The sequence below is a fragment of the Polyangium jinanense genome, from assembly GCF_028435365.1.
The window spans coordinates 1-47,293 of record NZ_JAGTJJ010000076.1 but is presented as its reverse complement, the minus strand read 5'-3'; the positions used below and the strand labels follow the sequence as shown (position 1 = coordinate 47,293).

General features: G+C 68.9%; 41 protein-coding genes. 22 read left to right on the top strand and 19 right to left on the bottom strand.

Features of this window, described 5'->3' with window-relative positions:
• Window positions 1–71: 71 nt before the first annotated feature.
• The gene (locus tag KEG57_RS49390; protein ID WP_272425280.1) at window positions 72–2,750 is read right to left on the bottom strand and encodes a hypothetical protein; all 2,679 of its coding nucleotides are present in this window, start codon (window positions 2,748–2,750) and stop codon (window positions 72–74) included.
• Window positions 2,751–3,705: 955 nt separating this feature from the next.
• On the opposite strand from KEG57_RS49390, the gene KEG57_RS49385 reads away from it, so the two are divergent.
• From KEG57_RS49385 to KEG57_RS49360, 6 genes are all read left to right on the top strand, one after another.
• Complete coding sequence (locus KEG57_RS49385; RefSeq protein ID WP_272427863.1) at window positions 3,706–4,035, top strand: four helix bundle protein; 330 nt, start codon at window positions 3,706–3,708, stop codon at window positions 4,033–4,035.
• Between the two features lie 316 nt (window positions 4,036–4,351).
• The gene (locus KEG57_RS49380; protein WP_272427862.1) at window positions 4,352–4,585 is read left to right on the top strand and encodes a hypothetical protein; all 234 of its coding nucleotides are present in this window, start codon (window positions 4,352–4,354) and stop codon (window positions 4,583–4,585) included.
• A 12-nt stretch (window positions 4,586–4,597) separates the two neighbouring features.
• A complete protein-coding gene (locus tag KEG57_RS49375; protein WP_272427861.1) occupies window positions 4,598–4,765 on the top strand; it encodes a hypothetical protein in 168 nt (55 codons plus the stop codon).
• Between the two features lie 181 nt (window positions 4,766–4,946).
• Window positions 4,947–6,632, top strand: coding sequence for a WD40 repeat domain-containing protein (locus KEG57_RS49370; RefSeq protein ID WP_272427860.1), 1,686 nt, complete (start codon window positions 4,947–4,949; stop codon window positions 6,630–6,632).
• A gap of 210 nt (window positions 6,633–6,842) precedes the next feature.
• Window positions 6,843–8,216 carry an MEDS domain-containing protein gene (locus tag KEG57_RS49365; protein WP_272427859.1) on the top strand — a complete coding sequence of 458 codons (1,374 nt, stop codon included), beginning with the start codon at window positions 6,843–6,845 and terminating at the stop codon, window positions 8,214–8,216.
• Window positions 8,217–8,249: 33 nt separating this feature from the next.
• Window positions 8,250–8,585, top strand: a complete 336-nt coding sequence (locus KEG57_RS49360; RefSeq protein ID WP_272427858.1) for a response regulator — start codon at window positions 8,250–8,252, stop codon at window positions 8,583–8,585.
• Here the strand turns inward: KEG57_RS49360 and KEG57_RS49355 are convergent.
• From KEG57_RS49355 to KEG57_RS49340, 4 genes are all read right to left on the bottom strand, one after another.
• On the bottom strand, window positions 8,582–9,349 hold the full coding sequence (locus tag KEG57_RS49355; protein WP_272427857.1) for an AAA family ATPase: 768 nt from the start codon (window positions 9,347–9,349) through the stop codon (window positions 8,582–8,584). The genes KEG57_RS49360 and KEG57_RS49355 overlap by 4 nt on opposite strands.
• A gap of 31 nt (window positions 9,350–9,380) precedes the next feature.
• The gene (locus KEG57_RS49350) at window positions 9,381–10,190 is read right to left on the bottom strand and encodes a tetratricopeptide repeat protein (protein WP_272427866.1); all 810 of its coding nucleotides are present in this window, start codon (window positions 10,188–10,190) and stop codon (window positions 9,381–9,383) included.
• 20 nt (window positions 10,191–10,210) lie between these two features.
• Window positions 10,211–10,900, bottom strand: coding sequence for a hypothetical protein (locus KEG57_RS49345; RefSeq protein ID WP_272427856.1), 690 nt, complete (start codon window positions 10,898–10,900; stop codon window positions 10,211–10,213).
• A 271-nt stretch (window positions 10,901–11,171) separates the two neighbouring features.
• Entirely contained in the window at window positions 11,172–12,011 is an 840-nt protein-coding gene (locus KEG57_RS49340) for an oxidoreductase (RefSeq protein WP_272427855.1), read from the bottom strand.
• Between the two features lie 105 nt (window positions 12,012–12,116).
• On the opposite strand from KEG57_RS49340, the gene KEG57_RS49335 reads away from it, so the two are divergent.
• The gene (locus KEG57_RS49335) at window positions 12,117–12,995 is read left to right on the top strand and encodes a LysR family transcriptional regulator (protein WP_272427854.1); all 879 of its coding nucleotides are present in this window, start codon (window positions 12,117–12,119) and stop codon (window positions 12,993–12,995) included.
• Window positions 12,996–13,039: 44 nt separating this feature from the next.
• Here the strand turns inward: KEG57_RS49335 and KEG57_RS49330 are convergent, their stop codons facing one another.
• The 3 genes from KEG57_RS49330 to KEG57_RS49320 all read right to left on the bottom strand — a co-directional run bounded on the left by KEG57_RS49330 (window position 13,040) and on the right by KEG57_RS49320 (window position 16,346).
• On the bottom strand, window positions 13,040–13,450 hold the full coding sequence (locus KEG57_RS49330; protein ID WP_272427853.1) for a hypothetical protein: 411 nt from the start codon (window positions 13,448–13,450) through the stop codon (window positions 13,040–13,042).
• 342 nt (window positions 13,451–13,792) lie between these two features.
• Window positions 13,793–15,076, bottom strand: coding sequence for a zinc metalloprotease (locus tag KEG57_RS55355; RefSeq protein WP_276605289.1), 1,284 nt, complete (start codon window positions 15,074–15,076; stop codon window positions 13,793–13,795).
• Between the two features lie 169 nt (window positions 15,077–15,245).
• Window positions 15,246–16,346, bottom strand: coding sequence for a hypothetical protein (locus KEG57_RS49320; RefSeq protein ID WP_272427852.1), 1,101 nt, complete (start codon window positions 16,344–16,346; stop codon window positions 15,246–15,248).
• 63 nt (window positions 16,347–16,409) lie between these two features.
• Between KEG57_RS49320 and KEG57_RS49315 the strand changes: the two genes are divergently transcribed.
• The 9 genes from KEG57_RS49315 (at window position 16,410) to KEG57_RS49275 (ending at window position 26,209) form a co-directional block, all read left to right on the top strand.
• Complete coding sequence (locus KEG57_RS49315) at window positions 16,410–17,192, top strand: OB-fold protein (protein ID WP_272427851.1); 783 nt, start codon at window positions 16,410–16,412, stop codon at window positions 17,190–17,192.
• Between the two features lie 97 nt (window positions 17,193–17,289).
• The gene (gene gatC / locus KEG57_RS49310; protein ID WP_272427849.1) at window positions 17,290–17,607 is read left to right on the top strand and encodes an Asp-tRNA(Asn)/Glu-tRNA(Gln) amidotransferase subunit GatC; all 318 of its coding nucleotides are present in this window, start codon (window positions 17,290–17,292) and stop codon (window positions 17,605–17,607) included.
• A gap of 2 nt (window positions 17,608–17,609) precedes the next feature.
• Window positions 17,610–19,142 carry an Asp-tRNA(Asn)/Glu-tRNA(Gln) amidotransferase subunit GatA gene (gene gatA, locus KEG57_RS49305; protein WP_272427848.1) on the top strand — a complete coding sequence of 511 codons (1,533 nt, stop codon included), beginning with the start codon at window positions 17,610–17,612 and terminating at the stop codon, window positions 19,140–19,142.
• Window positions 19,139–19,750 carry a GNAT family N-acetyltransferase gene (locus KEG57_RS49300; RefSeq protein ID WP_272427847.1) on the top strand — a complete coding sequence of 204 codons (612 nt, stop codon included), beginning with the start codon at window positions 19,139–19,141 and terminating at the stop codon, window positions 19,748–19,750. Before gatA ends, KEG57_RS49300 begins: the two co-directional genes overlap by 4 nt.
• 71 nt (window positions 19,751–19,821) lie before the next feature.
• Window positions 19,822–21,063, top strand: a complete 1,242-nt coding sequence (locus KEG57_RS49295) for a hypothetical protein (protein ID WP_272427846.1) — start codon at window positions 19,822–19,824, stop codon at window positions 21,061–21,063.
• 83 nt (window positions 21,064–21,146) lie between these two features.
• A complete protein-coding gene (locus tag KEG57_RS49290) occupies window positions 21,147–22,214 on the top strand; it encodes an NAD-dependent epimerase/dehydratase family protein (protein ID WP_272427845.1) in 1,068 nt (355 codons plus the stop codon).
• 14 nt (window positions 22,215–22,228) lie between these two features.
• Window positions 22,229–23,746 (top strand): lysophospholipid acyltransferase family protein, encoded by a 1,518-nt coding sequence (locus KEG57_RS49285; protein WP_272427844.1) that lies wholly within the window; start codon window positions 22,229–22,231, stop codon window positions 23,744–23,746.
• Window position 23,747: 1 nt separating this feature from the next.
• A complete protein-coding gene (gene truB / locus KEG57_RS49280; RefSeq protein ID WP_272459836.1) occupies window positions 23,748–24,833 on the top strand; it encodes a tRNA pseudouridine(55) synthase TruB in 1,086 nt (361 codons plus the stop codon).
• Between the two features lie 173 nt (window positions 24,834–25,006).
• The gene (locus KEG57_RS49275; protein WP_372518243.1) at window positions 25,007–26,209 is read left to right on the top strand and encodes a hemolysin family protein; all 1,203 of its coding nucleotides are present in this window, start codon (window positions 25,007–25,009) and stop codon (window positions 26,207–26,209) included.
• An 89-nt stretch (window positions 26,210–26,298) separates the two neighbouring features.
• Here the strand turns inward: KEG57_RS49275 and KEG57_RS49270 are convergent, their stop codons facing one another.
• The gene (locus tag KEG57_RS49270) at window positions 26,299–27,450 is read right to left on the bottom strand and encodes a formin (RefSeq protein ID WP_272427840.1); all 1,152 of its coding nucleotides are present in this window, start codon (window positions 27,448–27,450) and stop codon (window positions 26,299–26,301) included.
• A gap of 159 nt (window positions 27,451–27,609) precedes the next feature.
• Between KEG57_RS49270 and KEG57_RS49265 the strand changes: the two genes are divergently transcribed.
• From KEG57_RS49265 to KEG57_RS49250, 4 genes are all read left to right on the top strand, one after another.
• Entirely contained in the window at window positions 27,610–28,536 is a 927-nt protein-coding gene (locus KEG57_RS49265) for an alpha/beta fold hydrolase (RefSeq protein ID WP_272427839.1), read from the top strand.
• 153 nt (window positions 28,537–28,689) lie between these two features.
• The gene (locus KEG57_RS49260) at window positions 28,690–29,310 is read left to right on the top strand and encodes an anthranilate synthase component II (RefSeq protein ID WP_272427838.1); all 621 of its coding nucleotides are present in this window, start codon (window positions 28,690–28,692) and stop codon (window positions 29,308–29,310) included.
• Window positions 29,307–30,368 carry an anthranilate phosphoribosyltransferase gene (trpD, locus tag KEG57_RS49255; RefSeq protein ID WP_272427837.1) on the top strand — a complete coding sequence of 354 codons (1,062 nt, stop codon included), beginning with the start codon at window positions 29,307–29,309 and terminating at the stop codon, window positions 30,366–30,368. Before KEG57_RS49260 ends, trpD begins: the two co-directional genes overlap by 4 nt.
• Window positions 30,368–31,186, top strand: coding sequence for an indole-3-glycerol phosphate synthase TrpC (locus tag KEG57_RS49250; protein ID WP_272427865.1), 819 nt, complete (start codon window positions 30,368–30,370; stop codon window positions 31,184–31,186). The genes trpD and KEG57_RS49250 overlap by 1 nt, the downstream gene beginning before the upstream one ends.
• Window positions 31,187–31,189: 3 nt before the next feature.
• Here the strand turns inward: KEG57_RS49250 and KEG57_RS49245 are convergent, their stop codons facing one another.
• The 10 genes from KEG57_RS49245 to KEG57_RS49200 all read right to left on the bottom strand — a co-directional run bounded on the left by KEG57_RS49245 (window position 31,190) and on the right by KEG57_RS49200 (window position 44,204).
• Window positions 31,190–31,552 carry a hypothetical protein gene (locus tag KEG57_RS49245; RefSeq protein WP_272427836.1) on the bottom strand — a complete coding sequence of 121 codons (363 nt, stop codon included), beginning with the start codon at window positions 31,550–31,552 and terminating at the stop codon, window positions 31,190–31,192.
• A gap of 42 nt (window positions 31,553–31,594) precedes the next feature.
• Window positions 31,595–32,764, bottom strand: coding sequence for a hypothetical protein (locus tag KEG57_RS49240; RefSeq protein ID WP_272427835.1), 1,170 nt, complete (start codon window positions 32,762–32,764; stop codon window positions 31,595–31,597).
• A gap of 26 nt (window positions 32,765–32,790) precedes the next feature.
• The gene (locus tag KEG57_RS49235) at window positions 32,791–33,390 is read right to left on the bottom strand and encodes a Uma2 family endonuclease (RefSeq protein WP_272427834.1); all 600 of its coding nucleotides are present in this window, start codon (window positions 33,388–33,390) and stop codon (window positions 32,791–32,793) included.
• A gap of 45 nt (window positions 33,391–33,435) precedes the next feature.
• Entirely contained in the window at window positions 33,436–35,799 is a 2,364-nt protein-coding gene (locus KEG57_RS49230) for a Tex family protein (protein WP_272427833.1), read from the bottom strand.
• Window positions 35,800–36,133: 334 nt separating this feature from the next.
• Window positions 36,134–37,084, bottom strand: coding sequence for an ion channel (locus tag KEG57_RS49225; protein WP_272427832.1), 951 nt, complete (start codon window positions 37,082–37,084; stop codon window positions 36,134–36,136).
• Window positions 37,085–37,132: 48 nt separating this feature from the next.
• Window positions 37,133–38,530: a hypothetical protein gene (locus KEG57_RS49220; RefSeq protein WP_272427831.1), complete on the bottom strand. Its 1,398-nt coding sequence runs from the start codon at window positions 38,528–38,530 to the stop codon at window positions 37,133–37,135.
• A 66-nt stretch (window positions 38,531–38,596) separates the two neighbouring features.
• A complete protein-coding gene (locus KEG57_RS49215) occupies window positions 38,597–39,694 on the bottom strand; it encodes a tyrosine/phenylalanine carboxypeptidase domain-containing protein (protein ID WP_272427830.1) in 1,098 nt (365 codons plus the stop codon).
• 5 nt (window positions 39,695–39,699) lie between these two features.
• Entirely contained in the window at window positions 39,700–41,028 is a 1,329-nt protein-coding gene (locus KEG57_RS49210; RefSeq protein WP_272427829.1) for a PhoH family protein, read from the bottom strand.
• 126 nt (window positions 41,029–41,154) lie between these two features.
• Complete coding sequence (locus tag KEG57_RS49205; RefSeq protein ID WP_272427864.1) at window positions 41,155–42,702, bottom strand: aminopeptidase; 1,548 nt, start codon at window positions 42,700–42,702, stop codon at window positions 41,155–41,157.
• A gap of 140 nt (window positions 42,703–42,842) precedes the next feature.
• The gene (locus tag KEG57_RS49200; protein ID WP_272427828.1) at window positions 42,843–44,204 is read right to left on the bottom strand and encodes a sigma-54-dependent transcriptional regulator; all 1,362 of its coding nucleotides are present in this window, start codon (window positions 44,202–44,204) and stop codon (window positions 42,843–42,845) included.
• Window positions 44,205–44,335: 131 nt separating this feature from the next.
• Here KEG57_RS49200 and KEG57_RS49195 point away from each other — a divergent pair, with 131 nt between their 5' ends.
• Both KEG57_RS49195 and KEG57_RS49190 read left to right on the top strand, forming a co-directional pair.
• Complete coding sequence (locus KEG57_RS49195; RefSeq protein ID WP_272459835.1) at window positions 44,336–46,009, top strand: aminotransferase class I/II-fold pyridoxal phosphate-dependent enzyme; 1,674 nt, start codon at window positions 44,336–44,338, stop codon at window positions 46,007–46,009.
• 230 nt (window positions 46,010–46,239) lie between these two features.
• Window positions 46,240–47,070: a hypothetical protein gene (locus KEG57_RS49190; RefSeq protein WP_272459834.1), complete on the top strand. Its 831-nt coding sequence runs from the start codon at window positions 46,240–46,242 to the stop codon at window positions 47,068–47,070.
• Window positions 47,071–47,293 lie beyond the last annotated feature (223 nt).

The following is a 47,293-nucleotide window of genomic DNA, read 5'->3' as shown; positions in this document are numbered from 1 at the left end:
AAGCCCGGACGATTCACCCCCTAGAGGGAAGCTCGCGAAGCGAGCTTCCACGCACCGAACGGTGCGATCCGTCAGTTCGACGCCCCCTCAGCGGGGTCCTTCTGGGGCTTCTTGAAGTAGCGGATCCGCTTCTGTTGCAGCGGATACCACTTGTCGAAAGGCACGATGGGCGTGTCCTCCAGGAAGCGGCGGCCGCCGGGGGCCTCGGCGCGGGCGAGGCGCACGGCCGTCGGGCCCTGGGGCGGATGCACGGCCGCGCCGGCGAGATCCGTGTCGCCGCCGAGCGCCACCGCGAGCGGCTTCGCAAGAAGCAGCCGCGTGCTGCATCCCGCGTTCTTCAAGAGCGCGTCGAGCGCCTTTGCGTCGGCCGCGGAAGCATCCGCAGGCGTCAAGAGCTCGACGTAGAGGAGCATGCCGTCCTTGTCGTTCACGCCGACGGCGGCCGCGGCGACCGCGGCGTTCGGCGAGCCCGTTGCGAGGCGAACCGCGCCTTCGACGGGCGACTCCGCGCCGATCGCGAACGCGCCGGCCGAAGCCCAGAGCGACGCCGATCCCGCACCTGCATCGGCCGGGCCCGCATCGAGCACCGCCACGGTCTTGCCCGCGCTTTGCGCCGAGGCCTTCGCGGCCGCCACCGTGCGTGGATCGATCTTCACCACGCGCGCCTTGCGATCGGGCCGCGCCGCGTCGATGCGCAGCTCCGTCGAGGCGAGCGCATACGGAAAACCATGCTGCGGCAAGCCCTTCACGCGCCACTGTCCTTCGCCGTCGACGGGCGGTTGCGCGACGGGCGTGATCCCCGGGCCCGGCAGCACGTGGCGCAGCGTCATGTAGAAGTAGTCGCGTGCCTCGCGCTTGATGTAGCGCGGGAAGTTCATGAGGCCCATGCCGCGGATGAAGCGCCTGCCGCGGAACTTCCATCCGTCGATGCCGGAGACCGTGCCTTCCGACTCCCAGTCGTATTGCAAGGGCCTGCCGAGCGGATCCATCTCGCCTTCTTGCGCGACCTTGTAGAACTCGAGCCCGCTGTGACCCGCGTTCATGTCGAGCGCGATGCCGTACGAGCAGCGCGTCTGGATCATTGCCTGCGCGAGCCCTTCGGGGCCGAGATCCGCGCCGTAGAAGTACGCGACGAACTTCTCCTTCGTCAGGCAAATACCCGTGCGCACGGTGTGCGTCTTGTCCGCCCAACCCGGCGGCGTGCCGCCCCACCACGAGCGGTTGTACGGGTTGAACTTCTCGTCGAGCACCATGACCGTCATGTTCTGTCGGTACGACATCACGTTCGGCGGGATGCTCTGATCCTCGGGCCAGCTCCCGAACGCCGTGGAGCCATCACGCAGCACGGCGACGGTCGCGCCGTACGGCTTCGGCGGCAAGTAGACGACGCCGTCGGCCATCATGCCGAACTCGCCGTGCAGCGCTTGAAAGCCTGCGTTCGACGCAGCGACGACACGCTCGAGCACCGCGGGATCACGCGGGATGAGGCCCGGCCCAGCTTCACCCGTCGCGCCCTTCGGCTCGACCGTGCCGGCCATCATGTGGAGCTCCACCTGACGCGGATCCCATACGACGATGAACACGCGCGTCGTCTTGCGTGAGCGATCAGGGCGGATGTACGTCGTGACGAACGCGGGCGGCAGGCCCTCGATCCTTCGAATGAAGGGATCCTTGTCCTGCGGGTTCCACTGTCCCTCGCCGGGGAGCGCGGGCGTGATCCACGGATCGAGCGGCGCCGGTGGCCAGCCGATCTCGGGGTCCGTGGGCATCGTACGCGTGGGCGCTTCGAGCGTGGTTTGTCCGAGGTCCTCCGCGATCGCCTCGGCCGCGGCCTGCTCGCCGCCCATGCTCTCCTTCTGCCGCATGACGACCTCGAGGCCCGCGAACGCGACGGCCTTGATCGTCTGCATCGCCTCGTCGCCGATGACGTCACGCACGCGATCGACCGACCACGTGACGACGTTGCCCGGCCGCGCAATCTCCCCACTCTCGTGCGAGAGCCAAGCAGGGAGCGTCGCAGGGCCATCGAGCGGCACGCGTGCCTCGCGGGTTCCATCACGCACGACGAGCGTGGCTTCTTCGAGCGCGCATCGCACGTCACGCGCGGGCGCCTCGCCTTCCTTTGGTTCGGCCTCTTGCGCCGCGGCTTCGCCTTCGCCCTCGCCGAGCGTGAACGTGCGCTTGCCGATGCCGCGGAGTTGTCCCGTCTCCTGCGCGTTCGTGAGCGCGTTCTGCAATCGCTCGACGCGGGTCCAGCCCTCGGTCGCGAGTGCTTGTCCCGAGAGATCGAAGACGTGCACGGTGGGATGGCTGCCGGCGATGAGCGGGCTCGAGACGTAGGCCAGTCGTTCGCCACGGACGACGGGGCGCGACTCATCGGCGCCGCTCGTCTCGGTGAGATTGTAGGCCCCGCCGACATCGAGGAGGACGCCTTCGGGCGAGAGCTCGGCGTGCACGAGGTAGAGGTCGTTCGGCTCGCCTTGCGCAGGCGCGGCGCGGACGACGGCGCGGCTCTTCGCACCAAGCGCGCCCCAGACGCCACGCGGCGGATCGATCCAGGCCACGTCGTCGGCAGTGAGAACGAGGCCCTGCGACGCGAGCGCCGAGGCAAGCGCCGTGGACCTGTCCTTCGCGCCCAGGTTCGGGATGCCGCGGGGCAAGAACGTCGCAAGGGCGGCAGCGCCGAGCACGGTGAGCGCGACGTGGCGGCGTCCTTGTCGGACGAAGGTGGAGAGACGGGAGGTGGCCATGCCGCGTGGGGTTTGGGGCGTAGGACGCCGAAGGCGATCCGGAGCCCCAAGTGTCGACAGAACGCTCGAAGCCGATGGGACCTGCCCAACGCCGAGAAGGCGCGGAACGGCGCGGCAATATCATCGGTGCGGCGGAAGGGCCAACGTTTCGTCGGGGGGCGGAGGCGGGGCGGGTTTGGAAGCGGAAGCGGCCATGGAAGCCTCGTTCAATGGTGGACTTCCAGGAGCAAGGCGCAGATTGCCGTCGCATTTCCAGAAATCGAATCGTTCGGCGGGTGGGGGGGATCCACCGCATGGTGAGGTCAACCACACCGAAGGTCGGCGAAGACGCGAAGGACGCCTCGTGTGGTGCCTACACGCGACCACGAGGTAAGTTCACCCGGAATCCCTCGTCGACGAGACCCCGGAGGAGATCGGACCTCGTCGGGTGCCTGGTCGACGAGGCCCCGGAGGAGATCGGACCTCGTCGGGTGCCTGGTCGACGAGGCCCCGACGGAGTCCGATCAGGGCCGGGGTCTCGCGGACGAGGCAGGCGACGGAGTCCGATCAGGGCGGCGGTCTCGCGGACGAGGCAGGCGACGGAGTCCGATCACGGCGGGGGGCTCGCGGACGAGGCAGGTAGCGGAAGCGGGAGCGGAGGCGGAGGCGGAGGCGGAGGCGGAGGCGGAGGCGGAGGCGGAGGCGGAGGCGGAGGCGGAGGCGGAGGCGGAGGCGGAGGCGCGTGCGCGTGTGCGTGTGCGTGCGCGTGCGCTTGGGGAACGGTATGCAGGGGTTCCGCTCGGGGACGGCGAGCGTACCGTCGTGCTCGGCCTCTTCAAGGCCAAGCCGTGCTCCCCGTCCTCGCGCTTCGCGCTGCGGGCGGGTCCGCGCGGTGCTGCGCAGCCTTGAAGAGGCCTGCGCGCGACGGTGTGGGACGGGGGTCCCGGCGATTGGGCCGTCGGGCGGAGGAATCATCATGCTGAGGATCTACGAAGTCGTTTTGGTCATGGCGGGGGACGCGGCAAGCATTGCAGAACGGATTGAGCGAAAGGATTCGGATCTGGCGCGGCAAATGCGCAGGGCCATGCATAGCGTCGCGTTGAACGCGGCAGAAGGCATGGGCAACCACGCCGGAAACAAGCGACAGCGCTACTCCTCCGCACTCGGGTCGGCAAGGGAGGTGCTGGCCTGCGTCCAGGTCGCCCAGGCTATGCGCTATATCGGCACCGTCGATGCAAAGGTCCTCGACCGAATGGACCACGTCATCGCCACCCTCACCCGCCTCGTCTACCGCCGCGCATCCTGAACCGGTAGGGCGGGCCGTCCCCTCCACAGGCGGCCCGCCCATTCCAATGGCCTACGAAATCGAAGGCCGCTCGATGCTGGAAATCGCCCGCGCGCTCCGCCTCCGCCGCCTGCCGGACGGCTCGTGGGGTTAGGTCCGCGGGCGCTTTTTAAGGTTCCTCTGGAATGTACTGTACACACAGCGCCATCGGCGTGTCCTGCGTCGGGAATGCACAGCACCATACATCGCGGCCGTGACAATCCTGCTGCGAGCAGCAGTATCTCGACTGCCAGCGAGATTGACCTCGGAATGCAAAGCCCGGTAAGGTTTCCTTGCCATGCGAAACCAACACAGTACGCGCACGAAATGGGCAGAGCTGTGCCGCTCGAATGAGTTCAGCGGGAGGTGGGTGGCGCTCGAAAATGTCGAGTACAAGCCCGGCTCGATCGAGCCGCACGAAGGCGACGTGGTCGACAGGGATACGGATATCGGCCTGCTGTGCAGCCGGATGAGAGAGTCCGAACGCAAGGAATGCGTGATTCTACACTGCGGCGACGACGGCGCGCCATGATCCAGGCCGCCCGTGCGCGCGCCCCCGGAGCGCGCCCTCCTCGGGCGCATTTACCTCGAACACCGCGATTTCCTGCGTCGTTTCCTTCTCTCTCCCGAATCCCTCGGCATCCAAACGAAGACCGCCTATGCCCGCCTGCAGCTCGCCCGGGAGCACTTGAAGACGCTCGCGCTCGGGTGATGCGATTGCGTTTGCGCCTCCGACTGCGCGTACGCGCCTCCGCACGCGCCTCCGCACGCGCCTCCGCACGCGCCTCCGCCTCCGCCTCCGCCTCCGCCTCCGCCGCAGATTCCGGGCGCCATGACTCGCAGGCTGGTTTGTTTTTCTTACGCGCCATCATACGCGCTGCGTAGGATGCGTCGTGATTCGAACCGGATATGCGGGCGTCCTCTCCCTGGTGACCGCGTGCGGCGGGGCGCCTTCGCAAAACGCGTCCTCGCGCAGCGCGCCGGCGGAGCCCGACGTGGCCGCTGCGCGCGCGCCGTCCGCGAATGGCGGCGCGACGGCGACGGTGAGCCGTCGCGCTGACGAACGCGGGGACGACGGCTTCGTCGATCCGGACACCTTGCCGCCCGGCGCGCGCCTCCGTCTCGGCTCGCTGAGGTACGGCGTCAATGCCACGAGCGTCGCGGTGACGCCGGAAGGACGCGCGCTCGCGTTCGACGACGATCGCGAGGCGCTCGTCGAGGTGCGCGAGGACGGTTTCATCCGACCCACACCCCTCCCGTACGCCCCTCAGGTGCTCGCCGTCGACGCGGCGGGCCGGCTGCTCGCCGGTACGCCGCAGGGGATCTGGGCCGGTGAGGTCCAACAGTCGAGGCGCATCGCGGAGACGTCCTGCGCGACGCCAGCAGCGGCCTCGCCGAGCGGCGCGCGTATCGCCTGCACGGGCGACGGTCGTTCGACCGTCGTGGTCGCCGGTCCCGATGGCACGCGGACCTTCGTCATCCGCGGCGAAGTCGGCGCGCTCGCCGTCACCGACGACGGCGTCGTCGCGCTACGTCGGGGCGCGGCCTGCGAACTCTTTGACGCGCGCGGCGTCCTGGTCACCGAACTCGGCTGCGAGGAACACGCGGTGCTCGCCGCTCGGCCGGGCGGCGGCTTCCTGCTCGTCGAGAGGGAGACGCTGAGGATGATCGACCGTGACGGGCGCAACCGTGGACGCGTGCCCCTGCCGCCCGACCTCGCGTCGGTCGCGGCGACGGCCTCTCCTTCGGGACGCTGGCTCGGCATCGTCGGTCTCGGCAAGAGCGGCATCGGTAGCGGCAAGGGTGTCGTGGTGGATCTCGCGGAGGGGCGCGCCGGGGCGCCATTCCCCGTCGTCAATGGCGCGCGTGCGCTCGCCTTTGCGCGCGATGAGGGCTCCGTCGTCATTCAGGGCATCGCGCTGCAAGGGCTGCGCGTCCCGAGCGGCGAGCGGGTGTGGGGGGCGACCGGGCCAAACGAGAACGTGTGGGCGCTCGCGCTCGGTCCCCGCCGTGTCTTCGCGCTGCACGACGCCGACATTGCCGTGTACGACGTCGCTGGCGCCCTTTTGGCGCGCGTCCCGGCGCCGCCGCCCACACGGAAGGCCGTGCTCGCCGCGCTCTCGGACGACGTGGTGCGCCTCGGCGCATACGGGACGTGGACCGTGCTCGACGTCGCGTCGGGCCGCACGTTGTGCGAAACGAAGATCGGCGGCACGTGTCCCGGACTCCGAATGCCACCGGAACGCGACGAGCGTCGGGGTGTGCCGAAGACGCTCCGCGCGCTCCGCGCGACCAGCGATGCGTACGGATCCTGGACGCTGCCTGCAGGAGCCGCCGGCCTCGCGGTACCGCACTCGCTCGAGGCAATGCGCGGGGGGCGCGCGATCGATGTCCTCACCCTCCGTGAAAAGGGCAATCCCGGCGCGTTCCGCCTGCTGGTCGTCGACAAGGCGACGAGCGCGCCTCGCCAGACGTGGACGCTGCCGCCGGGCGTGCATCTCGACGGGGTCGAGCTCTCCAGCGACGACCGCGTCGTTGTCATTGCACAGCGCCAGAGCGTCCTGGTCTACGAGCCTTGAGGGGTCGATCTTCGCATTCCGAGGAAGTTCCTGCGCGGCGATACGATGTAGCTCATCCGGGTCGCGCTGGTCGGCCTCGACCTTATCGGGCTCGCGGCCTCGCACTGCGGCGTCGAGCACGATCGCCAGCATCGAAATGAAAATCGCGCGGCCTTCGCTTGCATCCTCCTTCTCGCATCGCCAGCCAGAACGCAGGGGGAGTATTGGATCATGGTAGCAGCGGGCGTTGACAGCGGTATCCCGGCAATCGGTGTTCTCCCTTGGGGCACGCATTTTTGCCAGTTCTATGATTCACAGCGGGATCTCGCCGACGCGCTCGTTCCCTATTTCCTCGCGGGCATCCGTGGGAACGCGCAGTGTGTCTGGGTCACGGCCGATCCGCTCCGCGCCTACCAGGCGCGCGACCTGCTCAGGGCGGCCGTGCCCAACATCGACGCGCTCGAGCGCAGTGGTCAGCTCGAGATCATCGATTATCGCGACTGGTACCTGAAGACCGGGGGGCTCAAAACCGAGACCCTCCATAAGATGTGGATCGAGCGGCAAGACATCGCGCTCCGGAATGGCTATTCGGGGCTGCGGGCGAGCGGAAACACGTCCTTTCTCGAAGTATGCGACTGGAAGAGCTTCGCCGACTACGAGGCGAAGCTGACCGGGGCGTTTCGGGGGCACCAGATCGTCGGCCTCTGCGCTTACTCCCTCGGCCGATGCAACTCCGACAGCGTCATCGGCGTCGTGCGGAGCCATCAGTTCGCGCTCACCCGACGCGCCGACCAATGGGAGCTCATCGAGAGCTCGTCGCTCAAGCTCGCCAAAGAGGAGCTTCGCCAGCTCAACGAGGAGCTCGAGGAGCGCGTCCGCCAGCGCACGGCGCAACTCGAGGAGGCGCTGCGAATGCGAGAAGACTTCATCTCGGTCGCCTCCCACGAGCTGAAGACGCCGCTCACCTCGCTGCAGCTCTATATCGAGAGCCTGCTGCGGGCCGGCGCGAAAGGGACATGCTCGGCGGGGCAGCTCGCCGAGCGGCTGATGAAGGCCAAGGCGGAGTGCGGCAGGCTGGAGAAACTCGTGAATTATCTCCTCGACTTCTCGCGCGCCTTGTCCGGTCAGCTCGCGCTCACGCCCGAGGAGGTGGACCTCTCCGACATCGCACGAATGACCGCCGAGCGTTTCTCCGAGAACCTGGACAAGGCAGGCTGCACGCTCTCGCTGCGCGCCGACGCGCCGATCACGGGCATCTGGGACCGGCTGCGGGTCGAGCAGGTGCTGGTGAACATCCTTTCGAATGCAATCAAGTATGCGCCTGGAGCGCCGATCGAAGTCACCGTGACCGAAGAGGACGGGCATGCCGTCGTGTCGGTGCGCGACCATGGCCCCGGGATCGCACCGCAGGATCAGGGCCGGATCTTCGATCGATTCGTCCAGCTCTCCCCGACGGAGCACCACCGCGGCGGGTTCGGCCTTGGGCTCTGGATCGTGCGCAAGATCGTGGACGCGTTCCGTGGCACGCTCGACCTCGAGAGCAAGCCTGGAGCAGGGTCGACCTTCCGCGTGACGCTGCCGCGCGTTCCGGTGGAATCGGATTGACCCGCAGGGCAGCCCGCCGTCGAGGAGGATTGCGTGTTCGACGACCAACAGAATGTCGAGGCCCTGGAGACGCTCCTCGTGGACGAGGGGTATCACGTGGTGACGGCTTGTAATGGGCGCGCGGCGCTCTCGTATCTCGCGGAGAACGAGGCGCCCTGCGTCATTTTGCTCGACATGATGATGCCCATCATGGATGGTTTCGGGTTCCTCGCGGAGCAACGCCAGCATCCGGCGCTTTCGAGGATTCCCGTCGTCGTCCTGACGGCCGGAGCGAACAGCAATCGCGTCCGCGCGCTCTGCCCGAACGGGTTCTTGAGCAAGCCGGTCGACGTCGACGCGCTGCTCGCGTTCCTCGAGGAGTATTGTTAACTTTCTTCGGTGTCTTCTTTGAACAATGCTCGAAAAAAGCGATCACGATGCAACAAAAAGTCCCGGGTGAGGCGGTAATGCTCCGTGTCCTCGTACTGGACCGCGGCGATGCCGTTCTCCGAGAGCTCATAAAGGAGCGCATGGGGGTAGGCGAGCAGAATCGGTGAATGCGTCGCGATGATGAATTGAGCGCCTGCCTGGGCGAGCACGTGGAGGTGCCCCAGGAAGCGAAGCTGCCTCGACGGAGAGAGCGCGGCTTCGGGTTCGTCGAGGAGGTACAGACCCTCGGGGAGAAACTTCTCCTCGACGAGCGTCAGGAACGCTTCACCGTGGGATCGCTCGTGGAGCGAGCGGCCGCCGTACCACTGTTGAATACCCAGGTCCTCGATATAGGTGGCGACATTGTAGATGCTCTCGGCGCGGAGGAAAAAACCGGCCCGCTCGCGCCGCGCGTTGCGAACCGGCCGGAACGCTTGATGGAGCGCGGACTCGGAGTGGCGCGTGGCGAAGCTGAAGTTCCTCGTGCCTCCTTCCGCGTTGAACCCGAGCAGCACCGCCACGGCTTCGAGGATTGTGGACTTGCCCGAGCCGTTCTCCCCCACGAAGAACGTCACCCTGGGGTGAAACTCGAGGGTATCGAGCGAGCGAAGGGCCGGGATGCTGTAGGGATATGCGTCCGGGTCGAGGACGCGATCGCGCAGGAGCTTGACGGCGCGAAGAAAACCTTCCGGAGGAGGTCGCTTGGTGGATTTGCGTCGATTCATGTGTTCCCTCATTTGAACCGGACGCCCGAGCTCAAGGCTTCTCGGGCAGCCCTACCTCGCTGCGCCGCGGGTTGAGGAGATTTCCCCTCGCTACGATGGCCCCGGACTCCGCGAGGGCGATCAACCGGCGGGCGAAGAGACGGACATGGGTGTCGTCGAGCGGATAACGACCGAAATCGAGCGCGTCAACGATCACGCGTGCCGCCTTCTGGTACCGATAGATGACCTGCTTGAGCAGCGCCGCATCGACGGCCGCGAGACCGGCCTCACCGAGCTCCTTCGCGAGCGCGGCCTCCTCTTCGTCGGGAGTTTCGGACATGACCGGCGACGTTACAGGCGGCTCCTCCTCCTGCTCCTGCTCCTTGGGCGGCGGCACGCTTTCCCCGCACATCACCAGGAGGTCTGCTTTCGACCGGAGCTCGGTCGTCCAGAACCTATAATCATCCCGCACGTGCGAAAGGTCGGCCAGCGCTTCGGCCTTTTTGCCCAAGTGGACGAAGGCCTCGGCGCGCAGGAAGTGGAGTACCTCGCGCAAGTATTCCCATCTGGGCTCGTCACAGAGGATGAGCCCTTGACCGAAGTCGGCCACGGCGCGCTCGTGGTCGCCTGTTTGGAGCGCGTATTCGCCTCGATCGAAGAACAGCGCGGGGTCCTTGGGGTTGAGTTCTATCGCCCGCGAGATGGCTGCGATCGCGGCCGGATAATCCTTCCTTGCCTCGTGAGCGTACGCAACCGTATCCCAAGCATGCGGGTCCTCGGGATACTGCTCGACGAGCCGGATTGCATCCTCAAACCCGGTCGGATCATCCTTGCGAATACGATATTTGATGTTCCTGATCACACGGTCCAAATTTTCACTCATCAGTATCTCCTTCCCGGCCGAGGGATGTTGTTTCCATGATCGACTTCGTTACCCTTGCAAGGCTCGGAGACGAGGCCCTTCGCACAGTCCTCCACGTCCGTGTAGCCTCCCGTCATGCCGCGCCCCCATTTGCGGCCCGGGAACTTCAGCTGCTCCCTGCAATTCTTCCTTGCCTCCTCCCACTCCTTGTCGCACTGCGCCTTGGTCGGCTTCCTCTGCTTCGGCAAGGAAACCGCCGCCGCCACGACCAGGACCGCGACGCCCACCACGATCGTCACGCCGGACGCCGAGACGACCACCGGGACGAGCCGGATGAGCTGGGAGATCACCGAGACGTTCGCCAGCAGGCCTCGCGCAGGCAAGAGGCCGCCGCGCGAGATCAGCTCGTCGGGGTTCGGCGAGTACCCTGCGTCCGTCATCGTCCGCAGCGCATCCATCATGCACTGCTCGAGGCCGGCGTCGTCGAGCCGCGGGCCCTTGGGCTTCACCTCGGAGACCCGGTCGCCCCGGAGCTCGACCTGGAACTCGATCTCGTACGCGTGGCGCTGGAGCCGCCCCGCATGCTTCTCTGCGCACGCTTGAAGCGCGCGGACCGTGCTCGCCGGGAGCGACCCCTCCGTCGGGGGCTCGGGCACGGAGGCGTACTCGTCGCTCGCCCCGCATCCCATCGGCACCACGCCCACAGCCATGCACGTAGCGAACAATGCCGCCCCCACAAGCCGCCGACCCCTCGCGCCTGCCTTGCGCATGAGTTCGCCCCCCCCGCTTGCGGAGGATGCTACCCGGTCATCGAGGTGGGGTGGGAAAAACCATGCCCCCCAACCCTCGATGAGAGGACGTTCGCCCGCGAGGATACCCGGGGGGCAAAGGCGCGGGCGATGGCTCGGGGGGGCGCAGGGGACGGGAGGGAGGACCCCGGCCCCTTGCCCGAGGACGTAGGCCGGATCGTGCCGGAGCGCCTTACTTCGCGGGGGCGTCGAAGGCGAGTGATGTCGATTTCGCCTCCCACGAAAGGAGCTCGGCAAGCTGCGCTTCCAGCTTTTGCTTGATGGTCTTGAAAGCGTCGGCGCCGAATGCCACGCGCAGCGGCGGGTCCTCCATGTCGGCGAGTTCCAGCATCAAACGGGCTGCCTTGTCGGGATCCCCCGGTTGCTTCCCATGGAACTGGCCGAGGAGCTTCCGCACGTATCCTGCTGTCGCCGCATAGTCTTCGATAGGAGCGCCGTAATCCATCGACCGTCCAGCCCAGTCGGTGCGGAATGCTCCCGGCTCGATGATCACCACCCGGATTCCCAGCCCCTTGACCTCGGCCTGGAGCGCCTCCGAAAAGCCCTCGAGGGCCCACTTGCTCGCGTTGTAGATACCGAGCCCGGGGCTGCCGACCTGCCCGGCGACGCTGCTGATTTGCAGGATTCGACCCGCGCGCCGCGCTCGCATGTGCGGCAGGAAGGCGCGCGTGACGCGGAGGGCGCCGTGCAAATTGACCTCGAGCTGCCGCTGCGTCTGTTCTTCCGAGAGCTCCTCGACGGCGCCAAGGGCGCCATAGCCTGCATTGTTCACGAGGACATCGACGTGGCCGAGCGCGGCGATGGCGCCGCTCACCGCGCGCTGCACCTCGCCTTCGCGGGTCACGTCGGCCTCGAACGCGAGCGCCCGCCCGGGGGCCAGCGCCTCGAACTCCGCAAGCTGCTCGCGCCGACGCAGCGTCCCCGCGACGTGATCTCCGCGCTGCAAAGCGGCCACGGCGAGCGAACGGCCAAAGCCGGTGGAGACCCCTGTGATGAACCATCTCTTCGTCATGATCTCTCCTCGGTGATCGATGGGTGGACCATGCCGCGAGGCGGGCGCTGGCCGCCAATCGGAAGCTTGAAGTTTCTGATAGGCCGTGCCAATCAACGGGGGACCATGGAGCTCCGCCATCTCCGAGCGATCGTCGCCATCGCGGAGGAGCTGCATTTCCGGCGCGCCGCGCGCAGGCTCGCCATCACCCAGCCCACGCTGAGCGAGCAGCTCGCGCAGCTCGAGGCGGAGCTCGATGTGCGGCTCGTCGATCGCACGCGCAGGCTCGTCCGCCTGACGGAAGCCGGCGACGTGTTCGTCGCCGGGGCGCGGCGAACCCTCGCCGACCTGGATCAAACGTCGAGGGAGACGCGCGAGGCGGGGCTCAGGGCGTCGCAGCGCTTGCGCATCGGGTACAACCCGTACCTCAATCTTCCCGCCGTCGCGAAGGCGCTCGGCGTCATGGCCGAGCGGCATCCGGAGATCGAGCTCATCCTCAGCGACGTCGCCAGCGACGAGATTGCCGCAGGCCTCGTCGAGCGCACGCTGGACTTCGGTTTCACCGCGCATCGGGTCGAGCAGCCGAGCCTCGCGCGCCGCCGCGTCGCCACCGGCGTGTGGTGCGTCATCGTGCCTCGTACGCACCGGCTGGCGAAAGAGGAGCGCGTCGCGCTCGGCGATCTGGCCGAGGAGCGCCTCTTGTTCTTCGCGCGGGACCTCGGTCCGCGCATGTACGACTGGCTCATGGACCAGTGCAATCGAGCGGGTTTCGCGCCGCGCGTCGTTTACCACGTCGCGCAGCCACCCATGGGGGTGGCGCTCGTCAAAGAGGGCGTCGGCCTCCTCCTCAAGCCAATCTACAAGGGGTACGAGCTGCCGGGCGACCTTTCGGCCGTGCGCGTCGATGAGCTCACCGCCGATGTCCACATCGACGCTGTCTGGCGCGCGAACGAAAAATCGCCGTCCCTGCGGGCATTTCTCGCGGCGCTGCCTTTGCGTAGATGACCGGCTGGTAAAGTTCGTACGTCAGGCCGGAGGCCCATTCCCGTTCAGCGCGCCTCCCCGCACTCGAACGCCTCCTTTTGCGCCACAAGCCACGCCCGCGCGGACACCTCGTCATCGAAGAAACCGGAGACGTACTTCTCGCCGTGGATGAAGTTCGTTGCCCGATTCCACATGTTGACGAAGACCCGCAGGCTGAAGCCGGCGCCGATGTATGCCGTGAAATACCGCTTTGCGGGCTTGGGGTTCGTCGCGCCGAGGCGCCGCGTCTCGCTGTCCATCCCCCCGAATGCGCGAATGTCGCAGATCAGGAGCACGACGTCGGGCACGTTCGAAAGATCCTCCGTCGCGAGAATCTCGCGCATCTCGGTGTACGAGACGCGGCCGCGGTAGATCATGGTGGACACGTCGTCATCCCCGTAGATGAGCGAGTGTCGCCCGATCTCATGGGTCCTCATGCCGTCCATGCCTCCGCCGCGCTCGAACGCGTTCCCGAGAGGTCGTTGTGGGAGAGCCGCGGCTTCGGTTGCATGCACGGTGCGATGGTCGCTTCCGCCCACGACGATGTCAACACGTTCGGCAGACCCATGGCGCGCTCGAGACGCCAATCATGGATTTTTCTGCGCTCTCGCGAGGGCGCTCAATGGGGGCCGATGCTCCCGTGACCGTTGCGCAGCACGTCATCGACGGCGTCGCTGCAATGGATATGGGCTGCGCGGTGGCCGGCCCGGATCAATGATGCGAGGATTGCGCGCCGCGCGAGCACGGCGCGCAATCCCACGGGCATCCGTTTCGCCGTTTCAGTTGCAGGAATAGCCGGCGACGGATTCGACTTTGCCCACGCAGACGCTGTCCCAGCTCGTGCTGCAGCAGTAAGCATCGTTGTTGCAGACGGCCGTCACGATGCCCAGCGAATCGCAGCCCTTGGTGAGCTTGGTGCCGGACGTGCACACGTTATGCGCGCACGAGCCCTTGTAACACGCGTCGCTGCCGCCGATGGTATACACCTCTTCCACGCATTGGCTGTCCCAGGTCGTGGTGCAGCAATAGGCGTCGGTGGCGCAGACAGTCTGGACGACCGAGTCACAGTTCGACGCCAGCGCCGCGCCGGCGACGCACTTGTCATGCGCGCACGTGCCGGACGGCGGCGGCGGCGGAGGCGGCGGCGGCGGGGACCCGGAGGCGCGGTACGTGTCCCACTGGCTCTGCATACGGGTGATCTGGCCCGCCGAGAACGTGTTCATGCACGCGTCATCGGTGTAATCCATGAAGTTCTTGATCGGGTCCAGCCCGCCGCCGGAGCAGGTGTCGCGGTTCGTCGGACAGCCGCTGGCCGCAGAGGCCTCGGGCGGCGTGTCCGAGACCGAGTCGCCCGGCGACGCGCAGCCGCCCTGGAACGTGTGGTAGAGGCCGAGCCAGTGGCCGACCTCGTGCGTGCCGGTGTCGCCCTCGTTGTAGGGCGTCGAGGTCCCGCCGGGGACAGAGGAGTAGAGGAGCACGACGCCGTCGTCGCTGGGCGCGCCGCTGTACCACGAGGGGAACGTCGCCCAGCCGAGCAGGCCGCCGCCGGGGTTCGCCGTGTAGATGTTGAGCGCGTTCGCGCCGCCCTTGCGGAGCGCGGTCTTGGCGTTTGTCTCGGTCGTCGTGTCCGGGGCCATCGTGTACCAGGTCGCGTTCGTCGTCCGGTCGACGGACATGAGCTGGAACTTGAACCCGGCGCTCGCGTACGCGGCGTTGAGCACCGCGATCTGCGAGTCGATCTGGCTCTGCGGGACGTCGCCGTTCGCGACGCCCGTGCCCTTGTTGATCACGTGGAAGTAGACGGGGATCGTGACCGGGCCGGTGAAGGCGTTCGCCGGACGCACCACCTTGATTTGCTCGAACTCGGCTTCGACGCGCAGCAGCTCGTCTGCGGGGAGGTTCTTGACGCCACACGCGCGCCCGGGAAGCGTGGCCGGATCGATGAAATTGTCGTCGATGTTCCCTTCCGCGCCGTCGGGCGCCTCCACGGCGCAACCGGCGCCCATCGAAGCAGCTCCGAAGAACAGGCCCCCAAGGGCCACCATGTGATGGACTCGTTTCATGAAATCCCTCCTTCTTCAGGGAAGCGACAGGCGGGAAAACTATCAGACCCGTGCGGGTCGCATCAACGGAAGCCGGCGTCCGGCGCATAGATGATCGATTGGCGCCGCGCGTCATGCGTGGAATTTTTCAGGAGGGGCGGCGAGATAGGGGGGCGTGGGCCTTCGGACATCAAAACGGCAACGGCAGCGTCGCGAGGAGCGGCGCAATGCCGATCCACGCGGCGGCGGCCGCGAGCACGTCGAGCGCAGCCGCGTCGAGGCGTTCCTCGGCGCGGCGCCTCCGCACCGCGAGCCAACCAGCGAGCAGCATGCCCAGACAACCCACGACAAGCCACCCGCGCGCGGGGCTCACGGCGTCAGCGATGTCGTTCGTGGTGACGTGAATGAGCGTTCCTCCACGAAACGCGAATCGGTGCGAGCCGTCGTCGATGGTGATGAAATCGTGCGCCGCGTCGCGCCGGAGGGTCACCGCGGCGCTCCGCTCGACGAGGTTCTGGCAGGTCCGCTGGCCGCCGATGCTGAATTCGCACAGGCTTCCCAGGACATTGCAAGATCGCTCGATGGAGAGCCCATCCACGTGGTCCTTGTAAACGTCCAGGATCGCGGGAAATTTGCTCACACGGTAGTCGAGCACCTCCGTGGGTTTGCCCAGCGCAGGCGGGAGGAGGCCCGCTTCCGGAAGCGAAGGAAGATACGTGTCGGCCGCTGGATACCGCGCCGCGTGGACGAACCCGTGGACGAGCAGCGCCGCGGCGAGCGCCATGGACGCGAGGCTTCCGGCGCGGAGAACGAGGCCTCCCCCCGCGCGAATGCGTCGAGAAAAGGAAACACGCGCGCGGACGAGCAAGAGGGGGACGAGCGCGCCGAGCGCGCCGACGAGGGGAAACGTGAACGGCGCGAGGAAGGCGAACCATCCATCCGGTTGCTGGAATGGCCAGAAGGCCAGGCCCGCGAGGTCCCAATCGCCGAGGCAATAGCTACAAGCGCAGCCGAGCGGCGCGGACGTGATGCGCGCATCCATGCCGAGCTTCGCGGCGAACACGAGGAGAGGCGCTGTCGCGAGCAGGCCGAAGGCGGTGACGATGCGCCGGCCTTTCGCGCGGCTCAGGACGACGACGAGCGCGAGGGCCACGAGGGAGCCGCCGAGGACGTGGATCCAGGCTGGCGGAGCGGCAAAGGAGGTCACGAGGAGTCCCACGCCGACGAGCGCGAGCTTCGCGACGAAAAGGAATGCGGCGCGGAGCTTCGAGCGGGGGGGAGCGGCGGACATCGAGGGCCCGGGGACCTTACCACCGGTTGTCTCGCGCGCGCGGACCTCGTAGCCTGTCGCGCCATGGCGCGCCGATGCTCGTGGTTCTGGGTCGCTCTCGTGGCCTTCGGGGTCGTCTCCTGCTCCCGCTCCGACAATGCCTCGCGCGAAGGAGCCGCCGCAGCCTCCGCGAGCGCGGCCCCGCCGCCCCTGACCCCTTCCGTCCGGACGAATCCGCCCGAGGTCGAAGTGTCCCACGTGGAGCTGCTCGACGCCTACGAGGCGAGCGCGGCGCGCGCGGACGAGCGATTCAAAGGCAAACACGTGCTCGTCCGAGGCAAGCTCGGCGAGGTCGTGAAGGACGGGGCAAACGTGGTGGTGACGATGCCCAAGGAGGCGAGGCCCGACGCGCCGTCCGTGCGGTGTTTGGTGCGGGAGAGCGAGGCGGCCGAGGTCGCGGCGCTCAAGGCCGAGGATTCACTCGACGTGGTGGGCAAGGTCGTGAAATTCGACAAACACGTCGAGCTCGAAGGGTGCGTGGTGAACACGCAGATCAAGGCCTGCCGGGTCGTGACGAAGGCGCTCGGGCGCGGGACGTGCGAGCAGGACCGCGAGGAGCTCGGCGCGCGCCTCGTGCTCGGCGCGGAGCAAGCAGCGCTCGTGTGCGGGAGCCCGGCCGGCTTCGAGGCCTGGCGCGCGAAGACGGCGAGCTTGCCGGCGCAGGAGCGCGCGGGGCGCATGATCAGCGTGGATACGACCGCGTGCCACCTGACCTACGAGGGCCTGACGCCGCGGCTCGCGGTGGAGTTCTCCTCGGCGCTCGCGCGCATGCGCTGGGAGAATGACGTGCCGAGCCTCGCACCGTGAAACCTCGAAATGGGCGGCATTCCGATCGGAATGCCGCTTCCGCTTCCGCGTCCGCTCGAGCTTCCGCCGCCGCTGCCCCGTGCTACATCCGGCAACGATGACCCGCGCGCCCGAAGGATCTGCCCCCATCGCCGAGGACGAGGTCCGCTCGCTCGCTCGCCTCGCCAACCTCGATCTCCCGGACGCCGAGATCCGACGTTTGACCGGGGATCTCGGCCGTATCCTCGCGTACGTCCAGCAGCTCGAAGAGCTCGACGTGACGGGAATCGAGCCGACGGCGCATGTCGAGCTCGGTCGCGCGCCGCTCCGCGCGGACGAGCCGCACGAGAGCCTGCCGCACGAGGTCGCGCTCCGCGAGGCGCCGCGGACGTCGATGGATGGGTTCGCGGTGCCGGGCTTCGTGGAAGAGGATTGATCATGGACGCGACGGTGCTCGATCGCTCGATCCCGGAGCTCGCCGGCCTCGTCACGCGCGGCGAGGTCTCGGCCGAGGAGGTCACGAAGGCCAGCCTCGATCGCATCACACGGCGCGACGGCGCGCTCGGGGCCTTTCTGACGGTGCAAGCCGAGGAGGCGATCGCGGCCGCGCGGGCCGTCGATCAAAAGCGCGCGCGCGGCGAAGCGCTGGGGCCGCTCGCCGGCGTGCCCATCGGCATCAAGGACGCGCTCTGCACGCGCGACGCGCCGACCACGGCCGGATCGCGGATCCTGCTCCGGCCTCCCTCGAAGGGTGAGGCGACGCTCGATCCGCGGCGCGGCTTCCGGCCGCCCTACGACGCGACGGTGGTCGCGCGCCTGCGCGAGGCCGACGCGGTGCTCGTCGGCAAGACGAACATGGACGAGTTCGCGATGGGCTCGTCGAACGAAAACAGCGCGTTTTTCCCGGCGAAAAACCCCTGGGATCCGTCGCGCATCCCGGGCGGCTCGTCGGGCGGGAGCGCGGTTTGTGTGGCGGCGGGGCTCGCGCTTGGCGCGCTCGGATCGGATACGGGCGGCAGCATCCGCCAGCCCGCCGCGCTCACGGGGACGGTCGGGATCAAGCCGACGTATGGGCGCGTGTCGAGGTACGGGCTCATCGCGTTCGCGTCGAGCCTCGATCAGGTCGGGCCCTTCGCGGCCGACGTGCGCTCGGCGGCGCGGCTGCTCGGCGTGATCGCGGGGCGCGACCCGCACGACCAGACGAGCCTTAGCGCGCCCGTCGCAGCGTACGAGGAGGCCTGCGGACGCGACGTGCGGGGGATGCGGATCGGCGTGCCCGAGGAGTATTTGGCCGAGGGGATTGAGCCGGCCGTCGAGAAGAGCGTACGCGAGGCGCTGGCCGGGCTCGCGTCGCTCGGTTGTGAGCTTCGGCCGGTGCGCTTGCCGCATACGCGGTACGCGGTGGCCACGTATTACGTGCTCGCGACGGCGGAGGCGTCGTCGAACCTTTCGCGGTACGACGGCGTGCGGTTCGGCGCACGGGCGGAAGGCGCGGAGAGCCTGGGCGCGCTGTATGCGAAGACGCGCGGCGAAGGCTTCGGCCGCGAGGTCGCGCGGCGCATCGTGCTCGGGACCTACGTGCTCTCGTCGGGCTACTACGATGCGTATTACCTGCGTGCCCAGCGCGTCCGGACGCTGATCCGACGCGACTTCGAGGAGGCGTTCCGCGAGGTCGACGTGATCGCGGCGCCGGTCTCGCCGACGGTGGCCTTCCCGCTCGGCGAGCGCGTCGACGACCCGCTCGCGATGTACCTCGCCGACATCTACACGTTGCCCGCGAGCCTCGCGGGCGTGCCCGCGCTGAGCGTCCCGTGCGCGCCCACGCCCGCGGCGGACGGCGTCCCATCGCTTCCCGTGGGCCTGCAGCTCATAGGCCCGCCGCTCGAAGAGGCGCGGCTCTGCGCGCTCGCCGCGGCGTGGGAAGGGATCTCGCCGGCGCGCGGCCTACGTCCCAAGGTCTCCGAAGCATGAGCTCTCCTCGCCTCGTCACGGCCCCCGCGGGGCCCGAGCACGCGTCCGGGTTGCGGGAGCTCTTCAAGGCAGCCTCGTCGCCGTGTTTTTGCCGGTTCTGGCATTTCGACGGGACGAACAACGAATGGCTCGACCGCTGCGCGAACGCCCCCGAGGAGAACGCATCGGCGTTCTTCGGCGCACTCGAGGCGAGCGGCGACGAGGCGAAGGGGATCGTGGCGATCCACGAGGACGACGCGGGCACGCAGACGCTCGTCGGCTGGCTCAAGGTCACGCCCGCGGCCGTGATGCGCAAGGCGTACGAGCGTCGGTTTTACAAGCAGCTCCCGGCGTTTCAGGGGGATCGGCAGGGCGTGTTCCTCCTCGGCTGCACGCTCGTGCATCCGAGCTTCCGCAAGCAGGGCGTGGCGAAGACGCTCGTCGCGGGCGCCGTTTCGTACGCGAAGGACAGGTTCGGCGCGCGCGTGCTCGAGGCCTTGCCGCGCCGGCCGAAGGAGCCGGTGAACGACGAGGAGCTCTGGACCGGGCCGATGGGCGCGTTCGAGGCGAACGGGTTCGAGGAAGTGGGCGGGCTCGAGCCGTATCCGGTGCTGCGTCGGGTGCTGTAGTGAAAAACTCCCTCACCCCCAGCCCCTCTCCCTCTCGGGAGAGGGGAGCAGAGGCGCTCCTCCTCGTAACCTTGCTCTTTCTGACGGGCTGCGATCGTTGCACGCCCAAGGACAAGGACACGAAGGCCGACGCGGGTCCGCCCGCGCCGATCCCGATCCCCAAGGACGAGCTCTTGCCGCCTCCCGCGCCCTGGGTCTTCAAGCCCGCCCGGATCGGGCCGGGGATCCCGGGAATCGCGCTCCCCGAGGGCTGCGAGATGCGCGCGCCGCTCGTCCGCGCGAAGGTCGCCGCCTCGACGCGGTTCGTCGCCGCGCCGCGCGCGATCGGGACGCTCGTCGTCGCCGACGCGGACGAGAAAGAGACGCCGCCGCGGCTCACCGGGGTCGCCGGGCTCATCCTCGACGCGGAGGGCGAGAGCAAGGGGGCGACGCCGCTGCCCTGGTTCGACGCCGAGGCCATGCCGCGGCTCGCGCATACCGACGCAGGCGCGTGGCTCACGGCGTACAGCGAGCAGGGCGACGACAAGCTCGCGCGCGTGTTCGTGCACCAGGGCGACCACGCGACGCCGCTCGGCGAGGGCGATCGGTTCGACGCGATCGACCTCGCGTGCGGCTCGTCGCGATGCGCGCTGCTCACGACGCGCCTCGGCAACGTCGCGGCCGCGGGCGCCGATCTCTGGGTGGGCGCGCCGAACGAGCCGGCGTCGTCGTGGAAACGGATCGAGTTCGTTCCGGACATGCCCGAGAGCGACGCGCGTCCGTCGTGCCTCGCGCGGGTCGAGGCGCCGGCCGGGAAGGATGCCGGCGCGGACGGCAGCGTGGTCGCGGCCCTGCTCGAAGGGCAGGAGCTCGTGTTCTGGGAAGCTGTGGACGGCGGCGCGCCGCGCGCGATCGGGCGCGTGCCGGCGCCGTTCGGCATGGTCGACGCGACCGTGGCGGCGCAGCCGATCGCGCTCGTGTACGGGGCCGCCATCGACGAGGAGGGCTGCGCGAAGGAGGGCGGCAAGCTCCGGTTCGAGCGGGTCGGCAAGGAAGCCTCCGAGGTGCGCGCGCACGCCCCGCCGATCTCGGGCGCGCTCCGACCCCTGGAGCGCGGCGTGTTCGCGGCTTACCTCGCCCCGCTCGGCTGCGGCGTGGCGCGGAAGGTGGCGTACGCGGTGGTCCTCGACGCCGAGGGCACGCCGGTCTCGGCCCCGATGCCCGTGGCCGACGCGACGAGCTTTGCCGTGGCGGCGCGTGGTGCCGACGTGGACATGTGGATTCAGATGGGGGACGAGGTGTCGTGGGTGCGCGCCACGTGCGCGGCGCCGTGACGCTCGGGGCGAACCTGCCGTCGCCTGTCAAAACGCGGGTGTTGCGCTCTCCGCGTGAGCGGGTAGTGTCGAATCCGCTCCGCATGGCAGATCCGATCGACAACTCGAACAGCGAGCCGCGCGAGCCGGCGATCCCGCCGGCGAGGGGCTCGCGGAGCCGCTCGGGCGGGCGCGTCGTCGCGCTCACGGGCGCGGCGTGTTTCCTCGGCCGAAACCTCGTCGGCGTCCTAGAAGAAGATCCGGCCACGGCCCGCATCGTGACGATCGACGTGAAGTCGCCCGACACGGCCGGCCCGAAGGCGCGACACTTCGAGGTCGATCTGACGAACCCCGCCTCGGAGGATCGTGTCGCCGAGATCCTCGCCTCCGAGGAGGTCGACACGCTCGTGCACCTCTGCTTCCTCTCGTCGCCGACGCACGCGACGGGCTGGGCGCACGAGCTCGAGTCCGTCGGCACGATGCACCTGCTCAACGCCGTGCGGCAGGTGCGGCTGCGCAAGCTCGTGCAGTGGAGCCAGACGATGCTCTACGGCGCGCACCCGACAAACCCGAACTTCCTCACCGAACGGCACGCGCTACGCGCCGACATGGACGAGCCGTTCTTCGCGGACAAGATCGCCGCCGAGCGTGAGCTCAACGCCTTCGCCGCGAAGTCGAAGGGCACGGTGGTCACGATCCTGCGCACGGCGCCGATCGTCGGGCCGACGGTGCAGAACTGGGTCACGCGGTATCTCGGCATGCGCGTCGTGCCCACGCTGCTCGGCTTCGATCCGCTCTGGCAGTTCGTGCACGAAGTCGACGCGCTCGCGGCCTTCAAGCTCGCGCTCGATCGGGATCATCCGGGCACGTTCAACATCGCGTCCGACGGCGTCTTGCCGCTGTCGATGGTGCTGCGTCTGGCCGGCCGCTCGTCGATGCCGCTGCCGCACACGCTCGCGAGCTCGCTCGTCGGCGCACTCTGGATCACGCAAGCCTCGGCCGTGCCGCCGAGCTTTTTGCGGTACCTCAGGTACGTCTGTGTCGCCGACGGCGACAAGGCGGCGCGCGTGATGGGCTTCAGGCCGGCCTACACGACCCGCGAGGCGCTGCTCGACTACCTCGCCGCGCAGCGCCTGCGCGACGCGAACCTGCTGCAGGAGAGCCCTGCCTAGGCGGGCGGTTTTCCATGGCGAAGAAGCAGAAGCGCAAGAACAAGGAGACGAAGGAGACGCGCGCGGACGCCGCGCCGAAGAAGCCCCTCGCGGCCGCGGCGTTCGTCGCCGCCGACGCCGGCGTCGCCGCCCCCAAGGACGCACCGCCGGCCGAAGGCGAGCGCGCGGCGCCACGGCGCTTCGCGGAGCCGACGCCCGCTGCGGAAGAGGCGCCCGCGTCCTCCGAGGACGAGGACGACGAGTACGACGAGGACGACGAGGACACGTGGGCCGCGGCCGAGATCGCGCCCGCCCTGCCTTTCGGCACCGACCTCGACGAGGACGCACAGGCCCCGGCGCACCTCGTGCCCGGCTACGACCTCGACGCCGACGAGGCGCACGACGTCGCGCCGATCGGCCCCACCGAGGCTGTCAACCGCCCGAGCATCCCCCCGGCCACACTGCGCACCGAGGCCGAGGGAGCGGGCGCGACCGCGACCAACGCCGCCGAGATCGAGCAGCAGATCCGCGACCTCGAAGCCCGCCTCGACCGGATGATCGGCCAAGGGCGCGAGCGCGCGGACGAGCCGGCCTACGTGCCGAAGCCCCCGCCGATCCCGGTCGCGCGCAAGAGCGACGTGCCCAAGACCAAGCCGCGCAGCGACGTGCCTGCGCCGCGGGCTTCGGTGCCGGAGTCGGCCACGGCGAGCGAGGTCCTCTCGCCCGAGTTTTACGCGAAGCAGTGGGGACGCGCGGGCCTGCGGAGCCGCTCCGAGGAGGTCGACGAGTTCGGCCTCGATCCGGCCTTCGAGGCGAAGCTCCTGCCCGTCCTCGATTTCATGACGAAGCGGTATTTCCGCGTCGAGGTCGAGGGCGTTGATCACATCCCCACGGAGGGTCGCTGTCTCGTCGTGGCAAACCACGCGGGCGGCCCCCTGCCCTACGACGGCGCGATGCTCCGCGCCGCCGTCCGCCGCGATCATCCGGCGCATCGCGAGCTGCGCTGGCTCGCCGAGGATTTCGTCTACTACCTGCCCTTCGTCGGCACGTTCATGAACCGCCTCGGCGCGGTGCGCGCTTGCCAGGAGAACGCGGAGCGGCTGCTCAACAAGGGCGCGCTCGTCGCGGTCTTCCCGGAGGGCGCGAAGGGCATCGGCAAGCTCTACCGCGATCGTTACCGCCTCCAGCGCTTCGGCCGCGGCGGCTTCATCCGCCTCTGCCTGCGCACGCGCACGCCTCTCGTGCCGTGTGCCATCGTGGGCGCCGAAGAGGCGAACCCGATGCTCTACCGCTTCGAGTACATGACGAAGACCCTGGGCATCCCGTACTTCCCGATCACACCGACCTTCCCCGCACTCGGCCCGCTCGGCCTCATGCCTGCGCCGACGAAGTGGCGCATCCGCTTCGGCGAGCCGCTCACCTGGAGCAACTACGGCCCCGAGGCGGCGGACGACGAGATCCTCGTGGGACGCCTCTCCGAGCGCGTGCGCGCGTCGATCCAGAGCATGCTCGACCGGATGCTGTCCGAGCGGCGATCGGTCTGGCTGGGATAGGATGAGCCCAAAGGATCGCGGGGACGTTCACGGCGTCCTCGTCCTCGACAAACCCAAAGGTCCCACGAGCCACGACGTCGTCGGCAAGCTGCGACGCGCCCTCGGCATGCGCCGCATCGGCCACGCCGGCACGCTCGATCCGATGGCATCGGGCGTGCTCGTGATGCTGCTCGGCGAAGCCACGAAGCTCGGGCCGTACCTCACCGCGCACGACAAGGCCTACGAGGCGCGCGTGGTGCTCGGACGCGGCACGGACACGCTCGACGCGGAAGGCGCCGTGACGGCCGAGGCGCCGCTGCCGGCGTGGCTCGAGGACGAGATCACGCGGTTCGCGCAGGAAGGCGCGAGCGCGGCTCTGCCCAGGATCATGGCCGCGCTCGATCACGAGCGCGCGCGAACCGAGCAAGCGCCGCCGGCGTACTCGGCCATCAAGGTCGATGGGGCCAAGAGCTACGACCGCGCGCGGCGGGGCGAGGTGGTGGAGTTGCCCGCGCGTCCGGTCGCGGTGCGCGCGATCGAGCTCCGCGGCGCGGGGATCCTCGAACCGGGGAAGCTCGCGTTCCTCGACGTCTCGCTCGACGTGAGCAAGGGTTACTACGTGCGCTCCCTGGCGCGTGATCTCGGCGCGGGCCTCACGGTGCCCGCGCACCTCGGCGCGCTCCGCCGCACGCGGAGCGGGCCGTTCGGGCTCGACGTCGCGAACGTGCTCGACGCGCCCGGCGAGGCCCTGCGCGCGGCCGTGGTGCCCCTCGCCGCGGCCGTTCGTCTGGGCCTACCCACAGCCGTGCTCACGGCCGAAGGCGCGGTGCGCGCATCCCAGGGCAAACGCCTCGGCGCCGCGGATTTTTCCGAGCCTCCCCCGCGTGAGGTGGAAATCCAGGAGAGCCCCGCGGATCGTCTGGACGAACCTTCCGAGCTTGAAGCATCCGGAACGAGCGCATGGCTTTCCCCGGAGGGCCGTCTGGTCGCCGTGGGAAAATGGGATCATGATGGGTACGTGGTTCAACGCGGCTTCACGGATGTTCCCGCGGGCCGCGAGGTCGAGACGGAAAAGCACGTCGTATCTGGACGTCGCTTTCCGCTCTGACCATCCGTAGCTGCCGAGCGACCGCGGCGGGTTGCGCCGTGGAAGCAAGGTCCGCTACGATTCGACGCGTAGGGAGTTCGGTTTTGAGTCCAAACGACGTACCACTGGCGCTTTTGGCAGGGGCCATCGCGTCGGCGCTCGTCGGGGCCTTGTTCGCTGGCGCGGACACGGCCTTGACGAGCCTCACCCAGACCCGCCTGGCGGCGCTCATCGAGCAGGCGGAAGGACCGGAAAAAGCGGCACTCGAGCGCATCCGCAGCGCCGACGCCAAGCTCCGGTCTCGTTACCTGCTCGGCAGGGTCCTCAGCACGACCCTGTCGGCCATCCTCACGATGCTGTTCCTCGCGCCCCTGTACCCGCAGGCGGCGCCGTGGCTCGCCTTCGGCGTGACCGTGGTCGTCACGAGCACGCTCTTCGAGGTGAGCACCACGCTCGGCCGCAAGCACGCCGACCACGTGGCGCCGATGGCCGCGCGCTGGCTCCGGCCGCTCGAGGTCGTGATGCTCCCGCTCGCGGTCCCGCTCGGCTGGCTCGGCGAGTCGATCGCGGCGAAGGAGACCCGCGAGCCGCCGGATCCGCACATCACGGAGGCGGAGGTGGAGATGCTCGTCGAGGAGGGCGCGCGGAGCGGCCTCTTCGGTCGCGAGCCGGCGGAGATGATCCGCAACGTACTCGAGTTCCAGGATCGCACGGCGAAGGACGTGATGATCCCGCGCTCGAAGGTGGAGGCCATCGAGGTCAGCACCCCGCTCGACAAGACACTCGCGCTCGTCACGGAGAGTGGTCACTCGCGTTACCCAGTCTATCGCGAGCAGCTCGACAACGTGGTGGGGCTCCTCTACGCGAAGGACCTGTTCAAGGCGTTCGAGGAAGATCGCCTGAAGAACAAGTCGCTGCAGGAGATCGTGCGCAGCCCGGCGAACTTCGTGGCCGAGTCGCAACCGCTCTCGACGCTGCTCAAGGAGATGCGCGGACGCAGGCAGCACCTCGCGATCGTGATGGACGAGTTCGGCGGCCTGAGCGGCATCGTGACGCTGGAGGACGTGCTCGAAGAGATCGTCGGCGACATCCGCGACGAACACGACGCGGAGGAGGCGCCGCCGATCCAGGATCTCGGCGACGGCCGGCTGATGGCGGACGCGGCCGTGTCGATCCGCGATCTCTCGGCGTTCCTCGGCTCGGATTTGCTACCGGATGGCGAGGGCGCGGTGGAGCAGGAGCACACGCTCGAAGGGCTCTTGACGGAGCACCTCGGCAAGACGCCCGAGAACGGCGCGAGCGTGAGCAAGTACGGCTTGCGCTTCATCGTGCGCGACTGCGACGAGCAGCACATCGGCAAGGTCGAGATCGTCAAGCCTCGCAGCGTCGAGGTCTGAGCGTCCTTCTCTTCGTCGTCGTGAGACAAAACGAAACGGGGCCCGCTTTCGCGAGCCCCGTTTTTCTTTCCATCACCCGAGAGAGGCGATCAGCCGCCTTGCGTGACCTTTTGAATCGCGGTCATCAGGTTGTCGCCGGTCTCGATGAGGCCGGTGATCGGGGACGCGGGGTTGCTGTCGTCGCCCTTGAGCTCCGTGCGCATGTCGACGAAGGCCTTGCGCAGGTTGCGGATGACCTCCTGGCTCGTGAACGCGGACGTCGTCACGGGATCGACGGGAATGAGCACGGGATCACCGCTGCCGGGCAGATCGCCCTTCGTGTAGCGGTTCAGCTTCTTCTCGACGGACTTCATGCCCTGCTGCGTCCGCTCCGGCTTGAGGACGGCGTAGTTCGCAGGCCAGTCCTTGCCGAGGTCGAAGGGCTCCTTGACCGGCACGAGCTCCGCGATCACGCCCTTCTGGTCGGACCGGAAGAGGACGGAGAAGTTCATCACCGGCTCCTTCTCCTCCTTCCAGGCCTTCTCGACGGGCGCCTTCGCGAACTCGAGCAGGTTCTTGAAGCTGTCCTTCTTCTTGTTCAGCTCCTCGCAGCCCTTGGTGAAGTTGAGGAGCTGCCGCAACGCGCTCGGATTGAGGCCGGAGATGCTCGCGCCGTCGACCTTCGTGGCGTCGAACGGGATGTTGATGCCACCGAGCTGACCGGCGAGCTCCGCGGGATACTCTTTCTTGCCGAGCTTCTCCGCCGCTTCGCCGAGGAGCGTCTCGAGCTCCTTCATCTTCTCGTTGGCGGCCTTCACGTCCGTCATGAGGGCCTTGGCGTTCGCCACGACGGCCTTGCCACGCTCGTTGCGCGCGGCGGCGCCGCCGACCGGATAGCCGATGGCGATGCCGAGGAGCGCCGTGCCGACGGCGGCCATGATGAGGCGCTTCTTCGCCTTCTCGCGCTCCTTGATGATCTCCTCGCCGACCTCGACCTTGATGGTCTGCTGGACGGCGGTGGGCTTCGGCGGCGGCTCGGCGGCGGCAGCGACGGCCTTCGCGGGCTGCGCGAACGGAGGAACCGGGATGCCAGGGGAGATCCCGGGCGGCGGAGCGATGTTCGGAGACTTCCCCGAACCGGAGGGCGGCGGCTGAGACTGACCAGGAACGGGCAGCGGCACGGCCTGCGTCCCGATGTTCGTCTTCCCGAGCCGCGCCTTCAGATCGATCTTGGGTTTCTTGCTCTTGTCTTCAGCAGCCATCGGCTCCTCGTAGCGACCAGCGGGCAAGTTACCGGCGCGACGTACGTCGTGTCAACGGCGCGCCCGCTGAAATTCTCCCCCGGGCTTGGAAGCCCGAGCCCGGCGTTTCCTTGGTTTCTCGACGACGACGCGCAGCCGGGGTGGTACCTACCGGAACGCATGCTTCCTCCGCGTCTGCCCCTCGCCGTCGAGACCCGCGCCGTCACGGCGCCGGACGGTACGCGGATCACGTACTACGCCACCCGATCCCCGTATCCGGGAGCGCCCGTCGTCCTGCTCGCGAACGGGCTCGGGGGCCAGCACATCACGTGGAGCGCGCAGATCGAGCACCTGCGCGGGCGCTACCGCTTCCTCACGTGGGACTACCGCGGCCTCTTCGCCTCCGCGCGTCCGCCGGAGGGCTCGCCCGCGTCGTATGCGATCACGCGTCACGCCGAGGATCTCCTTGCGATCCTGGATGCCGAAGGCGAGCCGCGCGCGGCGCTCGTCGGCTGGAGCATGGGGGTCCAGGTCGTGCTCGAAGCGTACCGAAAGGCGCGACATCGGGCGCGTTGCATCGTGCTGCTGAACGGCACGAGCGGACGGCCGCTCGACACGGTGAGCCCGCTCCCGGGCATGAAGACCGTGCTTCCTTCGCTCGTGGAGTTCGGCAGCCGCGTGCATGCGCTCGCGTCGCAGGTCACGCGCAGGGCCGCGGACGTGCCCGAGGCGCTCGGGTGGCTCAAGGCCATGGGCGTCATGAACGAGTCGCTCGACGACGCGGTCTTCAACGAGCTCGTCCAGGGCTTCAGCGCGCTCGACATGGAGGCGTATTTCCACAACCTCCGCGCGCTCGGTGATCACGACGCCTCGGACGTGCTCGGCACGATCGACGTGCCCACGCTCATCGTGACGGGGGATCGCGACGCGATGACGCCGGCCTCGCTCGCGAAGGAAATGGCGAAGCAGATCCCCGGGGCGGAGCTCTACGTCGTGCGCGGAGGCACGCACTACACGGCGGTCGAGTTCCCCGAGCTCGTGAGCTTGCGGCTCGAAAAGTTCCTCGCGAAGGCCGCGCCGGGCGCGGGCGGAACGACGATCGATTAGAGCTCGATTTGCCTGAATTTCCCGCGAAAAAGGCACGTCGAGCGGCCGGCCGCGCCGTGGCGCGGGTGCTAGTTTGTGGTCGGGGGGATGGAGGATCGCGGCCCGCGTCTCGGCACGGGCGCGCGTTCGTCCATCGCTAGCAAGGTGGGATCGATGCGGCTGCTCGTCGTCGACAACTACGACTCGTTCACCTACAACCTCGTTCAATACCTGGAGATCTTGGGCGCGAAGTGCGTCGTGCGGCTGAACGACGCGATCGACGTGGACGGCGCGCGCGCCCTCGACCCGGACGGCATCCTGGTCTCGCCCGGGCCGTGCTCGCCGAACGAGGCAGGCGTGAGCCTGAAGATCATCGAGGCGCTCGGCGGCGAGCGTCCCTTGCTCGGCGTTTGTCTCGGCCATCAGGCCATCGCGCAGGTGTTCGGCGGGCACGTGGTGCGCGCAGGGCGCGTGATGCACGGCAAGACGTCGCCGATCGAGCATGACGGGCGAACGATCTTCGCGGGGCTGCCGCGGCCCTTCGTGGCCACGCGGTACCACTCGCTCATCGTGGAGCCGAGCTCGCTGCCGAGCGAGCTCGAGGTCTCGGCGTGGACGACCGAGGGCGAGATCATGGGCCTGCGCCACGCACGGCTGCCGATCGAAGGCGTGCAGTTCCACCCCGAGTCGATCCTCACGACGCGCGGGATGGACCTGCTCCACAACTGGCTCGATCTCGTGAAGGAGCACGCCCGTGCTCGGACGGGAGGAGCGCTCGCAGGAGCGCTCCTGTGAGCGCGGACGTCGCCTGCTTCGCCCACGTGTTCGAGCAGATCGCGCGGGAGAAGCGAGCGCTCCCGCGCGCGATCGTGCGTGGCGCGTTCGACGCGATCCTCGCGGGCGCGTGGACGCCGGTGCAAGTGGCCGGGTTCGTGGTGGCGCTGCGCCTGCGCGGCGAGGACGCCTCCACGATCGCGGCGGCGGCCGAGGCGATGCGCGCAGTGATGGTGCGTGTCGATCACGGGCTGCCCGCGGTCCTCGACACGTGCGGGACCGGGGGCGATGGGCTCGGCACGCTCAACGTGTCGACGGCGGCGGCGCTCGTCTGCGCCGCGACCGGCGCGCCCGTCGCGAAGCACGGAAACCGCAGCGTTTCGAGCCGATCGGGAAGCGCCGACGTGCTCGAAGCGCTGGGGGTGCCGATCGACGTGCCGCCCGAGCGCCAGGCCGAGGTGCTGCGCGAGGCGCACATCGCGTTCCTGTTCGCGCCCGCGCACCACCCGGCGATGCGGCACGGCGCGCCGGTGCGGCGCGAGCTCGCGATCCGCACGATCTTCAACGCGCTCGGGCCGCTCTCGAACCCGGCGTGCACGACGCATCAACTGCTCGGCACGTACGATCACGCGCTCCGCCCGATCTTCGCCGCGACGCTGGCCGAGCTCGGCGTGCGGCGCGCGTGGGTCGTGCGCGGCGAGGATGGGCTCGACGAGGTGAGCCCGTTCGGGCCGACACGCGTGACGGAGCTCGCGCGTGGATCGCTGCGCGAGATGGTCGTGCGGCCCGAGAACTTCGGCCTGCCGGTCTCGCCGCCGGGCGCGATCCAGGGCGGCTCGGCCGCGGAGAATGCCGAGGCGATCCTCGCCGTCTTGCGCGGCGAGCCGCACCCGGCGCGGTGCGCGATCGTGCTCAACGCGGCCGCGGCGCTCGCCATCTTCCGCGAGACGGACGACCCGCGCGACTGGCCGGATCTCGCGGCGGAAGCAGCGGCGGCGCTCGACAGCGGCGCGGCCATGCGCAGGCTCGCATCGCTCCGTGATGCCGCGCTGCGCGTGCGAGAGCCGGAGGCGGCGTGATGGACGGGCAGGGAGCAAAGCGCGTCCTCGACACGATCCTCGCGTCGAAGCGCACTGAGATCGCAGCGCTGCTCGCCGCGCCTCCGCCGCGCACGACGCGCGTGCCTTCAGGCGGCGTCTTCGAAGCGCTCCGCCGGCCCGAGGGCGGGGCGCTGCGGCTTCTCGCCGAGGTGAAGCTACGTTCGCCGTCGGTGGGCGCGCTCTCGTCGTTGCTGAGGCCGGCCGAGCGCGCGCAGCGATACGCGGAAGCTGGCGCGGCGATGATCAGCGTGCTCGTCGACGGTCCGTTCTTCGGCGGCTCGTACGACGACCTCGCAGCATGCCGTGACGCGCTCGACGCGGCCTTCGGCGCGGCGCGGCCGAAGCTCCTCTGCAAGGAGTTCATCCTGGACCCGATCCAGCTCGCCATGGCCGCGGCGCACGGCGCGGACGCGGCGCTCTTGATCGCGCGCATCACCTCGGCCGAGGCTCTCGCGCGGCTCGCGGACGCGGCGCGGGATCTCGGGATCGAACCCTTCGTCGAGGTCGCGACCGAGGACGAGCTCGCAGCGGCCGAGCGCGCTCACGCGCGTGTCCTTGGCGTCAACGCGCGCGATCTCGACACGCTCGCCATGGATCACGCGCGCGCCGAGCGTGTGCTCACCCGCGCCGATCGTGGCGCCGCGCGGGTGCACCTCTCTGGACTCGCCTCGCCGCCCGACGTCGCGCGCATCGCGCAAGGCCCCGCCGACGCGGCGCTCGTGGGCGAGGCCCTCATGCGGCAGGACGACCCGGGCCCGCTGCTCGCCGCGATGGTCGCGCGCGCCGCCGCCCGCTGATCCTCACATCGCCGCGGGCCCCGACATCATCCGGGCCGAGCAGCGACCGCCCTGACACATGCATCCGCCGCCGCAATCCATCGTCCCCTGCCGACACTCCATCGAGCACAGCACGGCCCTGCAATCGGGCGCCGCGCTCCGCGCGACACACGACGCTGCGTGGCAACACGCCGCCGGCGCGCAATCCGCGTCCGTGCTGCAGGCCGCATCGCCTGGAGCAGCCGCCTCCGTCGAGGATCCCGTGGGCGACGGCGCGGCCGGGGGCTGTGTGTCTGTGGCGGGACGAATGTCCTCCGCGTTCCTCGGGCCCGAAGGCGACGCGGAGTTACACGCGAACACGAAGAGCAGCGGCAGGATCGTACGCATCGAGCGATCCTCATGCCCCGCCGAGGCGACCTCGTAAAGCCTTCAGACGCCGATGTGCTGCTTCAGTTGCGCCGTGAGCGCATCGAGATCGGCCTGCACGTCCGTGACAGGCACGCCTTTCGTCTGCACGAACCGCGCGAGATCGGCGAACGACGGATCCTCGAGCAACGCCGCGGCGGCGGGGAGCGTGTACCCGCGATCCCGACCGAGCCGCACCACGAGCGCGCGGATCTCCGCGCGGAAATCCACGCCCGAGAGCGCCCTGTACAGGATCGCGGCCGCGAGGTGCGCAGCGCTCTCTTCCTTGCGCGACGCGACCTCCAGGAGCTCCGACACACGCAGGTGCACGATCGCCCGCGGCACCACGTTGTCGAGCCGGGCGAGCGGCGCGAGGGATCGCTGCTCCAGCACGATCGCCTTCCCGAGGTCGCCTGCGTCCTTGTGGTACCCCGCGAGCGCAGCGAGCGTCCCGGCGTGGCCGAGCGCGTCGTTCTGCGCGTCGAACGCGCCGAGCAGCGCGTCGAGCCCGCCCTTCTCCTCCACGGCCCCCGCGACCGGCCCGACGATGGATGCGTCGTTCGCCGCGCGCACGGCCTCGCCGAACATCGAGGCGAGCGCCGCGAACGCGCCCGCGCCGAGGAAATACGACGTCGCCGTGATCCCGGCCTCGATGCCCGCTTCCTTCGTCCCGCCGGGCACCTTGCCCTCGACGGACGCGACGAACGCGGCGCCGTATCGCTCGCCGAACGCGACCTTCACCGCGGCCTCGTCCTGCCCTGCGCGCTCGTCCGGCCGCGCCTCCATCCACGCCGCCACCGCGATCGCCGCCGCCTCCGTCGCTTCCAGACCCATCGCCGCACCCCCTTCGAGCAGCGGCGCGCGTGTCATGAGCCGCGCCTCCACGAGCTCACCGAGGAGCGGCTCGAGATCCGGGCTCTCGGGCTCCCCAGCCTCCCGCAGGGCCGCGATGCGCCGCTTCACCTCCTCGGGCATGGCGGGCATCTCGGGCCGCGACTCGGGCGGCATCCGCTCGAACGCGGCCATCATGCGACCGATCTGGCGGAACCTCTCGTCCTCCACCGACTCGCGCGCAAACACCTTTTCGACGAGCGTCTCGGGCACGGGCGGCAGCGCGCGCGTGAGGATCCAGAGCAAGCGTCGCGCGTCGGGGGAGAGGTGCGCGACCGCGGTCTCGACGGCCGTATCGGACATGCCGCGCAGGGTACTGGCGGGCGGGATCAGGGAGAAGAGGGCTCGACGGGCTTGGGGAGGATCCAGAAGGGTGCGAGGTTGATCTCGAGGTCGAAGGGCGGCAGGCGGGGAGTTTCATCCTCGGCGGCGGATGCGACGAGCAGGGGGCGTTCGCGCTCGGTCTGCCAAACCTCCAACAGACGGATCTCCGGATCGATCAACCACACCCAGCCCACGCCGGATCGCGCGTAGTGCGGCAGCTTGATCCGGCGATCGTCGCGAGCGGTCGACGGCGAGAGAACCTCGCAGCACCAATCGGGGAGCAGCGTGATGGGGTACTCGTCGGGCTGCTCAGGAGAGCGTGTAACGCGAAAGCCGGCGAGGTCGGGGTTGAAGAGCCGATCGCCGAAGCGAATGGCCGCCTCGCGCTCGATCCACCATGCTCCGTCGCCGGGGGTGTCCATCGGGCTGAGGTAGTAGAGGGCCCGCTCGCACTGGGCTACGGCTCGCCGATGCGGCGCATCAGGCCGAGGTAACACGCGAAGCTGTCCCGGCTCGAGGATCTCCCCGCTCAGGTACTCGGGCAGGCGATCGATCTCGGCGAGAAGCTCCTCGAACGTACGGTGCTTCGGCGCGGGGTCCCCCATGCCACGGAAATAGCACGAGCGAGCGACCCCGCGCTGCCCGCCCGCCTACCGCTTCAGGAGCGTCGCGAACGGGTTGTTCGTGAACTTCCCCTGCGGCTGGGGTTTGCCCTGGGGACCGCCCTTGCCCTGCGGCCCTCCGCGCCCTTGCTGCGGCCCTTGCCCGCCGCGCCCCTGCTGCGCGCTTTGCGACTGCGCCCCCGGCTGCGGGCGTTCGCCCTTCCGCGCCGTCAGCGAGATGCGCTTGCGCACCATGTCCACCTCGAGCACGCGCACCTTCAGCTTGTCGCCGACCTTCACCACCTCGCTCGGATCCTTCACGAACCTGTCCGCGAGCTGCGAGACGTGCACGAGCCCGTCCTGGTGCACGCCCACGTCCACGAATGCGCCGAACGCGGTCACGTTCGTGACCACCCCTTCGAGCTCCATCCCGGGCTTCAGGTCCTCCATCGTCCGCACGTCGTCGCGGAACTTCGGCGGCTCGAAGCTCGCGCGCGGATCACGCCCCGGCTTCTTCAGCTCGACCAGGATGTCGTTCATCGTGTACTCGCCGACGTCGCCGCCGATGTACTTCTTCGGATCGATGCGCCCGATGAGCTTCGTGTCGCCCACGAGCGACGCGACGGGCACGCCGAGGTCTCCGGCGATCTTCTCGACGAGCGCGTAACGCTCCGGGTGCACCGCGCTCCCGTCGAGCGGATGCTCGCCTCCGCGGATGCGCAAGAAGCCCGCGCACTGCTCGAACGTCTTCGGCCCGAGGCCCGCCACGTCGAGCAGCTTCTTCCGGCTCGAGAACGCGCCGTGTTGATCGCGGTGCGACACGATCTTCTTCGCGAGCGAAGGACCGATGCCCGCCACGCGCGAGAGCAAGGGCGCGCTCGCCGTGTTGAGCTCCACGCCGACCATGTTCACGCAGCTCTCCACGACCTCGTCGAGCTTGCGCGCGAGCAGCGACTGATACACGTCGTGCTGGTACTGCCCGACGCCGATGCTCTTCGGATCGACCTTCACGAGCTCGGCGAGCGGATCCTGCAGCCGCCGCGCGATGCTGATCGCGCCGCGCACCGTCAGGTCGAGATCCGGGAACTCCTCGCGCGCCACGTCGCTCGCCGAGTACACGCTCGCGCCGGCCTCGCTCACGGGCACGCAGAAGATCTCCTTCAGCCCCTCGGCCGCGAGCACATCGCGCACGAACTGCTCCGTCTCGCGCCCGTGCGTCCCGTTGCCCACGGCCACCGCGCTCACGCCGTACTTCCGGCACAGGTCGCGGATCGTGCGCTTGCCGCGCTCCTCCGCGTCGGCGCCTTGCACGAGGTAGATCGTCTCGTTCGCGAGCAGCTTGCCCGTGTCGTCGACGACCGCGCACTTGCAGCCCGTGCGTTGTCCCGGATCGATCCCGAGCACCGCGTGCGTCCCGAAGGGCGCCGCGAGCAGGAGCTCCCGCAGGTTCTGGGCGAACACCTCGACCGCCGCGCGATCCGACTGCTGCTTCAGCTCCACGCGCACGTCGATCTGCACGCTCGGCGCGAGCAGCCGCTTGTACGCGTCGCTCACCGCCTTGCCGAGCTCGCCCGCCCAGGGCGAGCCGCCGTCGAGCCCGCTCATCTTGCCGATCGGCGCGAACAGCCTCTCGCCATCGAGATCCACCGACGCGCGCAGGATCCCCTCGGCTTCACCGCGGCGGATCGCCAGGTAGCGGTGCGACGGCATGCCCGCGACGGGCCCTTCGAAGGTCGCGTACGTATCGAACTTCGTCGCCTTGCCCTCGTGCTCCTCGTTTTTCTTCACGCGGATCACGCCGTCTTGCATGTACGCCTCGCGCACGGTCTTGCGCACGTCGGCGTTCTCCGCGATCCGCTCGGCGCAGATGTCGCGCGCGCCCGCGAGCGCCGCCGCGACGTCGGGCACCTCCTTGGCCGCGTCGACGAAGGCCTTCGCCTCCTCGTCGGGGCTGCCTTCCTTCGCTTGCGACCAGATCCGGTCCGCGAGCGGCTCGAGCCCGCGCTCCTTGGCGATGATCGCGCGCGTCCTGCGCTTCGGCTTGAACGGCAGGTAGAGATCTTCGAGCTCTGCCTTCGTCGCGCAGCCGACGATCTTCTTCTTCAGCTCGTCCGTGAGCTTGCCTTGCTTGCCGATCTCATCGAGCACCTGCCGGCGCCGCTCGTCGAGCTCCACGAGGTACGTGCGACGCTCCTCGATGGCGCGGATCTGCACCTCGTCGAGCCCGCCCGTCGCCTCCTTGCGGTACCGCGCGATGAACGGCACCGTCGCGCCCTCGGCGAGCAGCTTTACCACTGCCGAGACGCCCGATCGGGGCAGCGTGAGCTCCTCCGAAAGCGTCGGGACGGGGTCGAAAGCGGGCAGCGTGATCGTGGGCGAGGCCACCGTGGTGGAGTCGGTCGTGGCAGTCATGGGAGGGGTGGCTTTAGGCACGGGCTGGACGGTTGTCCAGGGGGAAAACCGCGTCAGACGCGGCGCCGGAGCTTGCCCGTGGCCTCGCGCACCCGCGATTCCGTCTCGCGGAGAACTCGGCGTGTCATCGGACCGAAGCGTTTGCCTTCGTGACGGGTGCCGCGGAAATGGGACGATCCGATATCTGGCGGTTCCGTTCGGAGAAGCGAGCGCACCGAGACCGATACCGAACGCGCTCGCCTGGAGCAGGCCGTCGCCGCGGCGTTCGTCGATATGGGTTCGTCCGCGCCAAGGTCCAGGATGCCTTGCTCAACCGCTCGGGCGTCTGCTCTCGTCAGGCCGCCTTCGGCGCCTCGCTCTCGGCCGCCTCGACCTTCGGCTCGTGCGGGGTCCACAGGCTGATGCGCGTGATGTCCAGGCCGCGCCTTCCATCCGGCAGCACCACGATCATGTCCTCGAAGCGCGCGTTCTCCACGATGTCGTCCGCCGCGTACGCGTACCGCGCGTGAATCGTCTGCCCGAACGTGCTGTCGAGGCCCGTCAGGATCGCGAGGATCTCCACGTTCCCCTGGCCGAGCTCCTCGACCGTCATCCCGTGGAGCGGGCTGTGCTCGTCGATCGGATGCATCACCGTCCACGTCATCGCGAAGATCGGGTTGGTGGCGCGGAGCAGGTTGAGATCGAAGAACCGCCGCATCCGCTCGCCCTCGCTCGTCGTGTCGAACTTGAGCGCACAGACGCGGATGCTCGCCTCCACGATCTGGTTCGCGCGCGCGTTCGCCACGCGGAACACGAGGTGCGGCACGCCGTTGCGCTTCGAGAGCAGCGCGACGTCGCTCCACACGACCCGCGCCATCGGCCGCGCGAACTTCGCGAACACGATGCCCGTCGCCAGCGCCAGGCCAAAAAGCCCGAAGATCGCCTCGATCGTCACGAGCACGTGCGCGTAGAGCGTCTTCGGCGCCATCGCCCCGTAGCCGATGGTCGCCATCGTTTGAACACTGAAGAAAAACGCGTCCGTGAACGACCCCGGCTCCGCGTTCGCGATGGCATCCCCGCCGAGGAGATACAGAAACGCGAACATGAGGTTCGTCGCGAGGTAGGCCGTGAAAAGCGAAAGGGCCACGACCGGCCACCGGGCCTTCATCACCGCATGGTAGAAGTCGTGCCACGACGTGATTTGCCCCTGGATCGCGATGCCGGCGAACTCTCCGCTGCGGGTCAAGGTCCGCGTCCACTTCGTCGCCTTCGGGGGAGGAGATGGAGGGACCTCTGCTTGGCTCATCGTGCCGGCGAGCGTAGCGGAAGTCCGCGCGACGTGGGGAAACGATGCTCAGGGCGCGAGGGCGACCAGGAACGTCTCGTAGTACCCCGAGCTGGGCGTCGGCCCGAGTCCGAAGTCCACGGCGCCGACCGCCGTCCCCGCGATGTACACGCGCCCCTCTCCGTCCACCGCGGCCCGCTGCCCCATTTGCATCTCCGACCCGCCGAAGCGACGCAGGAATACGGGATTCCTGTCCGCGTCGAGCTCCGCCACGAATGCGTCGCCCCAGATCTCGGCCTCGGACGCCGCGAGGCTCGCCTCGCCGAACGACATGCGCCCGGCCATCTCTCCCGTGATGATCACGCCCCCGCCGGCCGTCACCGCGACGCCGTGCCCACGATCCCAGCCGTCGCCCCCGTAAAGGACGCTCCGCCGGTGATTCGAAGCCGCGTCGAGCTCCAGGAGATACGTGTTCGTGTCGTATTCGCCCACCGCCTGGATGAATCCACCGCCGAGGTCGACGTTCCCCTCGACGTCTCCCGTGATCACGAGCCCGCCATCGGCCGTGAACGCGACGCTCCTCGCATCGTCGTAATACCCCGCGGCTCCCATCACGTGGAACCAGAGCGGTTTTCCATCGGAATCGTACGTCACAACGTACCCGTCCTGAAACCCGTTCGATTGCACAAGCTGGTCTTCGAAGCCCACCACCATGGCGTTCATGAATTGCCCCACGACAGCGATCCTCTCCCCCTGCACCGCGATGTCCTCAACGGTCACGACTTCGCCGCCGCCCTTCAGCATCTGCGACCACGAGGACGCGCCCTTCGCGTCGAGGCGCACGACGAAGCTGCCGAACGAAGTGTCCTGCGGCTCGCCGATCCCGAGATCCACCTCGCCCAACGTCTGCCCCGCGACGACCGCGCCCCCGTCCGGCATCGCCGCGACGGCCGTGCCGCGTTGAACCCCCGCACCGCCGAACGTCCGCGCCCAGACCACCTTCCCCGCCGGATCGAGCTTCGCCACGAATGCGTCGTCACTGCCGCCCCATGGCAGCGTGATCCCGTCGAGATCGACCGGCCAGCCGAACGTCCCCACGATCAGCGCGGAGCCGTCCGGGAACACCGCGACGTCGTTCGACATCTCCGCGAATTCAGCGCCGAACGCGCGGCTGTAGACGTGATTGCCTTCGCCGTCGTACCGCGCGACGTACGCTTGATAATTGTTCCCCGGCCCGGGCAGCGTGCCCCCGCCGAGATCGACGTCTCCATAAAAGCGGCCCGACACGACCACGCCGCCCGATGCGACGCCGACGAGCCCCACCGGCTCGACGTAGCTCCCGCGCCCGAACCGGCGCGCCCACAGCGCCGTGCCCGGATCCACGAACGAGGTCTCCGCGACCTCGTTGCCACAACCCACGAACCACGCCGAAAGCCCCACGAGCCCGAGCAAGCGAAGGAAGGACACGCGTCACCTCACGTCACGAAAAGGAAAAGCCCTCATCGCGACGCTAACAGAAAGGCCTTCCGCCGGTCACGCACCCGCGCGGGACGCAAATGGCCGGAGCACGGCTGCGGCGTCGACCGATACGCGCCCCGCGCCGAGCACCCCGTCGAGCGCCGGATCCACCGCGAGCGCCGCCTCCACGCGGAGCAGCGCCGGCAAATACACGATCTCGCGCCCGAGCCCGCCCCCGCGATACACGCGCGCCGTGATGCGAAGCGCGTCCGGAACGCTCGCCCCGTGCGAGAGCAGGAGCCGCGCCGCCTCCACGAAATCGGCCCCCGCTTCGAGCGTCCGCGCCGCCACGTGCCGGGACGCAAGCTCGCGCCGTCGCCCGCCCACGAGCGCACCCGCGCGCCGCTCGAGCCAAAGCGCGCGCCCCTCCTGATCATCCGCGCCGCTTTGCGTGCCGATCACGAAGATCCCGAGCGACATCTCCGCCGCCCGGCACCGCGGGAGCACGTGCCCTTCGATCTCGTGAAGCACGGTCCGCTCCACGTCGGCCCGCGTCATGGACCGCCCCGCCGCGACCTGCACGACGCTCTCGCCCGTCGCCGCGAGCGACGACAGATCCCGCACCACGACCACCCGGAATGGCAGGCGCCGCGCCCCGATCTCCGCGCGCATCCGCACGAGCAGCGATCCCTCGTCCGCCTCGTCGTCGCTGCGAATGGGCGCATCCTCTTCGGACACGCGCGGCGGCGGCTCCGAGAGCCAGCGCCGCGCGAGGTCGTCCGCCGCGTCATCGTAATGGTCGCGCCGGCCAAACCTTTTCCTCGCCGCGGCCCAGAGTTCCTTCGTCCCGACCGCCGAGCAGACCCGCGCCTCCGCCGCAATCTCCCGGGCCCTTCCGGCGTACACCGCGCCGAGCGGCCCTTCGTTCTCCAGGAACGCCGCGAGCTCCCCGAGCGCGCCCACGAGGCCGTCGTGATCGGGCGGCGGCTCGTACGAGAACCGCGGCGCCTCGTGATCACCCCGCGCCCACGCGCTGCCCAGCCGATCGAGCTCCGCCCGCAGGTTCGTCGGCGTCGTGCACATGATCATGCGCACGCGCGAGGCCGCCTGCACGAGCGCGTTCCCCGCGTCCGTGATCCATTGCGACGAGTGAGGGCCAGAGGCGCGCGGCACGGTCCCTACAGCAAGTTCGCCGCGAGCTCCGCGAGCTCGCTGCGCTCGCCCTTCGCGAGCACCACGTGCCCGGCGATTTGCTCCTGCTTGAACCTGTCGGCCACCACGCTGAGCCCGTTCGACGCGTGATCCACGTAGGGGTTGTCGATCTGGTGCGGATCCCCCGTGAGGATGATCTTCGTCCCCTCGCCCGCGCGCGTGATGATCGTCTTCACCTCGTGCGGCGTGAGGTTCTGCGCCTCGTCCACGATGAGGTATTGATGCGGCAAGCTGCGGCCGCGGATGTACGTGAGCGGCTCGACCTGCACGATGCCGCTCTCCAAAAGCTGCACGAACCCGCGCCCGTCCGCGTTGCTCTTGCCGCGCGTGGCTCCGCTCGAGAACAAGAACTCGAGGTTGTCGAAGATCGGCTGCATCCACGGGTTCAGCTTCTCGTCGACGTCGCCCGGCAAGAACCCGAGATCCCGGCCGAGCGGCATCACCGGCCGGCTCACGAGCAGCCGCGAGTAGACGCCGTCCTCCACCGTCCGCTTGAGCCCCGCCGCCAGCGCGAGGAGCGTCTTGCCCGTGCCCGCCTTGCCGATGAGCGTCACCAGCCGGATCGTGTCGTCGAGCAAGATGTCGAGCGCATAGGCCTGCTCCTTGTTGCGCGGCCGGACGCCCATCACCCCGTCGCGCGGCGTACGCAGCGACACGACTTGCCCCTTCGAAGCGTCGTACCGCCCGAGCGCCGTGTGCGTCGCGCTCGCCTCGTCACGCAGGAGCACGCCCACGTTCGGATAGAGCGCCGAGCGGTGGGGCGCCGCGACGAACCCGTGCTGGAAAAACAGGTCCACGTCGGTCCCCGGCACCTCGACCTCGAGCACCGACAGCTCGTTCTCCGGATCGGGCGCGTTCTGGCTCTCGTACGTCTCCGACGTCACCCCCAGCGCGTCCGCTCGGATGCGCAGGTTCGTGTCCATCGTGACGAAGATCGTCGGCTTGCTCTTGTCCTTGTCGCGGACGTCGATCGCGACCTGCAAGATCGCGAGGTCCTGCGACTTCGAATCGAGCCCCACGAGCGCGTTCGGCCGTCGCTCGGGGATCGCGATCCGGAGCGAGCCTCCTCGTTCGAGCGGCACGCCCACGGAGAGCGCGCCCGCGGCGCTGCGCAGGCCGTCGAGCAATCGCGCGATCGTGCGCGCGTTGCGCCCCCGCTCGCTCCCTTCCCGCTTGAACTGGTCGATTTCCTCGATCGCGTAGATCGGGATGATCAGGTCGTTGTCCTCGAACTTGAAGATCGCGTGCGGGTCGTGGAGGAGGACGTTGGCGTCGAGGACGTAGTTTTTCCTCATGGCTGAGCTTCTTCGGCCCGTTGCAAGTGGGGTTCGGGGCGTAGCTCGGCTTGTCCGAGCAGAGCCCCAATCGTTGTCAGGAATGACGGCCAGGCGGCGTACCCCCCGACGGGGAACTGCGCAAGGCTATACCATTCGCACGTAGCGTCCGTGGCGAATGAGCGGCTCGCCGTCCAGGTCGACGTCCGTGTCGGCCGCAGCGAACGCGAGCTGACCGTGCGACGTCCAGAGCGCCCCGGTCCGCGACGCGAAGTTCTCGCCCAGCGACAGGTGCAAGCCCGGCATGTTCTCGTCGTGGATGAGCTCGCCGAGCGGCGCCGCGATGCCGATGTTCGCTCCGAGCGAGAGCAGTCCCACCCGATCGTGGCCCATCGCTTCATTGATGAACTTCTCGACGTACGCCTTCACCGTGGCGTCCCGACATTCCACGCGCTGCACCCGCCCGCCCTCGAACGTGAGTCGAATCGGCCGGCTCGACAGCGAGCCGAGCCGCGAGCCGTAGCCGCCGCCCATCGACGCATCGACCACGTACGTGCCCGTCACCTGCCCAGGCGACGTCACGAGCGCGCCGTATGGCACGTTCAGCCACTGGCCCGAGCGGATCATGCTCCCGTTCGCGAACCAGCGGAGGTTCGGCGCCATCTCGACTTCGAGCGACGTGCCCGCCTGCGAGCGCACCTGGAGCTTCGAATGCGGCTTCATCGCGTTCCGGAGCGCCGCGATCAGATCGAAGACCCGCGTCGAGCTCGCCAGCATGCTGTTCACGAACGCGCGCCGGCTCGTCCCCACGATGTGCACGTGCCGCGCGCGGTTCGCCGTGGCCGCCATGACGAACGAGTGCCGCGCGTCGTACTCCCCCTCCTCGTACGTCGCGGCAAACAACGTCACATCGGCGCCCGGCACCGCCGCGAGCACCTCCTGCGGGCAGCGCCCCCACGGCCGCGGCGCGAGCGCCTCCACGTCGATCCGCTCCACGCGCGCCCGCCGCTCCTGCGCCACCTGCTCGAACGCGCGCGCGACGTCCTCGTTCTGCCGGTCGTGCACGATGAGCAGCCGCTCGTTTGTCTCCAGCGCGACGAGCTCGTCGAGCACGCGCGCCGCCGGCGTCACGAGCCCCGGGTCGACCGTCGGCCGCGCCGAAAGGAGCGTCTGCGCCCGCGGCGGCGCCGGCGGCCGCGACGTCGAATGCGCGAACGACGGGGGCGGCGGCGAGGTCGGCGGCGGCGGGATCGTGGAGATGGCCCGCGGCGCTTGTGACCCTTGTGACGACGGGTGCGACGTGTTGCGCTTCTGCGTCGACGGGGCCCAGGAGCGAGGGGTGGTCGAAGGCGGCGGCGGCGTCACGCCACGGGAAAACCCCGCGGGCGACGGCGGCAGCGGCGTCGAGCGACCGAGCCCCGAGGACGGCATCGGCGGCGGCGGAATGGAGGCCGGGTTCGTCGGACGCGTGGCCGGCGGCGGCGGCGTCGGCGTCGGCCCGCGCTGCGGGGGCGGCGTGTAGAACGGTTTGCCGCTCGACGTGGACACGGGTTTGTCGTCCGGGTTCGTCGGGGAGGAAGGCTCGCGCGCGGCCTTCGGCTCGCTGCTCGGAGGAAGCTCGGAGAACGCTCGCCGCGACGACCCGCGCCCCGGCGAAGGAGGTGTCGGTCCCGTGGCGCCGGGCGGACCCTTCATGGTCGTCACAGTCGAAAAGTTACTCAATTTTTCGCGACGTGTCAGGCACCGTGTCGGTCCGCTGACGCTTTCAATCCCATGGCACAAAACCGCCGCTTCGAGGGATCCCGCGTAGCTCGGTTCGCGCCGGAGCGCTGGGCTCAGAGATCGATGCGGTAGTCTTTGATCTTGTAGAGCAGCGCGCGGTGGCTGATCTCGAGCACCTCGGCGGCGCGCGTGCGGTTGCCTTTGGTCTTCTGCAGCGCGCGGCGAATGAGGATCTCCTCGATGACGCGCGCGGTCTTCTTGATCGAAAGCTCCCCGCTCGTCAGGTGGAGCTGGATCGGATCACGCGCCTCGCGGATGCGCTCGGGAAGGTCGTCGGCCTCGATGCTGTCTTTCTCGGCGAGGACCATGGCGCGCTCGATGGTGTTTTCGAGCTCGCGCACGTTGCCCGGCCAGCCGTACTCGAGGAGCAGGCGGCGCGCCTCGGGCGAGAGCGCGCGGATGTTCGTCCCGAAGCGCGCGTTGTTGCGATTCATGAAGTGCTCGACGAGCAGCGGTACGTCCTCGCGCCGCTCGCGGAGCGGCGGGATGCCGATCGGCAGGACGTTGATCCGGTAAAACAGGTCCTCCCGGAACCGACCCGCTTGCGTCTCGGCATGCAGGTCGCGGTGCGTCGCGGCGATGATCCGCACGTCGACCTTGATGTCCTTCGAGTCGCCGAGCCGCCGCATCGTCTCTTCCTGCAGCACCCGGAGCAGCTTCACCTGGAGCGAGAGCGGCAGCTCGCCGATCTCGTCGAGCAGGAGCGTGCCGTGGTTCGCCTGCTCGAAGAGACCGACGCGGTCGGTGGTCGCGTCCGTGAAGGCGCCGCGGCGGTAACCGAAGAGCTCACTCTCGAGCAGGTTCTCGGGGATCGCCCCGCAGTTCACCGCGACGAACGGCCCGCCGCGCCGCGAGCTCCGCCGGTGGAGGGCCCGCGCCACGAGCTCCTTGCCCACGCCGCTCTCGCCGGTCACGAGCACCGTGGTCTTGTAGTCGGCGATCTTGGCGATCGTCTTGAAGATCGCCTGCATGCTCTCGCTCTTCGCGAGGATCTCTTCGAAGGTGCTCTCGCGCAGGATCTCCTGCTTGAGCGCGCGGTTTTCCCGGCGGAGCGTCTCCCGCTCCTCGGCCTTGCGCAGCGTGAGCAAAAGCTCTTCGGCCTTGAACGGCTTCTGGATGTAGTCGTACGCGCCGGACTTCATCGCCTCGATGGCGAGGTCGACGTTGCCGTACGCGCTCATCACGATGACCGTCGCCGGATCACCCTTCGCCTTGAGGGTCGCGAGCAAATCGAGCCCTCCGAGCCGGGGCATCCGCACGTCCGTGAGGATGAAATCCGGACCGAAGGATTCGAGGAGCGCGAGCGCCTCCTCGACCCCCGACGCCACCTCCACCTCGTAGCCGTCGCGCTTCAGGAAGGAGCGAACGACGACCCGCAAGTTCTCTTCATCGTCGACGAGCAGGACTCGACGCATGGATCCTCGCAAACTTTTCTACACGGATCGAGGCTACCCTGCAACGGTTGCACTGGAGGCACGATTGACAGGGGCTTCCATGAGCCGTATCCCCGGGTCCGGAAGATGCGGCGGGGGCCGAGGATCTTTTCATGAGCGTGATCGATCGACTGGGAAAAAAGCTCTCGTCCTCCAGCGCCGTGATGCGCCTCATCAGCAACGACCGCGTGATGCAGGTGGCGACGGGCCTCATGGACGCGCGAGGCCGGCTCGAAGCGGCCGCAGAACGCGCCTCCGAAGCCTGGAGCATCCTCCTCAACGGCCACGCGCTGCCCACGATCGACCCGGCCCTCGATGGCGGCGACGACGTCGTGGGCGCGGCCGGCAAGAGCCCCGCACCCGCCGCGAAACCGGCCGAGGCGAAGGAGAACGGGGCCGCGACGAACGGCGCCGCCGCGCACGCCACGACGAACGGAGCCGCGACGAACGGCGCCGCCGCGCATGTCGCGACGAACGGGGAAACGACGAGCACCGAGGCGCCGAAGCCGGCGGGCCCCGGGAGCGCGGCGGAGGAAAAACTCGCCCAGCAGATGGCGTCGCGCACGTCGCTCTCGCGCATCGGCGGCCGGGACGTCTTCGAGAAGTGTTACAAGTTCATGACCGCGGACAACGCCCGCGCCATGGGCGTCTACCCGTTCTTCCGCCCGCTCGACTTCAACAACGGGCCGGAAGCGCAGCTCGAAGGCCGCAAGGTCATCATGCTCGGCTCGAACAACTACCTCGGGCTGACCACGCACCCCAAGGTCCGCGAAGCCGCGAAGAACGCGATCGACAAGTACGGCACGAGCATGACCGGCTCGCGGCTGGTGAACGGGTCGATGCGCCTGCACAACGAGCTCGAACAGAAGCTCGCGGCCTACCACGGCAAGGAGGCCGGGCTCGTGTTCACCACGGGCTACCAGGTCAACATCGCCACGATCAGCGCGCTGCTCTCCAACAAGAAGAGCGTCGCCGTCATCGACAAGGACGACCACGCCTCGATCTACGACGGCGTCCGCCTCGGCCAAGCCGCCGGCGCGCGCATGGTCCGCTACCGGCACAACGATCCCGAGGCGCTCGACCAGGCCCTCTCCGAGCTCGACACGAGCGAAGGCGCGCTCGTCATCACGGACGGCGTGTTCAGCGCGCAGGGCGAAATCGCGAACCTGCCCGGCATCGCCTCGGTCGTGAAGAAGCACAAGGCGCGGCTCCTCGTGGACGACGCGCACGCGCTCGGCGTGATCGGGCCCGGCGGCCGCGGCACCGCCGCCCATTTCGGGGTCGCGGATCAGGTCGACCTCATCGGCGGGACGTTCTCGAAATCGCTCGCGTCGATCGGCGGCTGGCTCGTCGGCGAACGCAAGGTGCTCGATTACATTCAGCACTTCGCCTATAGCTTCCTGTTCGCCGCGAGCGCCGCGCCGCCGAGCGTGGCCGCGGCGATGGCCGCGCTCGAGGTGATGCAGGAGGAGCCCGAGCGGCAGGAAAAGCTGCGCGAGAACTTCACGTACATGCGGAACGAGCTGCGCCGTCTCGGCTTCGAGCTCGGGAAGACGGAGACCGCCGTGATCCCGATTTACATCCGCGACGACCTGCGCACCGTGATGATGTGGAAGACGCTGCTCGACGAGCACTCGATCTACGTGAACCCATTCATCACGCCCGGCGTCCCCCCGAAGCAGCAGGTTCTCCGTACGAGCTACATGGCGACGCACGAGCGTCACCACCTCGATCGCGCGCTCGAAGCATTCGAGAAGGTCGGTAAGAAGTTCGGCGTGATCTCGTAGCGCCACGCTTCCCCGAAGAGCGTCCGTCGTCCCCTCTGGACGCTCTACCGACTCCCTCCGCGTGAACGCGCGCGTACCATGACGCGTAGCCCGGCGTTCACAGCGACGCGTGAACGCCGCACCCCAAGCAACGTAAGACGGTGGCACGGTGCGTGTTACGCACCCCCGTGGTACGAATACGCAGGCGCCCCGCGCGCTCGTTGCGGCGCGTCCGTCGCTGGAGGGTTTTCATGTTCTTGCGTCCATCCTTCGCCAAGCTTGTCGGCCCGAGCGCCCTGTTCCTCGTCCTCGCCGTGAGCGGCAGCGGCTACGGCGGTTGTTCCGACGCCGACGCCCAGATCGAATGCGACGCGAACGGGGAAAACTGCATGATCTGCGACGGCTACGGCTGTCACCCCGCCAATCCCAACGTGGGCCAAGGCGGCGGCGGCGGCCAGGGCGGCCAGGGCGGCGGCAATCCCACGTGCGACCCGAACGTGACCACCTGCGCCTGCGTCGACAATGGCGACTGTCCCTCCGGCCAGGTCTGCCTGGAGGGCCTCTGTCTCGTCGGCTGCAACCACAGCTACGAATGCGGCCCCGGCAAGGTCTGCGCAAACGGGCAGTGCGAGGTCGGCTGCGACGAGAACAGTCCGTGCCAATCTGGGTACGTCTGCGACAAGGGTGTCTGCGTCGCCGACCCCGTGACCGCGTGTCCGATGAAGCCCTGCGCGAGCAACGAGGCCTGCATCGACGGCATCTGCGAGCCGGCCTGCACCAAGCACAGCGACTGCCCAGCCGGCGAGATCTGCGACAGCACGGCCGGCGGCTGCATCCCCGATCCCTCCCCCATCCCCGGCTGCGGTCCAGGCAAGGAGCCCTGCCCCGGCGCAGCCCAGTGCGGCGCAGACGGCTACTGCCATTACCCCTGCGGCGATCTCAACGCCTGCAAGCTCATCGACAATCGCTTCGTCGCCTGCGCTCAGGGGATCTGCAAGACGAACGAAGAGGTCAACCCCGAGTGCGACCTCGATACCCCCTGCCCGCCCGGCAAGGACTGCATCTCGAACGAATGCCTGTGATCGTCGGCTGATACGGAGCCGCCTCATCGCAAACCGCCGCGCCGGGGCGCTGCCCCGGGCCCCGCGGGGGCTGTTCGCCCCTCGACCCGAACCAGGGCCTGAGCATTGGTCTCATCTGGGAGGCGCTTCGCTGGGGCTTTGCCCCAGGCCCCACCGGGGCTATCCGCCCCTGGACCTGGACCAGCGCAAGCGCTGGACCCGGGGTCGATGAACTGCGCGATGC

Excerpts from the sequence above, each read along its gene's own strand:
- KEG57_RS49225 (WP_272427832.1), bottom strand. The coding sequence starts at position 37,084 with ATGAGCCAAGCAGAGGTCCCTCCATCTCCTCCCCCGAAGGCGACGAAG.
- KEG57_RS49270 (WP_272427840.1), bottom strand. The coding sequence starts at position 27,450 with ATGGCTGCTGAAGACAAGAGCAAGAAACCCAAGATCGATCTGAAGGCG.
- KEG57_RS49335 (WP_272427854.1), top strand. The coding sequence starts at position 12,117 with ATGGAGCTCCGCCATCTCCGAGCGATCGTCGCCATCGCGGAGGAGCTG.
- KEG57_RS49355 (WP_272427857.1), bottom strand. The coding sequence starts at position 9,349 with ATGAATCGACGCAAATCCACCAAGCGACCTCCTCCGGAAGGTTTTCTT.
- KEG57_RS49245 (WP_272427836.1), bottom strand. The coding sequence starts at position 31,552 with ATGCGTACGATCCTGCCGCTGCTCTTCGTGTTCGCGTGTAACTCCGCG.
- KEG57_RS49390 (WP_272425280.1), bottom strand. The coding sequence starts at position 2,750 with ATGGCCACCTCCCGTCTCTCCACCTTCGTCCGACAAGGACGCCGCCAC.
- KEG57_RS49345 (WP_272427856.1), bottom strand. The coding sequence starts at position 10,900 with ATGGCTGTGGGCGTGGTGCCGATGGGATGCGGGGCGAGCGACGAGTAC.
- KEG57_RS49205 (WP_272427864.1), bottom strand. The coding sequence starts at position 42,702 with ATGAAGGGTCCGCCCGGCGCCACGGGACCGACACCTCCTTCGCCGGGG.
- KEG57_RS55355 (WP_276605289.1), bottom strand. The coding sequence starts at position 15,076 with ATGAAACGAGTCCATCACATGGTGGCCCTTGGGGGCCTGTTCTTCGGA.
- KEG57_RS49285 (WP_272427844.1), top strand. The coding sequence starts at position 22,229 with ATGGCGAAGAAGCAGAAGCGCAAGAACAAGGAGACGAAGGAGACGCGC.
- gatC (WP_272427849.1), top strand. The coding sequence starts at position 17,290 with ATGACCCGCGCGCCCGAAGGATCTGCCCCCATCGCCGAGGACGAGGTC.
- KEG57_RS49265 (WP_272427839.1), top strand. The coding sequence starts at position 27,610 with ATGCTTCCTCCGCGTCTGCCCCTCGCCGTCGAGACCCGCGCCGTCACG.
- KEG57_RS49190 (WP_272459834.1), top strand. The coding sequence starts at position 46,240 with ATGTTCTTGCGTCCATCCTTCGCCAAGCTTGTCGGCCCGAGCGCCCTG.
- KEG57_RS49320 (WP_272427852.1), bottom strand. The coding sequence starts at position 16,346 with ATGTCCGCCGCTCCCCCCCGCTCGAAGCTCCGCGCCGCATTCCTTTTC.
- gatA (WP_272427848.1), top strand. The coding sequence starts at position 17,610 with ATGGACGCGACGGTGCTCGATCGCTCGATCCCGGAGCTCGCCGGCCTC.
- truB (WP_272459836.1), top strand. The coding sequence starts at position 23,748 with ATGAGCCCAAAGGATCGCGGGGACGTTCACGGCGTCCTCGTCCTCGAC.
- KEG57_RS49300 (WP_272427847.1), top strand. The coding sequence starts at position 19,139 with ATGAGCTCTCCTCGCCTCGTCACGGCCCCCGCGGGGCCCGAGCACGCG.
- KEG57_RS49290 (WP_272427845.1), top strand. The coding sequence starts at position 21,147 with ATGGCAGATCCGATCGACAACTCGAACAGCGAGCCGCGCGAGCCGGCG.
- KEG57_RS49315 (WP_272427851.1), top strand. The coding sequence starts at position 16,410 with ATGGCGCGCCGATGCTCGTGGTTCTGGGTCGCTCTCGTGGCCTTCGGG.
- KEG57_RS49340 (WP_272427855.1), bottom strand. The coding sequence starts at position 12,011 with ATGACGAAGAGATGGTTCATCACAGGGGTCTCCACCGGCTTTGGCCGT.
- KEG57_RS49260 (WP_272427838.1), top strand. The coding sequence starts at position 28,690 with ATGCGGCTGCTCGTCGTCGACAACTACGACTCGTTCACCTACAACCTC.
- KEG57_RS49365 (WP_272427859.1), top strand. The coding sequence starts at position 6,843 with ATGGTAGCAGCGGGCGTTGACAGCGGTATCCCGGCAATCGGTGTTCTC.
- KEG57_RS49200 (WP_272427828.1), bottom strand. The coding sequence starts at position 44,204 with ATGCGTCGAGTCCTGCTCGTCGACGATGAAGAGAACTTGCGGGTCGTC.
- KEG57_RS49250 (WP_272427865.1), top strand. The coding sequence starts at position 30,368 with ATGGACGGGCAGGGAGCAAAGCGCGTCCTCGACACGATCCTCGCGTCG.
- KEG57_RS49210 (WP_272427829.1), bottom strand. The coding sequence starts at position 41,028 with ATGAGGAAAAACTACGTCCTCGACGCCAACGTCCTCCTCCACGACCCG.
- KEG57_RS49380 (WP_272427862.1), top strand. The coding sequence starts at position 4,352 with ATGCGAAACCAACACAGTACGCGCACGAAATGGGCAGAGCTGTGCCGC.
- KEG57_RS49385 (WP_272427863.1), top strand. The coding sequence starts at position 3,706 with ATGCTGAGGATCTACGAAGTCGTTTTGGTCATGGCGGGGGACGCGGCA.
- KEG57_RS49195 (WP_272459835.1), top strand. The coding sequence starts at position 44,336 with ATGAGCGTGATCGATCGACTGGGAAAAAAGCTCTCGTCCTCCAGCGCC.
- KEG57_RS49330 (WP_272427853.1), bottom strand. The coding sequence starts at position 13,450 with ATGAGGACCCATGAGATCGGGCGACACTCGCTCATCTACGGGGATGAC.
- KEG57_RS49240 (WP_272427835.1), bottom strand. The coding sequence starts at position 32,764 with ATGTCCGATACGGCCGTCGAGACCGCGGTCGCGCACCTCTCCCCCGAC.
- KEG57_RS49235 (WP_272427834.1), bottom strand. The coding sequence starts at position 33,390 with ATGGGGGACCCCGCGCCGAAGCACCGTACGTTCGAGGAGCTTCTCGCC.
- KEG57_RS49230 (WP_272427833.1), bottom strand. The coding sequence starts at position 35,799 with ATGACTGCCACGACCGACTCCACCACGGTGGCCTCGCCCACGATCACG.